Here is a 57,671-nt window from a genome sequence, read left to right on the forward strand (position 1 = left end):
GCAATTGGTTTACCGAACTGAATACGTTCATTCGCATATTTCGCTGATAATTCAATGAGTTTATCACAAGATCCAACTGCCCTTGCCGCTAACCCAATCCGTCCTTCACTTAAAATAGTTAGTGCAGCTACATATCCGAGACCCACTTCTCCTATAACATTTTCTTCTGGCACTTCACATTGATCAAATAATAATTGTGCAGTATATGAACCTTTTAAACCCATTTTTTTATCCTTTTTTCCTACTGTAAATCCAGGAAAATCTTTTTCTATTAAGAAGGCAGTAATCCCCTTTGCGCCTTTGTCTTTATCTGTAACAGCAAAGACCGTAAATACATCTGCTACAGGCGCATTCGTGATGAAATGTTTTGACCCATTAAGAATCCACTTATCTCCCTTTTTTTCTGCTTTTGTCGCAAGATTAGTAGCATCAGAACCTGCCCCAGGCTCTGAAAGGGCAAAACAAGCAATTTTTTCTCCTGATGCTAAAGCAGGTAAGTATTTTTCTTTCAAGTAAGGAGAGCCAAGCCTTACTAAACCTGTACTACCAATACCTGTGTGTGCACTAATTAAACTAACAAAACCATTATGCGTGCGACCTAATTGTTCTAATACAGCGGTTTTCCCAACCATGCCAAGACCAATACCCCCATACTCTTCTGGTATACTCATCCCAAATAATCCAAGTTCCTTCACTTGCTGAACCAAAGAATCTGGTATACGGTCCTCATCTTCAATTTGTTGTGCTAAAGGCTCTACTTCCTTCTCGACAAATTGGTGAACCATCTGCACGATTTGATCGATTTCTTGGTTTTGAACTGTGAACATAAGATCACTCCTTTGTTTGCTTTATTAATATAGATGCAAAAACCATGCCATCATTTTTAACTCATGATAAATCGTTAATGAATAGCTTTAACACAAGTTATATAGTTATTTTTTCCGCATTATTTAAATCAGCAAAAAAGTAAACGCTTACTTTTTTGATTCAAAAAAGAATAGAGTTGATTCACAAATGAATCAACTCTATTCCATACTTTTTAAGCTTTCTTGAAATTGTCGGCTGGCTTGTATGCAAAGCGGATGCGAGCTCATAGGTTGTTGTACATTTTTTTAAAGCTTTCATAATAGCTTTTTTTTCTGCTGCTTCTACTACATCCTTTAATGTCTCTATTTTTTCATTTTCATATGGAAAATCTATTTCTCGCTGATATTCTGGTGGAAGATCATTCATTGTAATGATAGACTCTTGTGAGACAATAACCAATCTCTCAATTAGGTTGGCTAATTCACGAATATTGCCTGGCCATTGATAATGATATAAAAATTTTTTTACATCATTATGTAGATCCTTGTTGAAATGATACTTTTCGTTCGTCTGTTTTAAGAAATATTCGATTAGAGGATAAATATCCTCCCGCCGATCCTTTAAAGAAGGGATTTCAATGGTAATCACATTTAATCGATAATATAGATCTTCGCGAAAAAGACCTTTATTCACCATCTCTTTTAAATCTCTATTGGTCGCAGCAATGAGCCTTACATTTACATTCTTCGTCTTCGTTCCGCCTACCCGTTGGATTTCCTTTTCCTGAATAACTCTTAACAATTTGACTTGTGAAGCCAACGGTAATTCCCCAATCTCATCTAAAAATAAAACCCCTTCATCGGCTAGTTCAAACATCCCTGGTTTCCCTTGTTTATCTGCACCTGTAAAAGCACCTTTTTCATAACCGAATAACTCAGATTCAATTAATTCTTCTGGAATCGCACCACAGTTTAATTTAATATATTTGCCCTTCATTCTTCTATTGCTTGTTTCGTAAATATATTTAGCAAGAACATCTTTTCCTACGCCTGTATCACCAAGAAGAAGAACTGTGGCATCCACATTAACAATCCTTTCAGCGGTTTCGTATACATGCTTCATTTTTTCACTTTCTATGACAATCGATTGCTGATGTATGTTAATGTTTTGTTTTAACCTTTCAATTTCTTGACGGTAAGAGAGGTTTAATTTATTCGCTTCTTTTAGAGCATTTTGTAGTTCTATCAACTGTGATAAATCTCTAATATTTGTGACAACACTTTCTACTTCACCCGTATCGTCAAAAACTGGACTTCCTGTAAGAAGCAACGACTCATTGCCAGCTCGATTAAATTGGACATGTGAAATCGTTTCTTTCTTTTCTATCACCCTTTTCGTTAACGAACTCTCGAGAATTCCTCTTTCAATTAAAGCATCGACCTTTTTGTTCATATAATAGTCTTTTGGTATCCCTGTAATTCTCTCCATTGCGGAATTGGTTAAAATGGTATTACCGTTTCGATCGGTTAAATAAATACCATCGTAAGAGTTTTCTATTATTGCTTCTAGTAGCGTATTTGCCTTCATCAAGTCACTTACTTTATTCATTAATTGAGACAATTCGGAAGATAGAATCCCTATATATAAGTAGTGATGTTGTCCTGATTGACTTCTGATAAACAGAAGAAAATCTTCATCCGTTAAAAAGGCAACCTTTATCTTTTCATTACCATACGCATTCCATCTAGGAAATAGGTCGTCAATATATGTAGAAGGCTTCCCTTTTATCAAGATACGTAATGATTCGCTCATCGAAATAATCTCACCAGTGAGCGTTGTCTCTACTGTCAATAAAAGATTACGATTCTTTACAATCATCTACTATCTTCACCTCTTCACATGGTAAGAAAATAGAGGAAATAATTTCACTATATTTCCTCCTAGCTTGGAACGTGGATTAACTATTCGTATCGGCGGTTTTCTTTGTGTGCTGATCAAAAAAAGAGAGAACTTCTTCAAACACAAGCTGCTCATTTTCTTTTTTAGAAAATCCATGTCCCTCATCTTGTAATAAAATATACTTAACTTCACGTCCTTTTTCCCTCAATGCTTGCACAATTTGATCAGATTCCTCTTTCACTACACGGGGATCATTTGCTCCTTGAATAACGAGCATCGGTTTAGTCATAGCTTCCAAATAAGTAATAGGGGAATATTCAGTGAGTTTTTCCTTATCTTTTATGGGATTTCCAACCCATTGATCCATAATCGGTTTCCAATCTTCTGGAACTGATTCTATAAACGAAAATAAATTAGAAGGTCCGAAGATATCGACCACCACTTTAAAATAATCTGGATGTCTACCATGTAAAAGTAGTGCCATATATCCGCCGTAGCTTCCGCCCATTAATAGAATGTCACCTTTCTTTGTATAACCTTTTTCAATGAGCCACTCTATACCAGCTATATTATCTAACCTAGGACCATCTCCCCAATCACCCTCTACCATTTTCATAAAGGACAGCCCATAACCCGTTGACCCTCTAAAATTAGGGGCAAAGATGCTATATCCATGATTGATAAGGAACTGAAAATAGGAACGAAAAGATTTTCTCTCTGCTGCTTGGGGTCCACCATGTGGCCAAAATATAACTTCGCCATTATTTACCTCTTTATTTGCTTCAAACCATAATGCTTCAATTTCTAAACCATCAAATGAAGGATAGTAAATCGTTGTCGGCTCGACAAGCTCTGATTCTTCCACACCTGGTACGTGATATTCAGTTAACTGCTTCCACTTTTCACCCTTTTTCAATTGATAAATATTGTGCGGTTTAATAGCGCTTCTTCCTAAAAGATATAAATTTCCTGAGTCATGAACAACTAATTTTTCAATGATATCACAAGGGATTTCTATCTTTTGTAAGGTATTATAATCTAATGAATAAGCATAAAGAAAATCCTCCACTCCTTTTTCAGAAGTTAAATAGATGATGTGATTACGCTTATCATAATGAATGGAAGAGAAACTTTCATGGTCAAGCCCGATGACTTTACGAAATTGCTTTGTCATGATATTAAATTCGGCCAAATAAGTGAAATTTTCTTTAAAGTTGGTGATCAAATAAATCGTGTCTTCCGTAGTAAACAAAGATCCAGTTACAGTATGCGCCTCTTCCTCTTTTTCAGTTAAACAAAGCTTTTCACTTTCCGTATGTACATAAGAGAGAGAATGCGTATTGGCATATACAGTAGATGAAATATAACTCTCTTCATTTGGACTCCAACTATCTAGAAAGGTCATACCTTCTTTACCCTCTAGGAAAAGTTCTTCTTTCTCCGTTTCTATATGATATCTATAAACATTTAAATAAGTTGGATTATCTTTACCCGAACTATAATATAAATATTGGCTATCTTTTGATAATAAGGGATTAAAATTCCTCGTTTTTTCATTATTGATTAGTTGTTTCAATTTCCCACCACTTGGATGGACTGCATAATATTGCGCACACTCATCCCCATCATGATCAAAACCCGCAAGTATAAACTTGCTATTTTTATCATAGAGGAGACCCATGCACACTTGATTTTTGAATGTTAACTGAACTGGAAATTGTTGCGGCAAATTCATTGCCCATAAATTATAGTAGCCATTTAAATTTGTACTAAACACAACTTGGGACTCATCGGAATTGACGACAAAATCATTAATGCTTAACGTTTTTAAAAACTGATCCATCTCAGGTTTTGGAAATTGAATCATAGAGTTGCCCTCCCTATTAATAGAGTATTCTTATTATTCAGTATACCATACTCTGTTTTACCAATTAAAACCAAACAAAAGCGAACATAGTATGACATTTTTATTTCAAATCTACTTGTTTGCAATAATTTCTCTATAACTGCCCAAAATACCGATAGGAGGAATTACAAATGAGCCTTCTCTTTTTTATATTTTTTTCTTTCTTGTGATTGAAAAAGGTTCAATTGGTCATTCTGTTAATGCAGCGTGTTTACTTAAACTTCCTTCATTATAAATGTAAGGCAAATAGAAAGAGGATACTAACTATGATCAGACTATTTGGAGGACGAATTTTCAAAACAGGCATTTCTGTCTTTATTACTGCATTTCTATGTCAGCTATTTACATGGCCACCAACCTTTGCAGTCATTACCGCTCTCGTTACGATTGAGCCTACGGCGAAAGAATCCATTCGCAAAGCACCAGCTAGATTTCAAGCTTCTTCTATTGCAGCTTCTTTCGCCGTTTTATTTACCTTTATCTTTTCAGATAGTTCGTTGGCTTACGCTCTAACAGCCGTTTTCACTTTGATGATATGTACGAAGTTAAAACTAGAAGATGGCCTACTTGTTGCCGCTTTAACCGGTATGGCCATGATATCAATTGTCCAAGAAGCTTATATGGCAACATTGTTAATGAGACTTGGAGGTACAACACTTGGTTTATTAATTTCAACTTGTGTAAATATATTTATTTTACCCCCGAATTATTTACTAAAAATAAGCAAAACGTCTACTCAGTTAATGAATCGTATGGAAAATATTCTTGTATATGTGACGAACAACATCAAACAAGGAAATAGCAGCAGAAACGAGATCAAACAAGTCATTGCAAAGATTGAGGAAGAAATAGCACATTACCAACAGCTGATACAATATCAAAAAGATGAATGGCGCTTTCATAAATTTTCTAGGAAGGATGTATTTTACCTAAGGCAGAAAGAAAGGCATTTAAATATCCTAAAACAAGCGTTCATCCACTTATTCCAGCTTGTAAACCTTTCTTTGAAAGAGCTTACACCATCACCTTACTTAATGAGATTATTGCAAGATACTATACTGCATCTGAAACAGCCATCAAAGCAACCTAATGAAGAGGACTATTTTCATTTAAGAACACAATATACATTGAATGACAACCACCTTAAAATTGAAGAAAATATGCTCGCCATACAACAACTCATCATGCAGTATCAAATGAATGAAGAAAAGTTAAGAAAACTAAATGAGAGAATAATTAATGTAGAAAATACGAGTATTTAAGTTTTTTTTTGAGCGTAGTGTGTAGAAGAGGATTTTATTTTGCAGCGTTATTCAAAATTTGAGCTGTGGTTATTAACTGTTATTTTCTGTTTTGCAAAGGAACTATTACTTATACGGCGCTCTCATTCTTGGGGTTTCGTCTGAGAGCAGCGATTCTCTCATTTAGGATATTTTTATTCTGGGGGCTTTTTCTAAAAGCAAGAATTCGCCCTTATATCACTCTTCTTACAGTTTTAGAAACAAATGAAATTACATTTCAACAAAAAACCACAGATTACTTAATCTGTGGCACTACTTTTCTATATTTATATTGTTCAACATTCATTGCATAGTGTGTATCCTGACACCTTATATCCTTTTCTTCTAAGAAATCGAATGCTCATGTTTTTTTCTATTTTTGATGAAGCAATAACGTGTACGCTCTTTCCATCGATTTCATGATAAAAGCGATGGAGATAAGCAATTGGAATATGGAGACGATGATGAGCCTGATCTACTTTTTCATTATAGTCTCTCACATCAACAATCCGAACATCACTATCATGATTGTCTTGTAACACTTGTGCCTTCACACCTAATACCGGCAAATATCTACTATATATAAAAGTCAAAAGTAAAATGATTAAGAGTATACTAATAAACGTAAGCATTTTTCCCCCTAGGATGTTATATTCACCCTCATATTCTATACCCCTATTGGTATGAAGTCAACAAGAAGAACTCACCATCCACATATCAATTTCTAAGCGTCATTTATTTTTTCTAAAACCTATAGCTGAAAGCTATTTTTTAATATCACTTTCATGTTTTGTAAAAGTAAGTAATAAGAAAAGAACAAAGCTAATCAATAGGATACTTCCTCCAACAATATAAAAAACCGTATTAATCATCTCTGGCATAAAACCTGGCTTAAAGATAAACATAGCCATTCCAGTTGTTAAACCAATGGTGCCGATAATGGCACTAGTGACATGTAATTTTGCAAGGAATCTTAGCTTCGGAGTAAATAATTGATAATATACCGCCCATGCGAAAAGTGATAGCCAGCCAACAACTAAACTATGAGCATGGATGGGTTTGAAAGCATAACTACCTGCTCCGGCCATATGTGATCCTAGAAAAGCACCTATCACTGCAAAGATAGCAGAAAACCTGAGTAATATTTTGCTAAATTTATTCAATTGACACTCACCCTTTTCATCTTCATTCATTTGATTTTATTTTGTCATCATATGTCCTATCTCACCTTTTATGACTGACAAAATAAGGTTATAGAATGAATATGAACGGAGTATGAACAATGGTTTACAATAGAAATGTTTTACTAATTCGATTGTTTTGGTAGCATAATTGTAAAAATCGTTCCTTCTCCTTCTTCACTTTCAACTCGCACTTCTCCTTGGTGAAGATCTACGATTGAATAAACAATGGAAAGTCCTAAGCCAGAACCAGCAATGGAACGATTTCTAGAAAGGTCGGAACGATAAAAACGATTGAAAACCTTTTTCATTTCCTCCTGATTCATCCCAATACCATTATCCTGAAATTGTACTTTTATCCAGCCCCCTTCTTCTATAAGAATAATGGAAATATCCCCATTTTCCTTTCCATATTTAATGCTATTTGTGAGTAAATTTTCCCAAACAGAATAAAGCAAGGAGGGGTCCCCTTCGATCATACATTCAGGCAATGAATAACTTAGCATCATGCCTTTGTCTTCTAAATGCCACTGATATTGTTTAATCACTAACTTTAGTTGTTCACTCATATTAAATAAAACGATATTCACCATATCTTTCCTATAGTCGATAGAAGATAATAATAACAATTGATTTGTTAAAACAGACAAACGGGTTACTTCTTCTTCCATCATAGTCATTTGATTCATTTCTTCATCTGTTCTTTTCTTTTCCTTAAAAAGATGTAAGTAACCTTTTATATTTGATAAAGGCGATTGAATATCATGTGAGATATTTGTAATAAATTCTTTGCGCATTTCATTTGCTGCTTCTAATTTTTTCGTCATTTTCATAAAACTTTGAGTAAGAGAACCAATTTCATCTTTTCTATTAGTAGGTAACTCAATACTGTACTCTCCATTAGCAATTACTGTTGTTGCTTCATTTAACTTTCTAATCGGCTTTACAATATACTTTGTACTGATGAACACGAATAAAATACTTAATAAGAGGATACCAATCAATAACCAAGCAAACATAATGTGCATTTCGCTAAATAAAAGGGAAATGTCAGGTCTGAGAAAAAGAGCATACTCCCTTCCTTGATAAGTAAATGGTACACCGACAGTATTTTTAAGTTCGTTAGCAAAAAAACCGGTCACAAATGTAGCATGTGGAAAGAGATTAATACCGTGATAAATCCGACCATTCAAGACTTGTTGAACAGCAGCACTACTTAAATTATGTTCGCGATACTCCGCTCCATAAAAAGATTCCTCTCCAAGACCATCAGTTACAAATATTTGATAACCAAAAGAGCTGATATGCGTAAGATATAGTTCCTTATTGATTTGTGGATTCTCCTCCATGAAGGTAATAGTAGCTTTCGCCATTTCTGTCACTTTGGCATCGTTTTTGGGCTTTAATGTTTGTTGATAATATGCATTGCTCAAAATAAATGAAATGACACTGCTTAGAAGCATAATACAAATGGTTGTGAGAGCAATTTTTGAGTAAAGTGTTTTCATTTGGCTATCTCCAATGAATAACCGATACCACGAATCGTTTTTATTATTACATCCACCTCTAACTTAGATAAGCGGCTACGTAAACGTTTAATATGTACATCAACGGTCCTTTCATCCCCAGAAAAATCAATGCCCCAGATTTGTTCAATTAATTGCTGTCTACTGTACACTCTATTTTGGTTAGCGGCCAGAAAATATAATAACTCAAATTCCTTCAGTGGTAATAGATAGGTTTTATTGCTCACTTCAATTTCATAGCTTTTTTTATTGATATATAATCGGTCGAGCTTGATACTCGTTGTTCCTACCTTACCATATCTTCGTAATAAAGCATTGACACGGAATAATAACTCTTTCGGCTCAAATGGCTTTACCACATAATCATCTGTACCGACTGAAAATCCCTTTGCTTTATCATCTAATTGTCCCTTTGCCGTAAGCAGGATAATCGGGAGGTCAAAATCCCTACGAATCGTTTTTGTTAGTTGATAGCCATCCATGTTCGGCATCATTATATCCGCAATAACAAGATCGACTACTTCCGTTTCTAATATTGCCATCGCATCCTGTCCATCTTTTGCCTCAGTGGTTTGATAGCCTTCTTTTTGTAAACTATCCTTCATTAAATAGCGAACATGTTGATCATCATCAACAATTAAAATTTTTCTCACAAGAAACACCTCTTCTTCTTAAAGCTTATCATTTCTTCAATTATTAAGAAGAAATAATAAACCTTGCATATGATATGCAAGGTTTATTATAAAACTTATAATTCATCAAATCCATTATCGACTTGATTCACTTTTGTATATTGTCTTGATTTTTGTTCGAAGAAATCAGATTTGCCTTGATCTACCTCTTCATAAGCAACAATCCAACGGAGTGGATTTTTACGAAATCCTTCAAACGGTCGTTCAAATCCTAATTGATTACTGCGGACATTGGCATAAAATTTGATGTATGCTTCAAGGTCAGTAATAAGAATACCATCCATTTTATCACCGATTACCTCACGTGCCCATTCAATTTCGAGATCTGCAGCTTTTCTAAAGGTATCTTTTACAAATTGTTGCAATTCTGGTGTGTTTAATTCAGGATGCTCGTTTAAGATTTCTTTAAAGATTTTCACAAACAAATCAACGTGAATTTGTTCATCACGATTAATATAGTTAATCATCGTTGATGTAGATACCATTTTTTGATTTCTCGCTAAATAATAGAAGAAAGCGAAACCGGAATAGAAGAATAAGCCTTCTAATACTACATCATAAACGATTGATTTTAACATATTTTCCGCCGTCGGTTCTTTTACAAAATCTTTATAACCATTTGTAATAAAATCATTTCGTTCTCTTAATGTTGGTTCTGTACGCCAATAATCGAAGACCTCATCTTGCTTACTTTTTGAAACGATCGAAGAAAGAATATAAGAATACGAGTGATTATGAATAACTTCTTGTTGTGCAAGAATAATCATTAACGCTGAAAGACTAGAATCTGTTAAATAATCTGCTGTCTTCCCAGCATAGTCAGTTTGAATGCTATCTAGTAACGCTAGTAAACCGATAATCTTTAAAAAGGCTTCTTGTGCGTCCTCAGATAACTCAGGGAATTGCTTAATATCTTGAGACATATTAATTTCAAATGGTGTCCAGAAATTAGATAACATCTTTTTATATTTAGGGTAAGCCCAGGAAAATCTTACATCATCCCAGTTTAAAACGTTCGAACATTCTCCATTAATAATACCTGTTGAACGGTTTGGTGCTTCATGATTCATAATGGGACGTTTATTTAAAGTGTTCATTTATTTCATTCTCCTCTCGGTGAAATCAGCTAGAGCATGATTCACAATCTTCAATATCTGTGGAAGTAGAACGTAAATAATACGTTGTTTTCAGCCTGTTTTTCCATGCCGATACGTGAAGATCTAATAATTCCTTTGCTTTAATCGTATTTTTAATATAAAGATTAAATGACACTGCTTGGTCAATATGCTTTTGACGTTTCGCATTTTGAGCAATGCTCCATTTTTGATCGATATGGTAAGCAGATTTATAGTACCACGTAGTTTGAGCGTTTAGGTCTGGTGCAGTTACAGGAATACGATAGTCTTTTTTCTCCTCTGAGTATTGCTTGTTGAAGATTGGATCAATACTCGGTGTACTACCTGCAATTAATGCAGTTGACGCATTTGGTGCTACCGCTTGTAAATAGCCGTTTCTAATTCCTTTTGCTCTCACTTTTTCCATTAGTCCTTGCCAATCAAGTTCGCTATCAGCATTCAGGTAATCTCTTTTTTCGAAATAGGCACCTGTTTGCCAATCTGAACCATTGAATGCGGGGTAGGCTCCCTTTTCCTCAGCTAGATTCATAGAACTTTCAATTGTTAAGTAAGCAATTTTCTCGTAAAGTCGGTCTGCAAATTCTAATGATTCAGGGCTTTCCCAAACGACCTTATTAGTAGCTAATAAATGATGCCAGCCGAAAGTACCTAAGCCGATCGCGCGATACTTTTTATTCGTTAACTGCCCTTGGATAACAGGGATTTTATTAATATCAATTACATTGTCCAGCATTCTTACTTGAATAGGAATCAATCGTTCTATGACTGCTTCATTCACTGCTTTGGCAAGGTTAATAGAAGACAGGTTACATACGACGAAATCTCCAGGTGTTTTCTCGATGACAATTTTACCATCTTTTGTATACTCTTCTTCTCTTGTTGTTACACTTTGATTTTGAACGATTTCAGTACAAAGATTTGTACAATAGATCATACCTGCATGTGCGTTTGCATTCATACGGTTCACTTCATCCCGATAGAACATAAATGGTGTTCCAGTTTCTAATTGACTACGCATGATAGACTTCATAATATCGATAGCAGGAATTTCCTTCTTCGATAGCTCTTCATTATTGACGCATTCTAGATATTTCATTCTAAAAGTACCTGCACCAACTTCTTCATCATAATAATCTTCTAGTGAGAAGCCCATTTTTTGTCGAACCTCATGTGGGTCAAATAAATACCAGTTACTACGCTCTTCTACTTTTTCCATGAATAAATCAGGTAGACATACACCGGTAAATAAATCATGTGTACGTAATCTTTCATCACCATTATTTAACTTTGCATCAAGGAAAGAGAAGATATCCTTGTGCCAAACGTCTAAATAAACGCTAATTGCCCCTTGTCTTTGTCCAAGTTGATCGACACTTACAGCTGTATTATTTAGTTGTTTCATCCATGGAAGCACCCCAGATGAAGCGCCTTTGAACCCTTTAATCATACTACCTCTACTACGAATCTTACCTAAATAAACGCCGATTCCACCACCATTTTTAGATAGTGCAGCAATGTCTGTATTACTGTCATAAATTGAATCTAGACTATCATCAACTGTTTCGATAAAGCAGCTAGATAGTTGTCCCCAATTCTTACCTGCATTAGATAAAGTTGGTGTAGCTACGGTCATAAATAAGTTACTCATTGCCCAGTAAGCTTCTTTTACTAATTGCAGCCGATTTTTTTCTTCTTGATGCATAAGAATCATTGCAATAACCATCCAGCGTTCTTGAGGCAATTCAAAAATCCTCTTTTGGCGATCTTTTGCTACATAACGATCCGTAAGCATTTTGATCCCGAGATAAGTAAAGAGCTGATCTCTTTCAGGGACAATTTCTTTGCCTAATTCATCAATTTCTTCTTTTGTATAACTAGATAATAAAATAGGACTATAAATATCAATATCACTTAATTGTTGAATTAAAGAATGAAAATCACCATAAGCCTGACCACTGTACCCTCGGTTCTCAGCTGCTTGTTGATAAATCTTCTTTAAATATAAATGGGCAGCCACATATGTCCAATCAGGTTCATTAACATTTATGTAAGAAAGACATTCTAGTATTAACTGATCGTAGAAACTATCTAACTCTAAGTGATTTAATTGATCTGCACGCTTTTCTAACGCACTAATTGGTAAGTTGTTGAATTGTTGATATAATTGTTCAAAATTGACTGTCGTATCAATCATTGTTTTCAAATTCCTTCCTCCTTCAAACTATTTCTATCAAATTTAGGCATAAAAAAAACCGCCCCAGTTACACCTTGAGCGGATCAAACGACAGTATAAATACAAGTGTACAATACACTCTTTTCATCAACTGTCGTTTCATCTTCTCAAGCCCCGAAGAATTGAAACTTTTGATTAAGAAGGCAGGTATCCTGGCTTGTGTATCAATCTACTAAGAGCCTTCCCATTCTTTCAAAAGAACAGTGGTTTCCTCTTTTCGTCACACTTACAGTTGCGGGTACAGCTCCGGCTTATCCGGATTCCCATTTTAAGTCCATTTGGACTCCTTCAACCAATTACTATATGTAGTTGTTAAGAAGTAAAAAAATAACTATATATTGTATCTGAGATTGTATGAGTAATCATATCACATCATTTCATAGAATACAATTTATTTCTTTTATCTAAATCTAAAATATACATTTCGTTCTTTTAGCGGTAAATTTAAGACCATAATAAATAATAGCATTTCTTATTTGTGTAAAAAAGTCTTGAAATCCATTAAAAATTGTTCAAGCTGACCAACTCTACTTTTTTACCTTCAAACGAGTATGCTTAAACCAGAAAAGTAATAGTTTTTTGGTAAATAAATTAAAAAATCATAGAATTGTTGAAATAAATCAATGGTGTTAAAGTTGTGGGGCAAAAATTAATTAAAGGTATATTCCATATTAAAAGAAAATAATTTATCTTAAAGGACAAAATTTTTTTACCAATCTTCTTCATGTCTTCTATAAAAATAGAAAAACAAACTAACTATTTAAATTAGCTTGTTTTTCTCATTCAGTTTATTGTATAGAATGTTTTATAGAAATTCATACGGAACTTGTTATTTTTATCTTACACGTTGCAAACGAAGTGCATTTAATACAACGGACACAGAGCTAAACGCCATCGCAGCACCTGCTAACCATGGTGCTAAGAAACCTGCAGCTGCAATAGGAATACCGATTGTATTATAGCCAAACGCCCAAAAAAGATTCTGTTTAATATTACGAATGGTTTTTTTACTCATCATGATTGCATCAGCAATACTATTTAGATCACCACGCATAAGTGTAATGTCTCCTGCTTCCATGGCAATATCTGTACCTGTACCGATAGCCATGCCGATATCGGCAGTTGCTAATGCTGGGGCATCGTTAATACCATCTCCTACCATCGCTACCTTTTTCCCTTGACTTTGTAGCTTTCTTACTTCTTCTGCTTTCGTTTCTGGTAAGACTTCTGCAATGACTTTTGATATACCTACTTCTTTAGCAATGGCTTGTGCGGTTAACTGGTTATCTCCAGTCATCATAATAACTTCTAACCCCATATCATGTAGCCTTTGAATCGCTTCGTTTGATGAATCTTTTATCGTATCAGCTACAGCAAGGAGGCCTTTTGCTCTACCGTTAATAGCCACAAGCATAGCTGTTTTTCCTTCACCTTCTAATTCTTTCATTTGTTTCGAGAACCAAGAGGAGTCTATCCCATTCTCTACCATTAATCTAACTGTACCAATCAGTACATCTTTTCCTGTAACTTTCGCAGAGATACCATAACCCGGTAGCGCTTCGAAATATTCACTTTTTACTTTTTCTATATTTCTCTCCTCTAACCCTTTCACAATGGCTTCAGCAAGAGGGTGTTCAGATGACTTCTCACTCGCAGCAACAATGGAAAGGAAATGGGCCTCATTTGTTCCAGGCTCGACTATGATATCGGTTAATACAGGCTGACCATTTGTAACAGTACCTGTTTTATCAACCACAACAGTTGTAATTTCATGTGTCATCTCGAGATGCTCTCCACCTTTAAATAAAACACCCATCTCGGCTGAACGGCCAGACCCTGCCATAATTGAAGTAGGCGTCGCTAATCCTAGTGCACAAGGACAAGCAATGACGAGTACAGCAATCATTTTTTCTAACGCACTAGCTACATCACCCGGTTGCAAGAAAAGAAACCATATACAGAAGGTAACAAGGGCAATAGCTACCACAATGGGAACAAAGATGCCCGAAATCTTATCGGCTAACCGCTGAATAGGTGCTTTTGACCCTTGTGCTTGCTCGACTACTTTAATAATTTGCGCAAGCGCTGAATCTTTTCCAACCTTTGTTGCTTCAACTGTTAAATGGCCATTTTTGTTTACAGTTGCTCCTATTACTTCATCACCAGCTTTCTTATCAACTGGCACGCTTTCTCCTGTTAACATTGATTCGTCAACTGCTGAATGCCCTTCAATGATTACTGCATCTACAGGAATTCTGTCACCAGGCTTAATGATAACCATATCGCCTTGCATTACTTGCTCAACAGGGACAATGGTTTCCTTCCCTTCTTTTAATACAACGGCTTTTTTAGCCTTTAAATTCATTAATTTTTTTATTGCTTCTGATGATCTTCCTTTTGCACGTGCTTCAAATAATTTCCCTAACAAAATAAGGGTAATAATAATCGCACTCGTTTCATAATAGAGCTCAACATGATGACCATGTGTTGCATTCATCGATTGTAATGTTAGAAACAAACTATAAAAGTAAGCTGCAGAAGTACCTAATACAACAAGTACATCCATATTCGCGCTACCAGATTTCAATGATTTATATGCACCAGTATAAAATTGCCAACCGATAATAAATTGTACAGGTGTCGCCAAAATTAACTGTATCCAAGGGTTCATTAAAAAATCTGGTAGAAAAATGAATGAAGTGAATTCAAAATGCCCAACCATCGTCCAAAGTAATGGTAGAGAAAGGATAGCAGCAGCGATAAATTTCTTTTGCTGCTTTTTAATATGCTGTTCCCTCACATCATTTGCACTGGCTGTTGTTTTTAGCGAAGCGCTATACCCAATCTTATCTACCTTTGCAATAATTTCTTCAACTGAAACCTGTTCAGGATTGTATTCTACAGTACCTGTTTCTAAAGCTAAGTTCACGTTTGCCTGCGCAATACCGGACTGTTTATTTAAAACTTTTTCGATTCGCGCAGAACAAGCAGCACAAGTCATTCCTGAAATATCAAACTCAGCTTTCTCTAAAACAACTTCGTAGCCTAGATCTTTAATCTTCTGCTGAAATGCATGTTCTCCTACTATTTGAGGGTTATAGGAAATGGTTGCTATTTCTGAAGTGAGATTCACATTCGCTTCGTTTACACCATCCATTTTACTTAACCCTTTTTCGATTCGCGCAGAACAGGCAGCACAAGTCATTCCCGTAATTGGCAAATGAATTTTTTGGTGAGAATCGTCTTGATTAGACATATGCTCCTACCACACCTTTCTTTAAATACTATACCCTACTACCCTATATAAACATTTAAAATAAATCGTGCAAAGCTGCACGATTAAGATTTAACTTCATAACCTTGATCATCAATTGTTTCTTTAATTTGATCAAGCTTTACAGATGAAGCATCAAAAGCAACTTTGACTTCTTTTCTATCTAAATCTACTTTAACCGTGTCTACTCCTTTAAGTTCACCAACACTACTTTCTACCGCTTTCACACAGTGACCACAAGACATTCCTTCTACATGTAAAATTACGTTTTCCATGTTTAAAATCCTCCTATTTTTTCATTAATTTTTGAATTGTAATAAGAAATTCATCTAACACTTCTTCGTCACCTTCATTTATCCGATCAATGACACACCCTTTTAAATGACCTTCAAGTAAAATCTTAGCGACACTATTTAAGGCAGATTGTGTTGCGGATATTTGTGTAATCACATCATCACAATACGTATCTTTTTCAATTAGACCTTTAATACCTCGAATTTGTCCTTCGATACGATTCAATCGAGTGACTAAATTCTTTTTTACTTTATCTGAATGATGACTTCGTCTATCTGCATGCTCTAGGCACATTGTTTCTTCTCTTACCTGATCTTCTTCATATCCCATTGAATCGCCTCCCTTACACATATTATATTATACCCCGGTACCCTATGTAAAGTGAAAGAAATTTTAAATATGGTTCATTTCTCCACTATAAATAAAAAAGGTAGGTAGCAGTATCTACCTACACTCTAACATGTTGAATTGTAATTACACTTCATTAAGGTCTGAAATATCTACTTCTGTTCTTTCTTCTAAAGGAATTCCTCTTAAATGTACAGTAACTGTTTTATCATCTTCATGTAACTTATCTATCCATACAGAAGTTCCATTGTATTGAACTTCTACATCACTCGATGATGAAAGTATTTGTTTTATCCTCTTTGTTTCCATATGATTCACCTCTCATAATTGATAAATATATTCTTTAACATTTTAGCCTTTTTATACATTTCGAAAGGAACTCATTTGTTGATGAAGGACTTCTCGACAATATACAATTAAGGTTACTAAGAGATGAAAGGTCTTAACAATGGATTGATTTTAATTTATTCATTTATATCGTGTAAGTTGAAAGGGAAAAGGCAAAATTGAATAAACAGAAAAGAGATGAGTTTTCATCTCTTTTCTACTGAAATATTTCAAAAGCTCTTCTTTTACATATTGATCTTTTCTTTTAGAGGAACGGCTGGACCAAACAGTTCAAGATGAATATGCGAATTTTCCACACCTAACATCAATAATTGTTCCTTCATATTTTCCATAAAATTGATAGGACCACATAGATAGTACTCTGCTTCCTCACTAATATGTTGCTTTAAATCCTCACTATCTAATCTGCCCTCGTCATCACTATATTTTACTAGGAAACGCCCATCTTCAATTCCTGCTATCAACGGCCTCACTTCATCTCCAAACGCATGTAAGTTTTTGTTCTTACAACTATGAAGGAAACTTACTTCTCGCTTTGTCCCTTCTAATGTATGAAGCATACTCAATAATGGTGTGGTTCCAACACCACCACTGATGAATACCACTGGTGTCTCTGCTTGGGATGATAATACAAATTCACCGGCTGGTGCACTAACATCCAAACTGTCTCCTATTTGCACATGGTCATGTAACCAGTTGGAGACTTTACCATGTTCTTCTCTTTTAACAGATATACGATACGTCTTTTCTGATGGTTTTCCTGATAAGCTATATTGACGGTTATGGTCGTATTTTTCGCCAGCTATATTTACCCGAATCGTTACATACTGGCCAGGTTGGTGGGTTGGTAAAGTAATACCATCATTTGGCTCAATATAAAAAGAAGTGATAAGATCACTTTCAGGTACCTTATTTACTACTTTAAAAGATTTAAATCCAGCCCATGCTGATGCATTATATAGCTCTTCTTCTGTGGAAATAAAGATTGCGGCAATCACTCCATAAGCCTCTGCCCATGCCGTAATAATGTCTTCTGTTGCTGCATCACCTAGAACTTCTTTTATCGCTGCTAATAGATGTTCCCCGACGATTGGGTAGTGCTCCTTCTTAACCCCTAAGCTTCGATGCTTATGAGCAATTGTAGCAACTGCCGGCGCTAAATTTTCTAAATGTTCAATATGGTTAGCTGCTTGAAATAATACATTAGCGAGTGCTTTAGGCTGTCTTCCCTTCTCTTGATTAGCATGATTGAAAATGTTAAGTAGTTCAGGATGTTCAGCAAATAATCGTTTATAAAAATGCGTGGTGATAGCGGTTCCATGAATTTCTAATACGGGTATGGTTGATTTGATGATTTTAATCGTCTCTTGTTTTAACATTAATATCTCCACCCTTCAATTTTAAAGCAATATTTTAAATACATCTTTAAAATATACCGTTTCCAAATTTAAAGCAATATTTTAAATACATCTTTTAAAAAGTTGTCACAATTGGTTCCATAACAAGCAATATGTATAATAGAACTATTAATAGAAAAAAGGTGTGATTCATAATGCGTCTTACCAACTACACGGATTATTCATTAAGAGTTCTCATATATTTAGCAACAATTGAAAAAGACCAGCTTACAAATATTAAAGAAATTGCAGACACATATCAAATCTCTAAGAATCATCTGATGAAAGTCATCTATCAATTAGGGAAAAATCAATATGTTGAGACGATAAGAGGAAGAAATGGCGGCATTCGTTTAGCGATGTCACCTAAAGAAATTAATATTGGTGAAGTGGTCAGAAAAACCGAAGAAGATTTTCATTTAGTTGAATGCTTTGATACTAATAACAATCATTGTGTCATTTCACCTGTTTGTGGTCTAAGACATGTATTAAATAAAGCATTAAAAGCGTATTTAGAAGTACTAGATCAATATACATTAGCTGATCTAACGAAGAATCAAGCGGCATTAGCAGACTTTTTGTTTAAAAGTTAATTTTAGATAGCAATGCATTCTTTCCTACCAAGTAGGGAGATGAAATAATAAAATAGCGGACTTTAGTCCGCTATTTTTATTACAATCGAGAACCTAACGCTAAATTGAAGCGAAATTAACATTGATAGCAATTTCAATCATATTGCGTCCGAGGCACATTCGCAATTATCTGCTCACCTCCTCCATTAGCTGACTTACGCAAAAAATGAGCGAACCACTAAAAATTAGGATTCGCTCATTTCGATTACATTGCTTTCTTTCTTTTCTCCTTTTCTCTGACAGGCCAAGCTTCTACTCCTGTTAGATCAGGGATATCCTCTTGATAAAATTGTGGTTCCAAGCCCGCTTTCCGTTGCTGCATATAGTTTTTCAACAGCTTAACTACGATAGGCGATAACATCGTAATGGCGGTTAAATTGACAAGCGCCATGATACCCATTGTTAAATCTGCCATTCCCCAAACAATTTCTAAATTAGCAATTGCACCAAACATGACCATTCCTAATGCAGCTACCTTATAAGCATGATGAAATACTTTACTCTTATGAATGAAATTTAAGTTTGCTTCACCATAATAATATGATCCGATAATAGAAGTAAAAGCAAATAAAAAAATAGCAATACCGAGAAACATTCCACCTATTGTACCAAAGTGTTCCGACATCGCAGCTTGAGTCAATTCGATACCTGTTAAGCCTGAAGCATAGCTTTCGGAGGATAAAATGATAAAAGCAGTAGCAGAACAAACCAATAAAGTATCAAATAATACCCCTAAAGCCTGAACAAAGCCTTGTTTTACTGGATGAGATACAGTCGCTGTTGCAGCTGCAATCGGATCTCCCCCCATACCTGCACCATTGGAGAATAATCCGCGCTTAATGCCATTAACAATAGCAGCAGCTATCCCTCCACCAATAGCCTGCTCAAATCCGAATGCACTTTTAAAAATAAGAGCAAACATTGCTGGTAACTCAGTAATATTTGAAGCAACTGCGAATAAAGCTAACAGAATATAACCAAAAGCCATAAACGGCACGATTAAAGAAGAAATATCTGCTATTCGCTTAATTCCTCCAAATACTACTAATCCTGTTAAGAAAACAAGAATGATACCAATATAAACAGGCTGAATCCCAAATGAGTTCTCCATTGCAACAGCTATCGTATTACTTTGTACAGCGTTGAATGTCGTACCATACGATAAGATAATCATAATGGAAAATAACACAGCCATCCAAGGACGTTTTAATTGCTTCTTGATATAATATGCTGGACCGCCTTTGAAGCCTATACCAGACTTAACCTTATAAGTTTGCGCTAACGTATTTTCGACAAATGAGCTAGCACTACCAATTACTGCAATTAACCACATCCAAAAGATTGCTCCAGGACCACCTAATACCATCGCAATAGCTACTCCGGCGATATTACCTGTACCTATTCTCGTTCCTGCACCAACAAAAAACGCTTGTAAAGGCGAAATAGTTTTTTTAGATTCTGTTGTAACGGTTTCTTTAACAAACAGTAACCTAACCATCTCACCAATATGCCTGACTTGAACAAACTTTGTTCTTATACTAAAAAACAGCCCTGCAATCACTAACACAAAGATAAGAACATAACCCCATAATACCTCATTACTCATATTCACAATGTTTTCAATAAACTCCATCAAATCCCCCTTTAATATAAATGAATACTTACTGTATTTATTAAAAAATTCTGTCTTTTCACCCCCTTAAGATATCTACATACCCGTTCTTACAATAAATAAACCTATATTGATAAAGTTTTTAAATAAAATAAAAAAGAGTGGTTATCAAACAACCACTCGTCTTATCCTGTTCATTCAATTACCCTTGACTTAACGGAAGCCAAAAAAATAACAGAAGAATATTATTTGTTATAAAGACTATTGTTATTAACTACTTGTAATTCTTTTGTTGTTGCTACCATTTCACTCTCACAAATTGGGCATTTTGGTGTACTTTTAAAGTTGTCTCTCACCCAAGCATTACATGTTTCTGAGGAACATTCCCAAATTTTAATCTCTTCAGTCTTCACTTCTTCCATGTTCTTTCTTCCAAATCCCATTGCCATTATCAGGCACCTCCTAAAGGTAGAACATATCATCCGAAAAAAATAAAAATCACTCGCTATGCCAAACCAGTATGGTCCTTTATAACAAGTGTGTGTGATATTTTTTACTTAACAAATATTAGTATAGCACATTTTTTTATCCGTGTCAAAACAAGGAAACTTCCACTTTAACATGTTGTCCTATAAAAAACAACCTTTATGTATGAATTATAGTGGAAAAAGTGTATAATAGAGACGCTGATTGCTTTAAAGAAAGGATGAAGACATTTGCATATTTCTAGTTATACGGTGGAAGAGATCAATGATCCAACTGGTATACTGTCTGGAGAGAGGTACGAATTCTTTTTAGATATTGATGTTGATGAAGATGATGAATTATATTCAGAACAAGGTATTCGCTTGCGCGTGTTATTTTATAAAGGTGAGGACGAAATGAAGATACTTAATTATCACTTCCAAGAGAATAATAATGAAGAGATTTTGGAATTTGGATTAGAGGAAGAAGAAGAAATATTAATCACTAAATTCTGTAGTCAACATCTCAATGCAAATGAAGAATAAATCATAAAATGCCTAGGATTAGCTCCTAGGCATTTTTATGATTATTCCTCTACTTCTTTACCTTCTTCAATGATATGATACATTAAATGGGCAAGGTGATGTATTGGACCATACACTTCTTCATCCTCTTGCTCTTCTTCGTTAAATTCTAGATCATTTAAATGCAAGGCAACAAACTGGTAAAAATCCGGCAATGAAAAACTGTAACAAGCGGTTGGCTCTTCTTCTTCGCCTTCATAATGAAGAACCATATACGACTCTTGTCCATCCTTATTAAGACCATCAAAGTAAACAAAAAAGCCAATATTCGTATCTAACTCAAACAGGTGTCTTGTTCCACCTTCTGTCATTCGATTAAAATCTTCCTCTGATAGTTTGTTTACATTCATTTCATCTACTTGATCTTCTTTATGGAATTGTACTCTAAATGATTGCATACATCTCCCTCACTTTCTCTATATGATGATAGCATAAACACCTGTATTATCCTATTATTACCTTCGTAATAAAAAAGAAACTTCTCATTTTAATTTTTACAGATATAATAGCTTAAAGGAGTGTGAAGAATATGAATATTCACGAGATCTATCAGTTGCAAAAAATTTGTGAACAACATGATGATATCATTCTTAAATTAAACTTTGATATGATAGAAAATTCCCAAACCGAAACACCTTTGTACAAGCACTCTATTGATGGTCAACTTATCGGTTTTGTTGCACTTTATCCATTCGGGTCAAAACTTGAAATATGTGGTATGGTTCATCCTAATTATCGTAGAAAAGGAATATTCTCTTCATTATTTACAGAAGCTTTGCCGATGATTGACCACTATCAAAAAGTACTAATTAATATACCAGGTCAATCACATACGGGTACTACCGTTATGTCTGCATGGAAACAACCTTATGCTTACACAGAATATCAAATGGTCTATGAAGGAGACCAACCGACAAAAAAAGAGCAGCGAAATATTCATCTCAGAATCGCAGAATTAGCAGACTCTACTTTCTGCAACCGAATCGATCAACTATGTTTTAACCTTTCAGAAGAGGATGCTAAAGCGATCAATGGTGATTTCAATTTACATAAACAAGATAATCAATTACTAGTCATTTGCGATGGCAATCAGAGAGTCGGTAAGATACGTCTTCAAATAAGGAATCATCATTTATGGATATACGGGTTCGCCATTCATCCCGATGAACAAGGTAAAGGGTTAGGAAGTGAAGTATTGCGTCAAATCATTGAACAATACGAAGGGCATTATTCCATTCACCTAGAGGTTGAAGTTCAGAATAACCGGGCACTCATGCTTTATAAAAAGTGCGGATTTAAAGAGTGTGGCAGTCAGGATTATTATCATTTCAATAAAAACCATAGATAGGCAATCACATTCGTTTCCATCTGAATGGGTTTCTATATAAATCTCTTCAAATACAGCAGTGGAGTACTAATAACCATGAATCAAAGAAAAAGATCACTCCCCAATGGAAGTGATCTTTTTTCTTTGATTGAACATTTGTATTATAGCTTTGTCACATTTACAGCTTGAGGTCCACGTTGCCCCTCTTCTATATCAAAAGACACTTCTTGTCCTTCATCTAATGTTTTAAAGCCTTCTGTTTGAATTGCAGAGAAATGTACGAATACGTCATCTCCACTTTCTTGTTCAATGAAGCCAAATCCTTTTTCTGCGTTAAACCATTTTACTTTACCTGTTGCCATTTTTTCTTTTCCTCCTAAACATTTGAAAAACTCACAGGAATAATCTCCTGCATTTCCTAATATACCACAATTTACTTTATTTTAATCAATCGCGGCCCTTATTATTTTTTACACGACGTCTTTCGTGACCTTTATAGTCACGTCCGCCCCCTTTACGATCTCTTCCACCAGATCTCGGACGATCACCAAAGCGACTGCGGTTACGTCCATCTCTATTTTTAGGTTTTTTCGAACGAAGTGGCTCTACAGCTGTAATTTTTACAGGTGTGACATCTGGATCTTTTGTTAATAATTTTAATGCTGCTGCCAATACTGTCACTGAATCTGTATCTTCTAACAATGATTCTGCAATACGCTTATACTCATCGTAGTCATTCTTATCAATCGTATTCATTAAACGATTAATTGTCACACGTTGGTTACCTGCAACAACATCTTTAAACGTTGGCACTGGTTCTTTTTTCATTTTTGTCTTTGTTACATTTTCAATAATTTTCAAGTGATCGATTTCTCGTGGAGAAACAAATGTAACAGCTAAACCTTTATTCCCAGCTCTCCCAGTACGTCCAATACGGTGCACATAGCTTTCAGGATCTTGAGGAATATCAAAGTTATAGACATGTGAAACGCCTGAAATATCTAGTCCACGTGCGGCAACATCTGTTGCTACCATAATATCGATTGTTTGATCTTTAAAACGACGAATAACTTGATCACGTTTCGCTTGTGGAATATCACCATGAATACCTTCTGCAGAATATCCACGTTTAATTAATCCTTCTACCACTTCATCTACGCGTTTTTTCGTTCTACCGAATACAATCGCAAGTTCAGGAGATTGAATATCCAATAAGCTGCATAATACATCAAATTTTTGTTTTTCATGCACTTCGATATAAGATTGTTCAATATTTTTTACTGTTAACTCTTTTGCTTTTACACGAACAATTTGTGGGTCATTCATAAACTTCTCAGCTAGAGTTTGAATACGTCTAGGCATTGTTGCTGAGAAAAGAAGCGTTTGACGTTCATGCTCAATTTCACCAAGAATTCTTTCAATATCTTCAATGAAGCCCATATTTAGCATTTCATCCGCTTCATCTAGAACAACTGATTTAATATTGTTTAGACGAATCGTTCTTCTTTCAATATGATCAATTAGACGGCCTGGTGTGGCAGCGATTATTTGCGGACGATTTTTAAGTGCGCGAATTTGTCTACCAATATCTTGACCACCATATATCGGTAAAGTTCTGATTCCTTTCACTTGTCCAATACGATTTAATTCTTCAGCCACTTGCACAGCTAGTTCCCTTGTTGGAGCAAGAACCAAACCTTGAATGCCATCTTCTTTCGTTACTTTCTCTAACATTGGGACACCAAATGCCGTTGTTTTACCAGTACCTGTTTGGGCTTGACCAATCATATCCGCACCAGCTAATGCGATTGGTAGTGATTGTGCTTGAATAGGTGTTGGCTCTTCAAAACCCATATTAGAAAGAGCTTTTTCTAGCTCTGTACTTAAACCAAAATCCGAAAATTTTACCAAGATAAATCCTCCTTGTATTTCAAACATACTTCAAAATAATCTATAGTATGAGTGTATCCAGTTTCCATTAATTTTTATCAATTTATAAGCAATAAAAGTAAAATCATTGTAACGGTATAAGAACGGTTGGGGAGTAGTTCACATAAAAAGGTGATGCATGAAAGGCCATGCATCACCGCATTATTATGCTTTTACAACGTTTGCAGCTTGAGGGCCACGGTCGCCATCAACGATTTCAAAAGTAACTTCTTGACCTTCTTCAAGAGTTTTGAAACCTTCAGATTGAATCGCACTGAAATGTACGAATACGTCTTGTCCTTCTTGAGACTCGATGAAACCAAAACCTTTTTCTGCGTTAAACCATTTTACTTTACCGTTATTCATGATAATACCTCCAAAAAATAATCACTAAAAAGTCATAATTATATAAGCTTATAGAGAAAAGTGGAATGCCTCGTACTTTAATTTTCTTATGAAGTTAAAAAGGCCGTAACTGAAAGAAATGAAGAGTACAATCGCCTACATTTCTTGCAGTTACGACCACTTATCCAAATAATATATAACGAACTTTACAGCGTATATTTTATAATACATTGTTTTATCGCTAGATGTCAATAGTTATTTCTCACTGAACCGTTTTCTCTGCGGAAGCTACAGTGTGTTTTAATAACATAGAAATCGTTACAGGGCCCACTCCACCAGGGACAGGTGTAATGGCAGATGCTTTTTCATAACAGCTATCATAATGAGCATCGCCAATATTTCCTGGGTTGTATCCCGCGTCTAACACAACAGCCCCTTCTTTTAGCCAGCTTCCTTGAATAAAATTAGGTTTCCCAACAGCTGCAACAACAATATCAGCTTTGCTTAAATGTTCACTTAAATCCTTTGTTTTAGAATGACAAGTCGTTACGGTTGCATTACGATTGAGTAGTAATGCAGAAACAGGCTTACCTAAAATAGGACTTCTTCCAACCACAACTGCATTTTTCCCTTCAACAGGAATATCATAAAAATCAATAATTTCCATAATAGCAGCAGGTGTACAAGATGGGTAAACCCCAAAACCAAGTGCTGTTTGACCATAGCCAAGACTGGTGACACCATCCACATCCTTTTCGATGTCAATCGCTTCAAATGCTTTTCTTTCATCTATATGTGCAGGTACTGGATGTTGCAATAGGATCCCATGTACATTTTTATCATTATTCAAATCCTGAATCGTTTCTATGAGTGTTTCAGTAGAAATACTTGCATCTAGATGTATTCTCTTTGATAAAATACCCAGTTTTTCACAGGCGTTACCTTTCATACGTACATACGTAGCAGAAGATGGATCATCTCCCACTAAAATAGTAGCTAGGCAAGGCGTTACTCCTTGTGCCGATAATTTTAATACTCTTTCTTTTAAGTTTTCTTTTACATCTTTCGAAACTTTTTGTCCGTCTAGTATCGTTTTTTCTTCCATGTCTATTCCCTCCGAAATAAAAAAGAGATAAGGAAAACTTACCTCTGCCCAGACGACCGGCTAAACATAGACGCAGCTCCCCAGCGGTTATTTCCGCAATGTCGTCAGTTACTGCGATTTCTTCAGCTTCCTCTTTATTATAACAGAAAACACATATGTTTCAATAAAAAATACGCTTATTGTTCGCCTTTTTGAATTTACGTCATAGGCTATTTTATTACTTTACATTTGATTATTGGTTGATTATTGCATAATTTTTGTTGAGAATCAAAGGTAATGCTGAGAACTACATAAATGAAGGGAATTTATCTTAATTAACGCTACACGACTTTATCTCTATTATAAAGAATAAATCAAAAGCGAACCGCTTCAATGACGGTTCGCTGGTTATATTTGAGATTATTAAATTTCAATAAGTTCTTTACCTAAAACAACGAAAGCCCTACCTCTCTTCCATCCTTGCAACCCCGAAGCTGCGCCAGTGAGAATCAGGTTAAATCTTCATTTGTTCTTGAGAAAAGTAACTCTTTGTTGAATTGTATATTGGGGTTTAATTATTGAAGTAACCATATAAAGTTCATTTATGGGTAAATAGAAGATGATTTAAGAAGAATTTCAACTTACTTATGAAGTTGTCCACAAAATAGTTCTTAATTATAAACCTTGCTTAGCGAACTTTACTCTAAAGAGTAACTTTCACATCAAGAAAAGCCGTATGACTACCGACTATCTTTCTATCTCAAATACCACAATCTATTATAGTACTTTGGTAGATATATGTCAAATTCATTGGTTTTATACGACAGGATATGAGAGAGGCTCACTATATCCCGTCGTCACCCACGATCTTTTCACCCTTTGTTTGTCGCCCATTTAATTACTTCATTTAGTTCGTTCGTATATGATCGTGTTTGTTCAACTGTCCAGTCAAGCTCATCTTCCATGATCTCAATGATAGCCTTTTTATATGTGAACACACACTTAATGTTAAACAACAATGCGCCTGTCCGGCGGAAAAAAAAGTCTACAGGCGAAACAACCATTTCATATTCAATTGCATATTTTAGCTCTAACCATAAGACTCGTGGGATTAGATGCTCTCCTTTATGATATTGCTTAACCAAAGAGAATAAAACCGGCGCATTTGAACCGTAACGCCTTAAGAGATAAAGAGACTCTTCTCCATTTAATCCAGCTTTTATCCCTTCCTGTTTCTTTGATTCAATAAAAGTAGGGAAATATTTTGCTCCGCCTACTCTTCCACCTGACAACGGTAGATGTTTTGTCATACTTTTTGAAAACAATAGTTGATATTCTTCTTTTAACATAAACGAAACTTTGTCTACAATTGTCTCGGCCATTTTCCGGTAACCTGTTAATTTACCACCAGCAATCGTAATTAAACCGTGCTCTGACACCCAGATTTCATCTTTTCTCGAAATTTCTGACGGTGACTTTCCTTCTTCATGAATAAGTGGACGCACACCTGACCAACTAGATTCGATATCTGCTTCTGTCACCTTCACGTTTGGAAAAATCCCTTTAATTGCGTTCAGTAAATATTGCCTATCTTCATCTGTTATCGAAGGATGCACAGGATCACCTTTATAAAAGGTATCGGTCGTTCCAACATAGGTTTTCCCTTCCCTTGGAATAGCAAAAATCATTCGACCATCTTCACTGTCAAAGTAAATAGCTTGCTCTAATGGGAAAATAGAATGATCGATGACAATATGAACACCTTTTGTTAGTTTTAAAGATTTATTTTTCATTTGCTCATCTTTATCTAAAAGCTGTTCCACCCAAGGACCGGTTGCATTCACGCATTTTTTTCCGAAAACTTGAAAAGACTCATTACTTAGTTGGTCTTGCACCTCAACACCAATAATCGTTCCATCCCTATAAACAAAATCAGTTACTTTAGCATAATTAATCACATCTGCTCCTCGATGAGCGGCTTCTTTCATCACTTCAATAGTTAACCGTGCATCATCAGTCCGGTATTCCACATAATGACCACCACCAAGTAAACCTTCTTCTTTCAATAATGGTTCTTTTATTAGCACCTCTTCTTTATTTAACATTTCTCTTCTTTCATCTCTTTTAACTCCCGCAAGGAAATCATAGACCTTCAACCCAATTGATGTTGTGAACTTCCCGAAAGTTCCTTTTTGATAAAAAGGTAAGACCATCCATTCTGGTTTTGTAATATGAGGGCCGTTTTCATACACAATCGCCCGTTCTTTTCCTACTTCAGAAACGACATGAAATTCTAATTGTTTTAAATAACGAAGACCACCATGCACAAGTTTAGTTGAGCGACTTGACGTTCCTGCAGCAAAGTCCTGCATTTCAATTAAAGCTAATTTCATCCCTCTTGTCACAGCATCAAGGGCAATTCCAGCTCCTGTAATACCTCCACCGATAACAACGAGATCATACTCATTGTTAGTTAAATGCTGAATGGTAGTAGAACGATTTTTCACAGAAAATTTCATTTTCGTACCCTCCTGTTTTTTCAAATGGTGAAGTACCTTACTTAAATGCCATTGTTGCGTTGATTGCTGTTTGCCAGCCTTGATACAGTTTATCTCTTTCTTTTTCATCCATTTCTGGTTGAAATTCTTTATCTAGATCCCACTTCTTGGTAAGTTGCTTTTTGTTTTCCCAAAAACCAACAGCCAAGCCTGCTAAATATGCTGCTCCTAAAGCTGTCGTTTCATTAATCTTTGCCCGTTCAACAACTGTATCCAGTAAATCTGCTTGGAATTGCATGAGAAAGTTATTTTTTGCTGCACCGCCGTCCGTCCGTAAAGAAGTGATATCAATCCCCGAATCCTCAATCATCGCTTGTAATACATCCTTCGTTTGATAGGCAAGTGACTCCAAAGTGGCTCTTATAAAATGTTCCTTTTCCGTTCCACGAGTTAATCCAAAAATAGCTCCCCTTACCTCACTATCCCAATAAGGTGTACCTAAACCAACAAATGCAGGTACCATATACACACCTTCTGTTGATTGTACTTTTGTTGCGTAATCTTCACTATCCTCCGCATGCTTTAACATCCTCAAACCATCTCGTAACCATCCAAGAGCAGAACCGGCTACGAAAATACTCCCCTCAAGCGCATAGGTGATTTTACCATCTATCCCCCATGCTATCGTTGTTAAGAGACCATTATCTGAATGTACTGCTTTTTCACCTGTATTCATGAGCATAAAACAGCCCGTACCGTACGTATTTTTTGCCATACCTTCAGTAAAACATGCTTGACCAAATAATGCAGCTTGTTGATCACCTGCTGCGCCGGCTATAGGAACTGACTGACCGAAAAAATGATAAGGAGCCGTTTCTGCATATATCTCTGAAGAACTTTTCACTTCAGGCATCATAGAATGGTTTGCCCCAAATAAATCTAACAGTTCTTCATCCCATTTCAGGTCAAAAATATTAAACATTAGAGTTCTTGCCGCATTTGTATAGTCCGTGACATGAGCTTTACCACCGGATAATTTCCATATAAGCCATGTATCAATGGTCCCAAATAATACTTCCCCTTTTTTCACCTTTTCACGTACACCTTCCACATGATCTAGGATCCACTTCACCTTTGTTCCAGAAAAGTAAGGGTCAATTAATAGACCAGTCTTTTGACGCACCTTCTCTTCCATTCCGTTTTTCTTAAGCTCTTTACAGATGTCGTTCGTTTGTCTAGATTGCCAAACAATGGCATGGTAGATGGGGTCTCCCGTTTCTTTGTCCCATAAAACTGTTGTTTCTCGTTGGTTCGTAATACCTATACCGGCAATTTGAATGGGAGTAACATTTGCCTCTGATAAAACACTAGCAATCACTGACAGTACACTTCCCCAAATTTCATTCGCATTATGTTCCACCCATCCAGGTTTCGGAAAATACTGTTTAATCTCTTTTTGCGCACTATGTACTGGTTCCCCTTCATGATTGAATAAAATTGCTCGAGAGCTCGTTGTTCCTTGATCTAATGAAAGAATATATTTTTCCAACCTTTTCCTCTCCTTTTATTTATTAAATATATGCTCATACATATGAAAAACCATAATTGAAAGCATTAACCAAATCGCTCCGACCAAAAAACCAGCCGCTACGTCACTAGGGTAATGGACACCTAAATATATCCTACTTAACCCAATCGACAAAATCAGTAACCCCATGATGATTGCTACAGCCCATTTCATACTTGTCTTTTTAGCTACATGAATGATGACAAAAGCAAGCGATCCGTAGAATATAAACGAGCCCATTGAATGTCCACTTGGAAAGGCATAGCCAGTTTCTTCAATTAATGGAAGGATATCTGGCCTTTCCCTTTTAAAATAGTGCTTAAGAGTCCAATTTAAAAGAGCCCCTACTCCCGATGTCAAACAAATATAAATAGCTAATGCATACTTCTTTTTTAAGACAAGAAGGACTATTACAACAACTGTGGCTATGACAAACCACAGCACAGAACCTAGGAAAGTAAAACGATCGATAAATGTGGTTAATGCAGGAGTTACATTTTGCTGGACAATATGAATGACCTCCATATCAAACCAAGCAAGATCATTGTTTGTGTAATCGAAAACGATAAACAAAAACATACCTAAAAATAGAATGAATAGTATGATGTTTGTCGTTATGTATAAGGTTGATTTTTTCATTGCCCATTCCTTTATATTTTTTAGGAAGTTGGAGAAGTCTAGACTTCTCCAATTGAATAAACAAAACTATGCTTCCTTCTTTGTCTTTGTAGCACTCGTTGATTTTTTCTTTTTTGACTTCGTCGTCGTTTTTTCTTTTTTCGGTTGTGTTGGTTTTGTTTGATCGATGGATGCTTGCAATGCAGCCATAAGATCAGTAACATTGGATGTCTTTGGTTGCTGTTGATTTGTTATTACTACCTCTTCCCCATTTTTCTTTGTTTCAATCAACTCTAGAAGTGCTTGGCGATATTCATCTGTATATTTCTCAGGTTCAAATGTTGTCGTTAGTTGGTCTATCAATAACAATGCGGTGTCTAATTCTTTTTTGGCTATTTTTTCTTCTGCAGGAATATTAGGCACATCTGCAAAATTTCTCACCTCATCAGGAAAATGGATGGTTTCCATTACTAAAGTATTGTGAAAAACTCTTAGAAGGGCTAGCTGTTCTTTTGCACGAATGATGATTTTCGCTATCCCTACTTTTTCAGACTCCTTCAAAGCTTCCCTTAACAAGGCATAAGCTTTCGATCCACTATCTCCTGGAGATATATAATAAGATCGAGAAAAATATATCGGATCTACTTCATTGATTTTGACAAAATCTAAAATCTCCACTGCTTTATCTTCATTTTCTTTTTTTAACGCTTGTAATTCCTCTTCATCAAGTACGATAAATTTCCCTTTCGTGTACTCATATGCTTTCACTATATCACTTTGTTCAACAGATTCATCACATACAGGACAAACTTTCTCATACTTAATAGGCGAATGACACTTACTATGCAAATTACGCAATTTAATATCTTTATCTTCAGTTGCCGCATGCAATTTGATCGGGATATTGACTAAACCGAAACTAATGCTTCCTTTCCACATTGTGTGCATCAGAAAACCTCCTCCATTCTTATTAATTGTATTTTTTCTCTGAGGATTATTCATATACACGTACAATGTTGGTAAGATTAGCTACATCTCTTTTATATCTCTTTTATATCTCTTCATCTAACACTGTCTTCACAAAAAAACAAGCATTAAAAACAATAAACACCACAGCTGAATCTGTGGTGTTTGTGAAATCTGAGCCATTTTTTTAATAAACCGGATAAGGTGGGTATGGTGGGTATACAGGATATGGTGGATAAGGCGGGTACACCAGAGGTGCTAATAATGCGCCACCTAATAAACCTGCCGCTACACCACCTAAAAATGGACCACCAAAACCAAAACCAGGTCTCCCAAAGCCGGGGCCACCAAAGCCTGGCCCTCCCCCAAAACCAGGACGACCACCATAAGGCCTTCTATATAAGTGAGTCTGTGTATATGCCGGGTAAAAGTGTTGATTCACCATTTAACCTCCTCTGTCGTTCTCTTTATATACTCCTTATAAACTATGTAAAACACCTAAATTTGCTGTAGGCAAAAACCTATCCGAAAACGATTTAAAAAACAAACGACTGAATGACTGGTTGCCTCATTGTATGATCTTTTGTCCACTCTAAGAAAGTAACCTTCACTTTTAAAATTGGAGAAAGCCATTCATGATCTTTCAATAAGCCGCTATAATTATGAAACGGACTTTCTCCCTGAAGTATTTGGTTAGTCACTTCAGTCACTTCACGCCAATCCTTTAAAGTAAGCTTGCTCGAGCCTGCACTGCCGATATAAATAAGCTCACCCTTTTCATTATATATACCTAAATCAATTGAACGAATAAGTGCTCCATTATAAGTAACCCCTCCAACAATAGCAATAAGGTCCTGTTCTTTTTTCTTTTTTAACCAGCGTTCATCTTTTCCTCCTAATATATAAGCACTATATAAATCCTTACAAACAATACCCTCTAATCTTTGCTCTATAACAGCATCATATAATGATTGACAGTCTCTAAAACTTTGGACGATTTGAATCTCATTTGTTGGCTGGATGATTTCCTTCAACATCTCCTGGCGTCTATATAATGGGGTTTCAATCAGCCATTTACCGTTAAAATATAAGAGGTCAAATATCATATAAGTAATAGGAATTTCTGTCTGTAAATGATTGATTGTTACCGTATTCTTCCGCCGATCTCTTCTCATCACATCATAAAAAGAGGGAACACCGTCTTGAAAAGCGATTACCTCTCCATCTAAAATGAAGGAATTCCCCTTAATTAATGAGGGTAATTGATGTAATTCCGGATATTGGATGGTGCGCTCATTTCCTTTTCGATTAAAAATCCTTAAATTCTCTTTTTCATAATAAGTCAATATCCTTGTACCATCCCACTTTACTTGCGCTATCCATTGATCGCCATTTGGAATCTCATTTGTCATTTTTGGTTCAAAAGGAATAATTGGCTTCATTGGATCGATCCTCACTTGTATGTCTTTTTTTAATCTAACCATACTATGACCATGTGTAATAGGTTTTATGAATGTAAACCAAAATCTAGAAAAAGGATGGTTGAAGATCATATGAGGAAAAAAGGTCGTTTCTTTATTACTGGCTGGAATGTTACAACTAATCAGTTTGAATATAGTATCGTATATCAAAATAAAGTAAAGGCAATGGGCGAATTTTCCGAAGGTCTAAATGAACAAGAATTGGCTATTTTAGTCAGCTTGATTCAAAAGAATGGAAAAAAAGTAAGTCAAGTAAAATACAGCATCTCCCCAAGCATTTGTATTCAACTTTGCTTTCCCGACATAATGGAGGATACCTTGATCCACCCTCAATTTATGCAATTCTTACCAACTGAGCAATGGGAAACATGTACTTGGGAGAGATTACTGATAGAAAATGCAAATATCGACTCTTCTATAGAAGTGACCCACCCAGAAAAACCGTTATGGGACAACCCAAAAATCAATAAAGAGCAGCTCATTGCATATCTTGTTTGCGTCGCTCCACGGTTGTTACCGTTTGTGAAGAATAGATTGTTAACAACCATTCGCTATCCACATGGCTATATCGGGAAAGAATGTTTCTATCAGAAGAATAAACCTGATTATGCACCGTCATTTGTGAATTCTTTTACAAAAGACGAAATCGACTATATCCTTTGTAATGATTTATCTACCCTTGTTTGGCTAGGTAATCAATTAGCACTAGAGTATCATACCCCTTTTGAAACAATTGGCAGCGACCATCCGGTAGATATTGTGTTCGACCTTGACCCACCAGATGAAACACACTTTCTACTAGCTGTTGATGCTGCACAGAAACTAAGTAAGATTTTCGAAGAATTAAATATTATCGGCTTCCCAAAATTAACTGGAGGTAAGGGTATACAAGTACATATCCCAATTATGCATCATCATTTTTCTTATGAAGATACCAGACTGTTTACTTCGTTCATAGCAGCCTATTTAGTTGAGAAAAACCCAGATTTATTTACGACAGAAAGAATGAAAAAGAATCGCGGGAAAAAGTTATATATCGATTATATACAGCATGCAGAAGGAAAAACGATGATTGCTCCATACTCTCCTAGAGGCAGAGAAGGCGCGATAATAGCAGCCCCACTCTATTGGGATGAAGTAAATAAACAACTGCAGCGGGAGAATTTTTCACTAGACAACATCCGCAAGTATCGTTTAACTGATTGCTGTCCAATGGCAACCTTTTTCGAAACAAAAAATGACACGATTGCAAAAATTATAGATTCATTAAAAGGATAAAACTATACGCAAGCATATGCGATTTTTTGTGTTTTAGGAAGTGAAAGCTAAGTAAATCTGATATGCACGTTATCCAAAGCCAAAACGCATTTAAACGATTGCCTTTTCAGTTTACGTATCACTCAAAAGCTAAAACTGATTTGAACGTTTTGCTCATTCAGCATGCACGATATCAAGGAGCGAAAACACATATGAAACGACCTGCTAATGCAATTCCTGCGCGTTATTCAGATGAAAAAACAAAAAACCGAACCAACACTATTTACTCATAGTGCCGTTTCGGTCCAAAACCCTTTTTTCTTAAACATTTCTTAAGCATTTAATTGCTTGGTTAAAAAAGCAGAAGCTTCTTGTTGCAACTTCGCATATTGCATCATTTCTTCAATATATTCTTCGCTATTATCGACGGTAAATGTCCCTGGATGATTTATATCTATCTCAATTGTACATTGATAGACAAAGCTAGCATTACCAATAAGGTCGATTGTAAAGCTATCATTTTGCTTATGAACAATGCAACGGACCTTACCACCATTGTTATAAACCTCAATCGGCTGCTCATAGGTATTGATACTTTGCAGACATGTGACTAAACTTGAAGCCGACATCGCTGTCCCACATGCATTCGTAAAGCCCACCCCTCTTTCATACGTACGAACAAAAATCCCACCTTCTGGTAGTGGTTTGACGAAACTCACATTTACACCATCAGGAAAGTAATCATTTTCTCCGTTGACATACAAACTTATTTCTTCTTGAATATCTGATTGCATCTGTTCTTTTTCGACAATAGCAACAAGATGGGGATTAGGTACAGAAAGAGCAGTAAAAGCGATATCTTCCGAAAGGTCTTCCATCTTTTCATTGACTAATTGGTGCTGATTGATGTGAAGTGGTAAAGTAGCAACATCAAATGACACCGGTGAAATTTCTACCTTGTAAGTAGGGATATCTTTATAAATATCGCTTTCTTTACTAACATGAAGGGTTACTTTCATCGTATCAATTGTCGCCTCTTTGATTTTCAGTTTCTCACAAACATACCTCGCGACACAACGAAGACCGTTACCACACATGGAAGCTTCTGAACCATCTGCATTAAATACGCGCATTTTTGCATCAGCAACTTCACTGGCTAATATAAATAAAATCCCATCCGCACCGAGCTCACTGCCACGATTACAAAGACTAATCGTTAATTTCGCTCGTTCTTCATCACTCCACCCGAAGGACTGCTCCATTTCATCAATAATAAAAAAGTCATTTCCCGAACCGTGACATTTAATTAATTCTAATTTCATCATAAACCCTCTTTCTCTTTTAGGCTCTTCATTTATCTTCTATACATGTTTTTACCATTGTTCATGTGAATATAAACGTAATATTATTATAACGAGAAAAAGAAAGAGGGAGCAAAGAAAATTAATTTTTAACGAAAATGTTTATTAAAATTACTCATTTCAATCGCATTAACAGCTGCATCCCAGCCTTTGTTGCCTGCTTTTGTACCCGCTCTCTCAACCGCTTGTTCAATAGAATCAGTTGTTAACACACCAAAAATTACTGGAATGCCAGTTTGTAATGAAGTTGCTGCCACTCCTTTGGCTACCTCTGCATTCACATAATCAAAATGTGGTGTTGCCCCTCTAATAACTGTTCCAAGGGCAACAACCGCATCGTATTCGCCACTTTCCGCAAGTTTTTTCGCAGCTAGAGGAATTTCAAACGCTCCTGGTACCCAAGCTACCGTAATATCCTCTTCAGCCACATCGTGACGCTTGAAGCTATCTAATGCACCATCTAATAATTTTTTTGTAATAAACTCATTGAAACGTGATACAACAACAGCTACCTTTATTCCCGTTCCAATTAAATGTCCTTCTAGTATTGTATTCATTCTACTTCACTCCTAAATTAGATTAGTTTAATAATAATTGTGATTGCTTATAAGATATTAATTGTTCAATCGTAATCATCTTCAAATCATATTTTTCTGCTACTTTCTCTAACTCTGCTACTCTAGCCATTTCACCATTTTCTTTCATAATCTCGCATATAATCCCGACCGGACTTGCGGCAGCCAATTTTGCTAAATCTACTGCCGCTTCCGTATGGCCTGAACGCTCAAGGACGCCACCATCCTTCGCTATAAGGGGGAAAATATGACCTGGACGATTGAAGTCTGATGCTTGTGTTTTGTCGTCTAACATTTTTTCTACGGTTAAAAACCGTTCAAATGCACTTATACCAGTCGTTGTCTCTTTATAATCAATACTTACAGTAAAAGCAGTTTGATGGCTGTCTGTATTATTAGTTACCATCGGATGCAAGTCTAATTTTTTGGCGATTGACTGCTCAATCGGCACGCAAATAAGCCCTCTTCCCACTGTCGCCATAAAATTGATTGTTTCAGCTGAAGCATACTCGGCAACAGCGATAAAATCGCCCTCATTCTCACGATTCTCATCATCACAAACGATAATCACTTTTCCCATTTTCAAGTCAGCAATCGCTTCTTCAATTGAGTGACTCATATATTCCCTCCTAACTTAAGAATCCATTATTCTCTAATAACTGTTCGAAATTTCTTTCACGTTTCGATGTGTCTGAAAAGGCAAATACATATTTAGCAAATAAATCATATTCGATATTGACAGTATCATTTGGCTTTTTTTCACTAATCACCGTTTCTTCAGCTGTATGAGGAATTAACGCAATCGTAAAATAACCATCCCCTACCTCCATCACTGTTAATGAAGTGCCATCAATAGCAACAGATCCTTTAGGTAGAATTAGATGCTGATACTTCTCTGATAGTGAAATTGAAAGATAAATCGCATTTTCTTGTCTTTGTTTTTTTAAAATTTTTCTCGTTTCATCCACATGACCACTTACATAATGGCCGCCAAATCTTCCTCCTGCTAACATCGCTCTTTCTAAATTCACATTGCTTCCTACTTTTAAAGAGGAAAGCGATGTCGCATGAAAAGTTTCTGGCATCACATCTGCTGTAAAACTTCTTTGTTGGAATTCGGTCACTGTTAAACAAACACCGTTCACAGCGATGCTATCACCGATATGGATATCATCCATAATCTTTGTAGCATTTAACACTAATTGAATAGTAGATCCACGATGAATCGTTCTTTGTACAGTACCGATTTCTTCGATAATACCTGTAAACAGAATGATCAACCTCTCTGCATAAGATTTATTCGTTTAAGTAAAAGTTGAAATTTTCCGCTCGGGGCAAATACGCGGTATCGGGAGAGTTTGTTGAAAATTACAAAAAGAGTTGGACTCACACTTATCGTTATCCCATATCATCACCACCCTTTTTAAAATACTCATGAATAAATAAACCCGTATACGAATACGTATACGGGAAAAGTAATCATGGCCAAATAAACGTCAAAATCAACTGTTTTTGAACGTTTTTACACACACGCATCCTTCTCCCATCCAGACTATACTGTCGGCTTTGGAATTGCACCAAATCCACCGTTCTCATTCCTGAGCCCGGGTCACGGACTAAGAGGTCACCCTCATCACCGCCGGTTGGGAATTTCACCCTGCCCCGAAGGATATTCTATTAAATTGTTGATACTATAGAGAACAGACAGTATCTAATACTTTTAAAATAAATAAAGATTCCCCTGCTCTTATTACAGTATCTAAATATAGGATAAATGTAAATAAGTAATTAATCAATAGAAAGAGTGTTAAATAGGAGATTATACATAAAGAAAACTAAAATAAACCATCACCCTAACATTTGAGACAGAAAAAGGATAATAGTTATATATCTAATATTATATTTCAAAACCCTACCTCAATTTTTTCTTTACTCCTTAAAGTTGTCAATTCATCTATGTATGATATAAAATACAGTTAAATACAGTTAAATACATTATTTCTATTAAATTACATAGAAAAGAAGGTGTGTTTTTGTAAATAACTATTCATCAGGACATAAAGATAACATAAAAATTACAAAATCCAACTATAAAAGGAAGCCCATCTATGAATAGAAAATTAATTATTATTTTCATCTTTCCTTTAATTTTAGTGTCTTGGATGATTTATTCTTGTAAGCAACCAATTGTACTAAAAGGAAAGAGCTCCGATGGAAATTGGAGAGCGGAATATAGCCCTCATCATTCTCCTAACCCTAAAGGGATTTGGAAAGGAGAGGCAACTTGGTTAGGAGGGACCAATCTCCCTACTCTGAATTTTTTGGTATTTAAATCTGGAGAGGAAATGGTCACTTTATACGATAAGCCAAGTGATTTTCCTCAGGGAGATGTTATTGAATTTGTCAGTATTGGAGACGCCCCGTTATATGCTAATTACTCTTTACAAATTAAATGGACATACGAAAACAAGGAATTTGATGAGGAAATAAAACTAGAAAGAAAGAAACGCTTTTTCATCTTACCGTTTTAATATTATCATTTGCATAAAGCAAATAGCGCTATTAATATTGCTGACAGTATTTTTATCTAAAAATAGCTCCAATTCTTTCTATAATAAATTCATCACACTCAATAAAGTTTGCTTCATTCACAATATTTCAGTGTTCTACTATCTGCAAAAAGGTTTACAAACCGTTCATCATTGATTTGCACACTATTGGCTTCAATAAAAAATGAGTCTTTATTATTTACTTGAAAGTAAAAATTAGTTTTAGCATGTAATTTTTCGATTTCTTTCAAATCTGATTCTAAACTTTCAATTTTTATATGACCAAAACCATTCTTGTGATAACTAATTTCGCTTAATAAATTCGCATCAGTAAAACTACGGTCATTTAAGCGTATCGTTCCTACATTAGGCTCTTGATAAACAAAGAACGACATCACTTCCTTTATGAAGATGTAGGTTCTCTTAATTTGTTGTTTATGACAACTAAGTAATTTTAATGTAATGGATTCATTTAAATAATCAATCTGTAAATCATCTAAATCCCAGTATTCTGCTTTTTCGGCAAACAAAGTATTTATTCTATTTGGACCGCTAGACATCTGATCACCCCGTTTACTTTTTTCTATTACCTGTGGAAAGCACACAATCCACCGGCGATATTTCAGTCAACCATCTTCTTTTTGACAGTTTATTCCCCTTTGTTTTCGAGTATTTCAATATACCTTTCAAAATTGTCATTGAATCTTTGTTGTTCATAATGACCATCATTCCCTAAACTATTATCTAGTAAACTCTCAATCGCTCCAGCAATAGTACAGGATCCCAATATAAAGCAAATTCCAATAATCCAAGCAGCATTAAGTAAATCTTTCCTGTTTATGTTCATCATTTTTCTCCTATCCTTTAATTGTTGGACATCGAATTACATAGAACCGTTTTTTCGGTAATTTCTTAATGACGGTAACACTATTTGCTAATCCGTCTTACAGAAGATTACTCATCTTCGTAGAAAGTATCATACATTTCAGGGAATAGATCTTTTAATCTCCTTATCGTATGCGCATTTGCAACAATATCCAGTACATCAGAACTAATATAAAATAAGCACGATGCACAAAACAAATATAGAGTGACGTGTGACCATCAATCATTTTAAGGGTATAGCGAAAAAACGCAGATGATTTGACGTTCTTTACTGTTGAAAAGACAAAATAACTGCTCATCTCTTCTTGCCAAACTACTTCATTAGACCAATTATTTATTTTAAAAAACCGCCGTAAATTTAACTTTTCTCTCCTTACCCTTGTGCTATCAATATCTTGATAACCAGAAATAAACGTCATATCTAACTTTTCCTCTATAGGAAATAGATGATGAAATAAGCTTTTCGCTAAACCTGGATGTTGCCTGAATGTCTCTAAACCGAACCGAATTCGATTGTCTTTCACTACTTGAAAATAAGGCGTTGCGGCGTTCGTCATATCAACACCGAAAGTATTTGCAGGGATCATTCTACCACTCGCTTCTTCACAAAATATAATGATTACCATAATTATACACTCATTTCATACTAACCGCTTATATATTTCTTTCACACTTCTTTCCTTAACCTGCGTTCACTTAGAAAATAAAAAAGCACGTGCTCATTCCACCTTTAAGCAGAATCTACACGTGCTTCATTCAATCATTTCCTTATTTAATTAACTCTAACTCAACAGGGATAAATTCTTCCACCGTTTCACCATCGAGTACTTTTTTGGCTATTTCTACAGCTTGCTCGCCCATTCTGTCTGGTTTTTGAGCGACTGTTGCTGCCATATCGCCACCTTCAACTGCAGCAATGGCATCATCTGTTGCGTCGAACCCGACAACAATGACATCTTTCAATCCAGCAGCCGTTAATGCTTGATAAGCACCAAGTGCCATTTCATCATTATGAGCAAATACAGCTTGGACATCTTTATTGCTTTGGATGATGTTTTCCATTACTGTTAAGCCTTCTGCACGATCAAAATTCGCAGATTGTTTTGTTGCTACTTCCACATTGTCAGATGCTTCAATGGCTTCATTGAAACCCGCACCTCTTTCGCGTGCTGCCGATGAACCAGGGATCCCTTCAAGTTCAACTACTTTTCCTTCGCCATCAAGTTGTTCAATGATAAATTCTCCTGCCATTTTACCCCCTTCTGCATTATCAGAAGCTACGTGAGCGACAACTTCGCCACCTTCTGCACTTCTATCAACAGTAATAACCGGGATATCTGCATTATTAGCTGATGTAATGGCAGAAGCAACCGCTGCTGAATCAGCTGGATTAATAATTAATAAGTCAACACCTTGTTGAATTAAATCCTCAATATCACTTACTTGTGTTGCTGGGTCATCTTGTGCATCTACTGTTTTAATCGCATAACCAAGCTCTTTTGCCTTCGCCTCTGCACTATCACGTAGTGTAACAAAGAAAGGATTATTTAATGTAGAAATCGATAGACCAATTGTTTTTTCTCCTGATGCTTTTTCATCATTATCAGTTGCTTCATTATCATCAGCCCCATTATTTAATGAACATGCACCTAATAAAGCGACTACTAAAACCAAAGTAAGAAGCTTCCATATTTTTTTCATTTGAGTATTCCTCCTTCATAGGTTTGCAAATCATATATGTTAAGCAGCTTTCTTTCTATCAATTAGTACAGCTAATAGAATGACGCCGCCCTTCACCACTTGTTGGTAGAAAGATGATACATTTAATAAATTCAAACCATTATTAAGTACACCAATAATCAAAGCACCAATTAATGTACCAAAGATCCATCCGCGTCCGCCTGAAAGACTTGTCCCACCAAGAACAACTGCCGCAATGGCATCTAATTCGTAGCTTGTACCAGCTGTTGGCTGTGCAGAGTCAAGACGAGAAGTTAACGTAATTCCGGCAACTGCAGCAAATAATCCTGAAATCGCATAAACACCCATTTTCAAGCGATCCACTTTTAAACCAGAGAGCTTAGCGGCTTCTTCATTCCCACCAATCGCATAAACACCGCGACCAAAAGTTGTTTTCTTTAGCAAGAAGTATAAAAATAAATAAGCTAACAGCATCGTAACAACAGGAAATGGTACCCCGAGAAAATAACCTTTACCAATCATTTGAAAGCTAAAAGCATCAGATAGACCAGTTATTGGTCGACCTTCTGTATAAACAAGTGTTAACCCTCTGAAAATTGTCATTGTCGCTAATGTTGCAATAAAAGGAGCGACTTTACCTTTTGCAATAATTACGCCGTTGACAAGTCCCATTAAAGCACCTGCTAATAAACCGAGAAGAACCGCAATTACCGGATCCATACCACTAGCTAACATACCTGCAGTAAGTGCGGAAGATAGCGCTAAAATCGAACCGACAGATAAGTCGATTCCCCCTGTCAAGATAACAAATGTCATTCCAAACGCAATTAAAGCATTGATTGAAACTTGTCTTAATACGTTCAGTATATTGTCAGCTGTTGTAAAGCTTGGACTCATAACCGATAAAATAATAATGATGAGCAGTAAGCCTAAAACCGGTCCTAGCTTTTGAATGGAGCCGATGCCTTTACTAATTTTGTTCATGCTTTGTCCCTCCTGTTGCTGCTTCCATAATTTTTTCTTGAGTCGCATCTGTTTTTTCCAGAATGGCGGCTACTTTCCCTTCATGAATCACCATAATACGATCTGACATACCTAGTATCTCTGGTAACTCAGATGAGACCATAATAATGGAATGGCCCTTCATTGTTTCTTCATTCATAATCGTATATATCTCTTTTTTTGCTCCTACATCCACACCACGAGTAGGTTCGTCCAAAATTAACAGTGTTGGATCGATTCCAAGCCATTTTCCAAAGACCACTTTTTGTTGGTTCCCACCACTTAAATTCTTAACTTCTTGTTCTGGACCGGCTGTTTTAATTTTTAACTTGTCTATCATTTCTTTGGAGAAAGCTTTTTCCTTTTTAGTAGACATAATGGCACTTTGCGAAAGCGCTTTTAAATTAGGAACGGCTAAATTCTCCCTTACACTTAATCCAAGTATAAGACCTTCATCTTTACGGTCTTCTGTAATGAAACCGATACCGGCAGCAATTGCTTGTTTTGGTGCACGAATGTGTAGTTCTTGACCATTCAAAAATATCTTCCCAGACGATTTCTTTCGTGACCCAAAAATCGCTTCCATGATCTCCGTTCTTCCAGCTCCCATTAAACCGGCGACGCCAAGTATCTCACCTTTTCTAACATCAAATGAAATATTAGAAAAATGATCTTTCACACTTAAGTTCTCGACTTTGAAAAAAACATCACCAATTGTTGCCGTCCGAGCCGGGTAACGCTCACCAATTTCTCTACCAACCATCATTTTCACGATTTCATCGAATGAGGTGTCTGTGGTATATTTCGTTCCTATTGATTGACCATCTCGTAAAACCGTAATACGGTCACACATTTTAAAAATCTCTTCCATGCGATGAGATATATAAATGATTGCCACATTCTCTTTTCGCAATTGATCAATAACGGAAAATAATGTATCAATCTCTCTATCTGTTAAAGCGGCTGTTGGTTCATCCATGATAAGAACTTCAGAATTGGCAGCGATTGCTCTTGCAATTTCAATCATTTGTTGTTGTCCAACGGAAAGTTCTCCAGCAGGCTGTTTTACATCCATTTCAATGCCTAAGCGCTTTAAATGCTTTTCTGCTTTTACATTCATCTCTCTCGTCTTTAATAAACCGAAAGTACTTAATTCTTTACCTAAGAACATATTTTCAGCCACTGTTAAATAAGGAATAATATTTAACTCTTGATGAATGACAGCAATACCATTTTTTTCTGCATCTTTCGGTGAAGAAAATACGGCCTTATTCCCTTTATAATAAATCTCACCTTGATTGCTTTCATGAATGCCTGTAAGGATTTTAATTAAGGTCGATTTCCCTGCCCCATTCTCACCCATAAGCGCATGGATTTCCCCAGCTCTCAAGTCAAAATCAACGCCTTTGAGTACTTCCACCGAATAGAAGGATTTATGAATATTCTTCATTTCTATTATTGATGATTGCTTCATTAAAATATCACTCCTGACGTTAATATGATGTTAGCGTAAGGGGAAGCTTCTCCAGTTCGTATAATCGCCTTTGCTTTTTCCGTTTTTTTCTTAAATGTTTCATGCGAGACATAGCTACAATCAGAGAACTTGTCTTTAATTGCTAAAAATAACGGTTCATTATCTGTTTTAATTTCAGTTGCTAATGTGACACTCTCTATCATTAATTCTTTTTCAAGCTCATTTAAGACGTCTAAAAAGGAAGGTGTCCCTAGCTTTAGAGCTAGGTCAATTTTTTTTACACCATCTGGGATAGGTAGTCCACAATCAGCAATAACAATTGTATCTGTATGTCCCATATCACTGATGACTTTTGTTATATCACTATTCAGCATTCCTTGTTTCTTCATGATGATTCACTTCCATTTTTTCAATTTCAGCTTTTGTCGGCATTCCTACTTGTGCACCCATTTTCGTTACAGATAAACCTGCAGCCTTTATTGCGAACGTAATTGCCTGTTCTATTGTTAAGCCATCATCAAGGGCAACCGCTAAAGCGCCATTAAAAGTATCTCCTGCTCCAGTCGTATCAACCGCCTTTACCTTAACAGCAGGAATGGTCATAAGTTCCCCGTTTTTAAAGAACGCGGCACCTTCATTTCCTTTTGTAATGACAAGCTTTTTTTTCAGTAGTTCCGTTGCCTCTGTATCATTTGCATATGCTTCGAATAACTGTTTCGCTTCATATTCATTCGGTGTGAGGTAAGTTACTAACTCAAACCAATGAGAAGGAATATGATGGAAGGGAGCTGGATTTAAAATGACACCGACATTGCCCTCTGCCGCAATCTCTAGTACTTTTTCTACGGCAGACAATGGAATTTCTAATTGCAGAAGCACCCATTCACTCGCTAAAATATCATCGCGATATGCTTCTATAACGTCACTTGTCATTAAATGATTGGCACCAGGTACAACAATAATTTTATTATCATGGTTATACACTGTTATGCTTGCTGTTCCAGTACGTACAGATTTTTCTATTTGGATACTTTCCGTATTGATATGCATGTCATTAAAATAATTCATATACTCTTGACCAAAAGGGTCATCGCCGACTTTACCAATCATTTTCACATTCGCTCCAAGCTTAGCTGCAGCCACTGCTTGGTTTGCTCCTTTACCACCTGGCACAGTAAAAAATGATTCTCCCATCACGGTTTCACCCATTGACGGGTCTATACTTGTTACCGTGACTAGATCCATATTGATGCTTCCGATTACTGTAATCATCTAATCACTCTCCTTCTTCTGTTTTAATGCGTTGTTGTTTCTCTTATTTTTAGTTCGGTCGGGAATACAATATGATCCTGACCTTCTTCCTTTCCGTTGATACGGTTCAAAAGCATGGTTGCTGCTTTTTTCCCCATCTCATATATTGGTTGAGCGATGGTTGTAATTTCTGGTGAAACAGTTTCCGTCCACTCAATTCCATCAAAACCAATGATTTGAAGTTCTTTCGGTACATTAATCCCGAGCTTTGTGCATGCCTTTAGGGCACCAACTGCCATCACATCATTACCTGTGAATATGGCATCAATGTCCTTCTGTTCGTGCAGGAGACGAAATGTAGCTTCTTGGGCTGTTTTCATTTGATAATGACCTTCACTTATATACACAGGTCTTTCTAGTGCCATCATGACATCTTGGTATGCTTTTTTCCTCAGTTGGGAATTGATAATATTTTCTGGTCCACTAATATGGGCGATTTTCTCGCAGCCATTTTCAACTAAATGCATAACTGCCCTTCTCGCTTCCTGATAATTATCTATCGTCACTGAGGGAATACTTTCATGGAACACACGGTCAAGTGCAACTACCGGGATCTGTAAATTGGCGAGATGGCTTTCATTCATATGATTGGATACAATGATTACGCCATCAATATAGTTTTCCGCCATTTTATTTAAATACATCAGTTCCTTTTCTAAATTGTCATCACTATTACATAGAAAAGTAGTATACCCTTGTGCTACTGTCACATCTTCCACAGCGCGGACAAGTTGTGGGAAGAATGGGTTTGTAATATCAGGGACAATGTACCCAATCATTTTTGACTGCTTTTTAAATAGGCTACGCGCTACATTATTAGGTCGGTAGTTAAGTGCTTTGATCGCTTCTTCCACTTTTGTTTGCGTTTCCTTTTGGACATATCCTTTTTTATTTATCACTCTCGATACAGTCGCAACAGATACATTTGCATACTTTGCTACTTCTTTAATTGTGGCTATATGAATCATCACCTTACATTTGTTAATACTGCTATTATTAAACTTATATTAAAAGGTAGTATGTAACCCGTTACATATTAGACACTCACTATCTGAAGCGTTATTCTCTCATGACTAGGAAAGGCATGTAACGGGTTACATATTTCAGAAAAAAAACAAAATCTATTAATTACTATTTTATTTGATATGTAACGCGTTACACACTCATCTGTAACCGTTTACACAAATTTAGTTTACCATCTATTAAAATTTTGTCAACTTTATTTTATCCCTCCTTTTTATAGAGAGGATTTCTGTTCTATCACCACTTGTTTATACGGTCCTTGAATGGTAACTTTCATGAGTTGCGCAGCCATATATTTAGCGGTATACGGACAATCATTTTTCAACCACCATATAATCACACCTAAAAACGCAGAAGCGTAGAAGCGTATGGCCATTTCTCTTGGTATAGTCAATAAGTCATCATCTGGTTGCATAACGGTCATGCCATCTGCAATAAATTCGCTCAACACAGCTGTTAGTTTATCACGAAAATGAGGCATTGTACTTTCAGACAGCAACACTCTATATATGTAATCATATGTGCCAATTTGCGCAAATAATTGAATAAAGCTTTCATTTGGTGATTCAGTATCATACGTCCCTTTACTTGCTACAAAAGAAGTCTTCATTGCTTCTTTTAACTCATCAATCATGTCATCTGTACTTTGCTCAAGCAAATCGTATTTATCTGTAAAATGGAGATAAAAAGTAGCGCGGTTCAGCATCGCTTTTTTTGTAATTGCCTGCACCGTTACTTTTTCAAAACCTTGTTCTTCTATTAAAGAAATAAGGGCGTCAGTTAACATTCGCTTTGTTCTTACTACACGGGGATCGACTTTTTCTTTTTTCGACATTTTTCTGCTCCTTGTATTAATTATTCTTATTTTTAAACAAATTTGTATGAACTGTTGAGTATACAACGATCTCAACTTTTTTGTTCATTGCTTCATTTTTTCATCAGTTGATATAATCAGATTATCAACGGATTGTTGATAAAGCAACTAGTTGTATTAAAAATCGTACGATATTGTCTAAGTTTTTACCAAATGGGGGTATATCATGAAAAGGTTAGAAGGAAAAGTAGCCATTATTACCGGAGCAGCTAACGGGATGGGTGCAGCAGAAGCAAAGTTATTCGCGAAAGAAGGCGCTAAAGTAGTAGCGACTGATTTACAAATGGAAACTTTAAATAAAGTGGTTGCAGAGATAAAAGAAGCAGGTGGTGAGGCGATTGCCCTTGCCCATAATGTGACGTCTGAAGAACAATGGCAAGCAGTTATAAATGAAGCCATTGAACAATTTGGTAAACTAGATATCCTGATTAACAATGCTGGTGTCGCTTCTCCCAAAACTCTAGAGGATATGTCAATGGATGAATGGAATAAAATTTTAGATATCGACTTAAATGGTTGTGTAATCGGCATGAAATATGTCATTCCCGAATTAAAGAAAAATGGCAGCGGTTCCATTGTCAATATTTCTTCCATCGGCGGTATAGTTGGCATGGCAGGGACAAGTCCATATACAGCCGCTAAGGGTGCTTTACGAGTATTATCCAAATCTGCAGCAATAGAATATGGAAAAGAAAATATTCGAGTCAATTCTGTACATCCTGGGATTATTTCGACCCCAATGACAGCTCCTTCAATTGAATCTGCCTTACCGTTCTATCAAACTTATACGCAGTTGCCTTATTTCGGCAACCCTGAAGATGTTGCTTACGGTGTCCTTTTCTTAGCATCAGATGAGGCAAGATTTGTTACAGGTACAGAGTTAGTGATTGACGGCGGTTGGACTGCCATATAATAAAGCCTAATCTAAAAACGAGCCGTGACTGATTTCATCGGCTCGTTTCATTTAATATACTTTTGTTTTATTTTGTTTTGAACTAAGACCAGCATCTACAAATAATAACAACGCTGTAATAATATGCATAATCATTCCAACTACCGGAATCCAACCAATAATAGAAGTAATGATACCTGTGATACTACCGTACTTGTTTTCTCCAGCTCTTACGGATAGTACAAGTGTGATTACATGAAGGAAAAACATAACAATAAGTGGCACCCATCCATTTGCGAGGATAAAAATTCCTCCTAGAAAAGGAATGCCAAGAAATGCTTCACATGCACCTGTTATCCATTTTAGTATTGTTGATGTACTCAATTTGCCACATCCTTATTGCTTAATCTAATATTATTATACATTTATACCCACACATTCGTTTTAGAAAACATCCTCTATGGTAAACGTAAAATTTCCTTTTCCAAGAAGTCTTCATTTAGCGCACCTAATACTTTATTTCGAATAATCCCATCCGAATCAATGAAGTAACTAGTTGGGTAGGCAATCACCTCATAGTTATCTAAGACAACGCCTTCAGGGTCCATTGGTATGATGAAGGATAGTTCATTCGCTTTCACGAAATCAGCGGCATTTGTTTCGTTTCTTTCCGTTTTGGTCATATTTACAGCTATGACTTCAAATCCGTCATCTTTATATTCTTTATAAACTTTTTCCATATAAGGCATTTCTTCTTCACAAGGTCCGCACCAGCTTGCCCAAAAATTAAGTAATATTTTCTTTCCTTCATAGTCACTTAGTTGAAATGACTCACCATTCAGTGTTTCCAACTGGATTTCAGGTGCCTTCTGACCAATTTCCAGGCCAACAGCTACATTTTCAGGGTTTTCTATTTCCTCATATTGGTCAATTTGTACTTGTGACAATAAACCTTTGTCCTTTAGAATGGTCCGATCTACGATTAATAAAATAATAAGTAATGAAGCCGCAATGATTAAAAACTTTCTCATAGAACACCTCAACTTAGAACACTTTTCAAAACTGTCTTAATCATACTATAGTTGAGACAACTTTAGCGAATCTTTTACTTCAATGTTGAATGTTTTTTACATACATGATCAATAAACTATAAAAAATTAATTGTTCATCAGCGGGCAAAGGTTGATTCATCATTAAAAAGGGGGTGTTGTTTACCTTGAACGATTCCATCCATTCTCTCGGAATCCATCCTTTTTGTAATTTCCCAAGCTCCCTTCCATTCTCAGATTGAACCAATAGATTCATAAAAGTCCGTTCATACCTTAGCGTATAAGCTCGGCTATCTTTTTGACAAATAAAGCGTTTATTATTGTCATTGTGGAGAAGAATCGTATTACTGTTATAATCAATCTGGATATTGTGTTTTCGCACTGTAATTATTGCAAGCACCCTTTGATCAACAACTAAAGCATAGCGATTTCTATAAATCCAGCGGTCGACAAATGTAGGCAAAAACCAGCGCCACTTATGAAAAGCTAAATCACGAATTTCAGCAGCCGTTCTACCATCTCTATTAAATAATAATAATCTTAAATTCGGTGCTGGTAAAAAACCTATAAGAAATTCCCTTTGTGAAAATATATTTTTTTGCTTGCTATTTGTTGATGCATATGAACTTATCTTTGCTTGATTATTTGCTAACACATAGCTTTGATAAGACATCCCACTATATAAAACAAAGGGTAAACACCACCAAAGAAGCCCGCTAATCTCCTGAAAGAAACTATGATATATGACTAATATCCATAGTGGTATACACGCAACTAAACTACCATTAAGAGAGGCTTGTGCTGATTGCTGATAATATTGCTGAATATTCATGAACTTCCTACCCCGATTCTCTCAATAAATGTATTACTACCAATCTATTATAGAACGAAGGAAATCATGAGTAATATTCATTTTTACCGCTAAAAACCAAAAGAGAAAGACATTTCTCCTCTTCTATGGGAGAAGAGAATGATCTTTTTTCACCAAACTTTCAATTAAAATATAAACCTTGTTAAACTATCTTCTGCATCCTTATAGCCTTGCTCATAAAAGGCAGATAATTTTTTTAAATCTCTTTCCATTCTTCCTACATCTACCTTCTCAGGTCTAATAATCATCACTTGTCCTTTTTTTTCTTGCTCCTCTAAATATTCAACGGTTTCATTATACATTTTGTAACGATTCATCATTGCTCTTTGAAGCCCTGGATATTGTGGATATTTTCTTCGCAATAAAAAACTCATTCTTGATGGTTTTTTTCGGTAACCTTTGGGTCGTGTTAAAACAACAACAGCTTTATCATACCCATCTGCTTGTGCTTTTCTTATTGGTATGGAATCAGCAATACCACCATCAAGTAACATTCGATTATTAAAAGAAATTTCAGGTGCAATGAAAGGTAATGAACTTGACGCTTTTAAAAGAAGCAATAAGTTTTCCCCATAGTCTTTCTTCCCATAATAAACAGCTTCTCCACTCAGACAATCGGTTGTACCAATAATAAACTCACTTTTCCCGTGAGAGAACGCTTCATAATCATAGGGAACGAGCTTATTTGGAATTTCATCAAAAATAAAGTCCATACCAAATAACTGTTTAGATTTTCGATAATTTCGCAAGGAGAAGTATCTAGGATCAGATACATACTCCACACTTACCTTCTTGTTACGGCCCTTTTGTTTCGATAAATATGAGGCAGCATTCGCGGCTCCTGCAGAAACACCAATTACATATGGAAAAGTAATACCTTTATCTAAAAATAATTCCATTACACCAGCAGAGTATGCCGCTCTCATTCCTCCACCTTCTAATACAAGGGCTGTTTGATGTACATTCATTCTCACAACGAATCCTTTCTTATTAAAGTCCTTGTTCTATTATATCAAGCTTGAGTTGTCTATTCTACGAAAGAGAGGTATGCGATGAATGATAAAAATGTGATAAAAACGAAAATAGCATGGCGTACTCTGTCCTAGTGAATGCATATAAAATAGTTTGCTAAGAAGCTACCCCACTCCTTTTATTAAACACGGTCAGCTGTTCACGAATAATAATGATATTTAAAAAATAATAAAGTTATTTAAAAATGAAGAGCATACATCGTGATCTTGTCAGTTCTTCTTGAACTACCGGGCAGGTTAGTTGAACAAGGAATTTAAACTATGACTGAAGAAATAGTATATAGTAAGTAAAGTTTTTTATATTCCAAACGTATATTTTAAGGTTAATATTTTTTAATGCGGAGGGGTTTTATTGCAAACACTTTTTAAATATAACTGGATGATACGAAAAGATTGGTATAACTGGTGTGAAGATTTAAGTGAGGAAGAGCTTTTGCAAAATCGAACTGGTGGTATGGGCAGTATATTACATACACTTTTCCATATTGTTGATGTCGAGTGGAGCTGGATACGTCTATTACAGGGAAAAGCGGACTTTCAGGAGAGTTTTGATTATTATAACAGCTTGGACAAGGTTCGAAAATTGGACGCAGAATTTCATATGGAAGTAGAGAACTTTGTGAACAACTGGGATGCAAGTATGGAAAATCAATTATTTTACGATACCCTACCAGATGGAAGAATTGTAACAGATACTTGGGGTGAAGTTATGCGCCATGCCATTGCTCACGAAATTCACCATATAGGACAATTATCAATTTGGGCAAGAGAATTGGGAAGGAAACCGGTTTCTGCAAACCTTATCGGGAGAGGACTTTCCTCTCATTCGACAAAATAGATGCAAGAGTTAAAGATGAGGATTGCTGGAGCGTTCTTTTTTTCTTGTTTAACAAACGGGGCAGGTTAATTGAATACGAATGAATCAGAAGATCGTCATTAAAGTCGATCTTTTTTCTTGTCACTGTTTCAGATAAAAGAATAACTAACCGTTGGAATCAATTTATAGTAATAAATTTTATTAATTGGAAAATAATAGTATAAAGAATGAGGGAGCAAAGGAAATACAGGGGAAACTTCGCTCGAGTCGATACCCCCTTATAGAGTCATGAGGTTTCGGAAGTCTTACTTCAGCTTTCGTGCCGTACACGGCACTGCTAAAACCAGTTAACTTTGTCCAAAATATATATTTTCTTATCTTATGAATACAGGCTGATCAAGATAAGTCTTCTTTTTTAATTCTGTTTAAAGGGTGTGTAAGATTATGGAATTTTTTACTTCGCAGGAATCCTTAACTATTGTCCAATGGATGCTCCGGGCAATTGTTGGATTTGTGTTTTTCGTCATACTTGTCAAATTAATGGGTCAGCGTTCCCTTTCCCAAGTAGGACTTCTCGATTTTGTTATCGTGCTGATTATTGGAAATATTATTGCCCATCCGCTGTCAGATGAAGGGTTAGGTCTGGAAGGGTCGATGATTACAATGAGTGTTATTTTAATCTTGTATATAATCGGAATCTACCTAAGTTTGCATTTTAGACATTTTAGAAAGTGGTTTATCACCGATCCGATTCCATTAATAGAAAATGGAATGATTAATAACCGTAATATGAAACGTGCCCGAATTTCACTTGATGAACTGCAGACCGAATTGCGAATGAAGAATATTGAAGAAATCCAAAAAGTCGCTCTTGCCTTATGGGAGCATGGTGGCAAGGTTTCCATCTTTCTGAAGACGGAACATTTGCCTTTAACAGCCGTCACATTTAGCAAACCAGTCAAACCTTTTTATTTTCCAAATACCGTTATAAAAGAGGGAACGATTAATTGTAAACAATTGCATCAATTAGGCAGGGATGAAGAATGGATTCTTAAAAAACTTCAAGATACCTATCCAAATATAACCATCAAAGATATTCTACTTGGTACCTTAGATGGCAAGGAAAATCTAAGTATATTCCTATATAATTCCTAAGCTCCCTCATGGTATCTGCCTTAGTAATTCTACATTAAGTAGGTGGATTTAAGAAGTACATCATTCATATTTATTGCTGTTCCGTCCAATAAAGTTATTTTTTCCTTTGTACCTTGTTATACGAACACGCATAATGGAACGATATGCTCCATAAGTTAATGCAGTTATTTCTAATGTTAATATTCATCTTCTTACTCCTTTTTATAATAAATGCCACCCTTATTTTTGGAGTTTGGGATAACTATAATTGGAAGATTTAGGACATTATTATGAGAACCCGAATTATTAACAAACCAATAAAAAGATACGAGTGGAAATGTATCTAATCTCGTTAATCCCCTTTTGCAGATTCCTTCAGGTTTTCGCTTTTTTTCTTTCTATCATGTAGAGAAGCTTTTTTTGTCCAAAGGGAAATAACTTCAATATCAAATTCGAAGATAAGAATAATTATATTGATACAAAATTAAACAACTTTAAAAAATCCTTATTACAATAAATCGTAGTAAGGCATTTGTTTATTATTTCAAAATTAAACGGCTTTATTATCTCTATACATCAGCTACCCTATCATTGATACCCAAACCTACTTAAATCAAAGAATCCCCGAATAAGCATTCCTTTATGAATGAAGGAATCATTTACTTTGTTCCTTATTGGTAAATATATTATTCTATGAGCCAATAATCCGGCTTTTAATAAAAAGACCAAAAAGAAAACACGAATTATTATTCGCGTTTTCTTTTTGGTCTTTTATACTTACATAATTATTAGAGGATACGGATGATAAACGGGATGCGATACTCTTCCCCTTCAAACGCCTTAACGGCTGCAATAATGGTAAATACGATAAATGCAATGCCAAATATGGCTCCTAATAAATAACCAATAAGCACTAACATCAAGATCGTACTAATGATTCCATAAACAAAGTAAGTAATGAGGAAGTTAAAATACTGTCTACCATGATAGTCTACAAGCTTTGAGCTATCTTTCTTTATGAGCCAAATAACAAGTGGTCCTATAAATACAGTAAAGAAACTAATAATATAAATGCCAGCAGCAAGTATTCTGTCTGTTTGTGAATCTTTCATTGTTGTTTTCCCCTTTCTCTTATTCCTTCTTGTACTATATACCTATTTTACGAAGATTATTATAAAAAGTTTCAAAGTTTTTATTTTCAAATTTCGGTTCTTCTATTGGACAACTTGAATACATTTATAAAAGCGAGAGAAAACAAGTTGATACGTGAGTTCCCCTTATTTTACTACTAGGAAAAAAATAAACAAATAGGTGATTTATATGATGTCAAAAATTGAAGCATTTATTCTTGGAATCATTCAAGGGATAACAGAATTTCTTCCTATTTCAAGCACTGGGCATTTGTATCTTGGAAGACATTTATTTGGTCTTGATGAAGCAGGATTATTTTTAGATACTATGCTCCATATTGGTACACTATTAGCTGTCCTTGTTGTTTATAAAAATGAGTTACTAGAAATCATAAAAAATCCATTCGGAAAGTTATCTATGCTGCTTGTCATTGGTACGATTCCTGCTGTTTTTGTTGGTTTATTATTTAATGATCTATTTGAGTCGATCTCAAAAACCGGCGTCACCATTGGCTGGGAATTTATTATTACCGGAATCATTCTTTGGTTCTCAGATAGTATTAAAAATGGTGCGAAAAAAATGAAAGATATTAGCTATAGTGATGCATTATTTATTGGTAGTTTTCAAGCAATTGCGATATTCCCTGCTATTTCAAGATCAGGTTTAACAATCGCTGCAGGGCTCATCCGTAAACTTGATCGAGAAACAGCTGCATACTTTTCATTTTTACTATCTATACCGACCATAGCAGGAGGCATTGTACTGCAATTTGGAGAAATATATGCTGGCCATATTGAAGCTATTAGCTTTGGCAGTATGTTAATTGCCACACTTGCATCAGCCATTTTCGGTTATATTGCCGTTGTTTGGATGATTAATTTTCTAAAAAGAAAATCACTAAAGATATTTGCCGTTTATGTTTGGATTTTAGGATTAACAATCCTATTTATGCAAATGGCAGGCATTTTTTAAATTTATTATCATGAGTAGGTTCTTGATTTCTACTCACTTTTTTGTCACTTTAACAGTGTATTTGCTAAGGATGAATTTTATTAGAAAAAGGACTGGATGCTGATGTCAACGATACTTTTTAAAAATGCCATTGTCTATCCCATTACTTCAAAGCCTTTCCATGGAGATGTATTAATAAAAAATCGTATAGTGAAAAAGATCGGAAAAGATATTCAAGATTTGCATGCACAAGTCGTTGATTGTTCTCATGGTTTTCTGTTACCTGGTTTTATTGATGTGCATACACATATTGGATTATATGACGAGGGGACTGGTTGGGCTGGTAATGATGCGAATGAGACAACACAGCCATTAACACCTCATATTCGGGCAATCGATGGCATCCACCCTTTTGATCCTGCTTTTCGTGATGCACTTAAAGCTGGGATAACTACTGTTCACGTAATGCCAGGCAGTGCGAATATTATTGGTGGCACCACATCCATCTTGAAAACGTACGGCAATAGTGTTGAAGAAATGCTTGTTAAAGAAACTGCTGGATTAAAAATTGCTCTTGGAGAAAACCCTAAAAAGGTTCATAGTCATAGCAATGAACATTCAATTACTAGAATGGGCATTATGGGGATGTTAAGAGAAGCTTTTTATAATGTTCATGCTAATCCAAATGAAGTAAACCTGCGCACATCCCCTATTATTAAAGCACTTACACAAGAAATACCTGTACGAATCCATGCCCATAGAGCAGACGATATTTTAACTGCACTACGATTTGCTAAAGAATTTCATTTAGATATTCGAATTGAACATTGTACAGAGGGTCATTTAATTACTCCTTATTTAGGAAAGAATCTACAAGTGAGCGTTGGACCAACATTAACAAGACGATCAAAAGTAGAGTTAAAAAACAAGACGTGGGACACTTATAAAATCCTCGATCAAGCAGGTGTCTCCGTTTCAATTACTACCGATCATCCTTATACACCTATTCAATACTTAAACATTTGCGCAAGTATTGCTGTTCGAGAAGGTTTATCCGAACAAAAAGCATTGGAGGGAATAACGATCGCTGCCGCTAAAAACTTAAAAATCGATCATATCGTTGGAAGCATTGAAGAAGGGAAAGAAGCTGATCTTGTACTCTGGAGCCATCATCCTTTTCATTTTCTAGCAAAACCAAAATGGACAATGGTCTCAGGCAATTGGGCATATACAAATGCGGTGGATAAATAAAATGATAAGGAGGCGATTTATCTTCAAATTGGAATTTCCGTCTCCTATCTTTGTCTAAATGATGATAAGGTTTCTTCACCATTTATCTCCAATCAATAAACTGTTTTCTATGTCCCTACCTCTCTTACCTCAATGTATGGTACCTTTTTCACCTTCTCATTTACTGGTTCCTTTTTGCAATTTTACCATTAGAATCCGGTATGCAAAAAATGGAGAAATTTGGCGAAAAATAATCTTAAAAATAAGGTAAAAAATCTATTCCCTTTTTGCTATTTTTTTAGTATTATACTTTCATAAAATAATATTTTTAGTCGATAATATCTTTTGTTTTTGGATATTGGGAAGGCAAATGGTGCGCCACCAGTTTACTGGTTCTAGTGGGTTCGATTCCCACCCCGAAATTTTTTAGTTACATTACAAAAAATTTCGAGGGTGGGCCTTTTCTGTCTTTTTGGCATGGAGTAGGTTTACTCTCACGTGGAGGGATAACCAATGCTGAAAAAACGTGACCTAAATGATTGTCAAGTTTTATTCGAATTGATGACGCACCCCGATGTCTTCCCTTTTGTGCGTCATAAAGCTCAATCTTATGAAGAACTGTTATTTATTACGAAACAAACGCTCGAAGCTGAGGAACAAGAAAAGCTCATCTCTCGTACCATTACAGATGAATGGAATAATCCAATTGGCACAATTAGCTTATATGACATTGAAAACCAAGCTGGTTTTCTTGGCACATGGATTGGTAAACCTTATCATGGTAAAGGTTATAATCAATTAGCCAAAGATGCTTTCTTTAATGAACTTTTTTATGATTTAAATATTGAAACTATTTTTATGCGCATAAAAAAAGAAAATATTCGTTCATTAAAAGCTGCCCAGAAACTACCTTATGCCATTTATGCCAATGAATCACGTAAAAGTTTGTATGATAAAATAAATGAAACTGGCCAGATTTATGATTTATTTGAAATTCCTAAAGATCTTTATTCTCTTCATATGCTTAGAGAAGGACTTACAGTGGAAGATACAACTCATCTAAAAGAAGCTTAAAAAACAAGGGAGCTTAATAGCTACCCTTGTTTTTTATTCGCTAAAACCTG

The 57,671-nt window shown here is 35.7% G+C and carries 58 protein-coding genes, 1 pseudogene and 3 riboswitches (2 of these 62 only partly in view); of the genes and pseudogenes, 12 read left to right on the forward strand and 47 right to left on the reverse strand.

Features of this window, described 5'->3' with window-relative positions:
- The 3 genes from MHI57_RS04955 to MHI57_RS04965 form a co-directional block, all read right to left on the reverse strand.
- On the reverse strand, positions 1-827 hold the 5' portion of the coding sequence (locus tag MHI57_RS04955) for an acyl-CoA dehydrogenase family protein (protein ID WP_095372972.1). The gene continues 322 nt to the left of window position 1, outside the view; the window shows 827 of its 1,149 coding nt (coding positions 1-827); its start codon is at positions 825-827; its stop codon lies beyond the left edge, outside the window.
- Positions 828-1,008: 181 nt separating this feature from the next.
- On the reverse strand, positions 1,009-2,685 hold the full coding sequence (locus MHI57_RS04960; protein WP_340975274.1) for a sigma-54 interaction domain-containing protein: 1,677 nt from the start codon (positions 2,683-2,685) through the stop codon (positions 1,009-1,011).
- Between the two features lie 79 nt (positions 2,686-2,764).
- Positions 2,765-4,573, reverse strand: a complete 1,809-nt coding sequence (locus MHI57_RS04965) for a S9 family peptidase (RefSeq protein ID WP_328197824.1) — start codon at positions 4,571-4,573, stop codon at positions 2,765-2,767.
- A gap of 305 nt (positions 4,574-4,878) precedes the next feature.
- Between MHI57_RS04965 and MHI57_RS04970 the strand changes: the two genes are divergently transcribed.
- Positions 4,879-5,874 (forward strand): aromatic acid exporter family protein, encoded by a 996-nt coding sequence (locus tag MHI57_RS04970; RefSeq protein ID WP_157733956.1) that lies wholly within the window; start codon positions 4,879-4,881, stop codon positions 5,872-5,874.
- Positions 5,875-6,188: 314 nt separating this feature from the next.
- Here MHI57_RS04970 and MHI57_RS04975 read toward each other — a convergent pair whose 3' ends face one another.
- The 11 genes from MHI57_RS04975 to hmpA form a co-directional block, all read right to left on the reverse strand.
- The gene (locus MHI57_RS04975; RefSeq protein WP_095372968.1) at positions 6,189-6,524 is read right to left on the reverse strand and encodes a hypothetical protein; all 336 of its coding nucleotides are present in this window, start codon (positions 6,522-6,524) and stop codon (positions 6,189-6,191) included.
- 132 nt (positions 6,525-6,656) lie between these two features.
- Positions 6,657-7,055, reverse strand: coding sequence for a hypothetical protein (locus MHI57_RS04980; protein WP_095373662.1), 399 nt, complete (start codon positions 7,053-7,055; stop codon positions 6,657-6,659).
- 143 nt (positions 7,056-7,198) lie between these two features.
- Positions 7,199-8,581 (reverse strand): HAMP domain-containing sensor histidine kinase, encoded by a 1,383-nt coding sequence (locus MHI57_RS04985; RefSeq protein ID WP_095372967.1) that lies wholly within the window; start codon positions 8,579-8,581, stop codon positions 7,199-7,201.
- The gene (locus MHI57_RS04990; protein WP_095372966.1) at positions 8,578-9,252 is read right to left on the reverse strand and encodes a response regulator transcription factor; all 675 of its coding nucleotides are present in this window, start codon (positions 9,250-9,252) and stop codon (positions 8,578-8,580) included. Before MHI57_RS04990 ends, MHI57_RS04985 begins: the two co-directional genes overlap by 4 nt.
- 95 nt (positions 9,253-9,347) lie before the next feature.
- A complete protein-coding gene (locus MHI57_RS04995; protein ID WP_095372965.1) occupies positions 9,348-10,388 on the reverse strand; it encodes a ribonucleotide-diphosphate reductase subunit beta in 1,041 nt (346 codons plus the stop codon).
- Between the two features lie 25 nt (positions 10,389-10,413).
- Entirely contained in the window at positions 10,414-12,621 is a 2,208-nt protein-coding gene (locus tag MHI57_RS05000; protein ID WP_307313745.1) for a ribonucleoside-diphosphate reductase subunit alpha, read from the reverse strand.
- 164 nt (positions 12,622-12,785) lie between these two features.
- Positions 12,786-12,963, reverse strand: a riboswitch (cobalamin riboswitch).
- 532 nt (positions 12,964-13,495) lie between these two features.
- Complete coding sequence (locus tag MHI57_RS05005) at positions 13,496-15,916, reverse strand: heavy metal translocating P-type ATPase (protein WP_095372964.1); 2,421 nt, start codon at positions 15,914-15,916, stop codon at positions 13,496-13,498.
- Between the two features lie 83 nt (positions 15,917-15,999).
- A complete protein-coding gene (gene copZ / locus MHI57_RS05010) occupies positions 16,000-16,209 on the reverse strand; it encodes a copper chaperone CopZ (protein ID WP_307313371.1) in 210 nt (69 codons plus the stop codon).
- A gap of 13 nt (positions 16,210-16,222) precedes the next feature.
- Entirely contained in the window at positions 16,223-16,558 is a 336-nt protein-coding gene (locus tag MHI57_RS05015) for a metal-sensitive transcriptional regulator (protein WP_095372962.1), read from the reverse strand.
- 144 nt (positions 16,559-16,702) lie between these two features.
- A complete protein-coding gene (locus tag MHI57_RS05020; protein WP_095372961.1) occupies positions 16,703-16,885 on the reverse strand; it encodes an H-type small acid-soluble spore protein in 183 nt (60 codons plus the stop codon).
- Positions 16,886-17,148: 263 nt separating this feature from the next.
- Positions 17,149-18,303 (reverse strand): NO-inducible flavohemoprotein, encoded by a 1,155-nt coding sequence (hmpA, locus tag MHI57_RS05025; RefSeq protein WP_340975279.1) that lies wholly within the window; start codon positions 18,301-18,303, stop codon positions 17,149-17,151.
- A 173-nt stretch (positions 18,304-18,476) separates the two neighbouring features.
- Here hmpA and MHI57_RS05030 point away from each other — a divergent pair, with 173 nt between their 5' ends.
- A complete protein-coding gene (locus MHI57_RS05030) occupies positions 18,477-18,914 on the forward strand; it encodes an Rrf2 family transcriptional regulator (protein ID WP_095372959.1) in 438 nt (145 codons plus the stop codon).
- 244 nt (positions 18,915-19,158) lie between these two features.
- Here MHI57_RS05030 and MHI57_RS05035 read toward each other — a convergent pair whose 3' ends face one another.
- Together MHI57_RS05035 and MHI57_RS05040 are read right to left on the reverse strand one after the other, a co-directional pair.
- The gene (locus MHI57_RS05035; RefSeq protein WP_340975280.1) at positions 19,159-20,586 is read right to left on the reverse strand and encodes an alanine/glycine:cation symporter family protein; all 1,428 of its coding nucleotides are present in this window, start codon (positions 20,584-20,586) and stop codon (positions 19,159-19,161) included.
- Between the two features lie 224 nt (positions 20,587-20,810).
- Positions 20,811-21,014 (reverse strand): cold-inducible protein YdjO-related protein, encoded by a 204-nt coding sequence (locus MHI57_RS05040; protein WP_095372957.1) that lies wholly within the window; start codon positions 21,012-21,014, stop codon positions 20,811-20,813.
- A gap of 267 nt (positions 21,015-21,281) precedes the next feature.
- On the opposite strand from MHI57_RS05040, the gene MHI57_RS05045 reads away from it, so the two are divergent.
- Complete coding sequence (locus tag MHI57_RS05045) at positions 21,282-21,575, forward strand: DUF6509 family protein (protein WP_095372956.1); 294 nt, start codon at positions 21,282-21,284, stop codon at positions 21,573-21,575.
- Positions 21,576-21,616: 41 nt separating this feature from the next.
- Here the strand turns inward: MHI57_RS05045 and MHI57_RS05050 are convergent, their stop codons facing one another.
- Positions 21,617-22,012, reverse strand: a complete 396-nt coding sequence (locus MHI57_RS05050) for a cytosolic protein (protein ID WP_095372955.1) — start codon at positions 22,010-22,012, stop codon at positions 21,617-21,619.
- A gap of 131 nt (positions 22,013-22,143) precedes the next feature.
- On the opposite strand from MHI57_RS05050, the gene MHI57_RS05055 reads away from it, so the two are divergent.
- Positions 22,144-22,962: a GNAT family N-acetyltransferase gene (locus MHI57_RS05055; protein WP_340975281.1), complete on the forward strand. Its 819-nt coding sequence runs from the start codon at positions 22,144-22,146 to the stop codon at positions 22,960-22,962.
- 140 nt (positions 22,963-23,102) lie between these two features.
- Here MHI57_RS05055 and MHI57_RS05060 read toward each other — a convergent pair whose 3' ends face one another.
- The 10 genes from MHI57_RS05060 to MHI57_RS05105 all read right to left on the reverse strand — a co-directional run bounded on the left by MHI57_RS05060 (position 23,103) and on the right by MHI57_RS05105 (position 33,390).
- On the reverse strand, positions 23,103-23,303 hold the full coding sequence (locus tag MHI57_RS05060) for a cold-shock protein (RefSeq protein WP_095372953.1): 201 nt from the start codon (positions 23,301-23,303) through the stop codon (positions 23,103-23,105).
- A gap of 85 nt (positions 23,304-23,388) precedes the next feature.
- Positions 23,389-24,852 carry a DEAD/DEAH box helicase gene (locus tag MHI57_RS05065; protein ID WP_340975283.1) on the reverse strand — a complete coding sequence of 488 codons (1,464 nt, stop codon included), beginning with the start codon at positions 24,850-24,852 and terminating at the stop codon, positions 23,389-23,391.
- 183 nt (positions 24,853-25,035) lie between these two features.
- Complete coding sequence (locus MHI57_RS05070) at positions 25,036-25,236, reverse strand: cold-shock protein (protein WP_095372951.1); 201 nt, start codon at positions 25,234-25,236, stop codon at positions 25,036-25,038.
- 241 nt (positions 25,237-25,477) lie between these two features.
- Positions 25,478-26,320, reverse strand: a complete 843-nt coding sequence (locus MHI57_RS05075; protein ID WP_095372950.1) for a bifunctional 5,10-methylenetetrahydrofolate dehydrogenase/5,10-methenyltetrahydrofolate cyclohydrolase — start codon at positions 26,318-26,320, stop codon at positions 25,478-25,480.
- A 39-nt stretch (positions 26,321-26,359) separates the two neighbouring features.
- Positions 26,360-26,442: riboswitch (ZMP/ZTP riboswitch) on the reverse strand.
- A 729-nt stretch (positions 26,443-27,171) separates the two neighbouring features.
- Positions 27,172-28,818, reverse strand: coding sequence for a glycerol-3-phosphate dehydrogenase/oxidase (locus MHI57_RS05080; protein WP_340975284.1), 1,647 nt, complete (start codon positions 28,816-28,818; stop codon positions 27,172-27,174).
- Between the two features lie 37 nt (positions 28,819-28,855).
- Positions 28,856-30,346, reverse strand: a complete 1,491-nt coding sequence (gene glpK, locus MHI57_RS05085; protein WP_340975285.1) for a glycerol kinase GlpK — start codon at positions 30,344-30,346, stop codon at positions 28,856-28,858.
- 15 nt (positions 30,347-30,361) lie between these two features.
- Positions 30,362-31,003 carry a phosphatase PAP2 family protein gene (locus MHI57_RS05090; RefSeq protein ID WP_095372947.1) on the reverse strand — a complete coding sequence of 214 codons (642 nt, stop codon included), beginning with the start codon at positions 31,001-31,003 and terminating at the stop codon, positions 30,362-30,364.
- A 66-nt stretch (positions 31,004-31,069) separates the two neighbouring features.
- Positions 31,070-31,930, reverse strand: a complete 861-nt coding sequence (gene ku / locus MHI57_RS05095; protein ID WP_340975286.1) for a non-homologous end joining protein Ku — start codon at positions 31,928-31,930, stop codon at positions 31,070-31,072.
- 205 nt (positions 31,931-32,135) lie between these two features.
- A complete protein-coding gene (locus MHI57_RS05100) occupies positions 32,136-32,390 on the reverse strand; it encodes a spore coat protein (RefSeq protein ID WP_233435229.1) in 255 nt (84 codons plus the stop codon).
- 94 nt (positions 32,391-32,484) lie between these two features.
- A complete protein-coding gene (locus tag MHI57_RS05105; RefSeq protein ID WP_340975288.1) occupies positions 32,485-33,390 on the reverse strand; it encodes an ATP-dependent DNA ligase in 906 nt (301 codons plus the stop codon).
- Between the two features lie 111 nt (positions 33,391-33,501).
- Here MHI57_RS05105 and ligD point away from each other — a divergent pair, with 111 nt between their 5' ends.
- Entirely contained in the window at positions 33,502-34,707 is a 1,206-nt protein-coding gene (gene ligD / locus MHI57_RS05110; protein WP_340975290.1) for a DNA ligase D, read from the forward strand.
- Between the two features lie 311 nt (positions 34,708-35,018).
- Here ligD and dapF read toward each other — a convergent pair whose 3' ends face one another.
- From dapF to ribE, 4 genes and pseudogenes are all read right to left on the reverse strand, one after another.
- Positions 35,019-36,008: a diaminopimelate epimerase gene (gene dapF, locus MHI57_RS05115; protein WP_095372941.1), complete on the reverse strand. Its 990-nt coding sequence runs from the start codon at positions 36,006-36,008 to the stop codon at positions 35,019-35,021.
- Positions 36,009-36,136: 128 nt separating this feature from the next.
- The gene (gene ribH, locus MHI57_RS05120) at positions 36,137-36,604 is read right to left on the reverse strand and encodes a 6,7-dimethyl-8-ribityllumazine synthase (protein ID WP_095372940.1); all 468 of its coding nucleotides are present in this window, start codon (positions 36,602-36,604) and stop codon (positions 36,137-36,139) included.
- Positions 36,605-36,650: 46 nt separating this feature from the next.
- A pseudogene (ribB, locus tag MHI57_RS05125) lies at positions 36,651-37,241 on the reverse strand (3,4-dihydroxy-2-butanone-4-phosphate synthase); the annotation flags it as partial.
- Positions 37,242-37,251: 10 nt separating this feature from the next.
- Positions 37,252-37,893: a riboflavin synthase gene (gene ribE, locus MHI57_RS05130; protein ID WP_370873271.1), complete on the reverse strand. Its 642-nt coding sequence runs from the start codon at positions 37,891-37,893 to the stop codon at positions 37,252-37,254.
- A gap of 260 nt (positions 37,894-38,153) precedes the next feature.
- Positions 38,154-38,296: riboswitch (FMN riboswitch) on the reverse strand.
- A gap of 434 nt (positions 38,297-38,730) precedes the next feature.
- On the opposite strand from ribE, the gene MHI57_RS05135 reads away from it, so the two are divergent.
- Positions 38,731-39,153 carry a hypothetical protein gene (locus MHI57_RS05135; RefSeq protein ID WP_322909502.1) on the forward strand — a complete coding sequence of 141 codons (423 nt, stop codon included), beginning with the start codon at positions 38,731-38,733 and terminating at the stop codon, positions 39,151-39,153.
- A 113-nt stretch (positions 39,154-39,266) separates the two neighbouring features.
- Here the strand turns inward: MHI57_RS05135 and MHI57_RS05140 are convergent, their stop codons facing one another.
- The 10 genes from MHI57_RS05140 to MHI57_RS05185 form a co-directional block, all read right to left on the reverse strand.
- A complete protein-coding gene (locus MHI57_RS05140; protein ID WP_095372937.1) occupies positions 39,267-39,731 on the reverse strand; it encodes a YxiG family protein in 465 nt (154 codons plus the stop codon).
- 89 nt (positions 39,732-39,820) lie between these two features.
- On the reverse strand, positions 39,821-40,018 hold the full coding sequence (locus MHI57_RS05145) for a hypothetical protein (RefSeq protein WP_095372936.1): 198 nt from the start codon (positions 40,016-40,018) through the stop codon (positions 39,821-39,823).
- A 163-nt stretch (positions 40,019-40,181) separates the two neighbouring features.
- Positions 40,182-40,682, reverse strand: a complete 501-nt coding sequence (locus tag MHI57_RS05150; RefSeq protein ID WP_340975295.1) for a hypothetical protein — start codon at positions 40,680-40,682, stop codon at positions 40,182-40,184.
- A gap of 142 nt (positions 40,683-40,824) precedes the next feature.
- Entirely contained in the window at positions 40,825-41,757 is a 933-nt protein-coding gene (rbsB, locus tag MHI57_RS05155; protein ID WP_095372934.1) for a ribose ABC transporter substrate-binding protein RbsB, read from the reverse strand.
- Positions 41,758-41,796: 39 nt separating this feature from the next.
- Entirely contained in the window at positions 41,797-42,741 is a 945-nt protein-coding gene (locus MHI57_RS05160) for an ABC transporter permease subunit (protein WP_095372933.1), read from the reverse strand.
- On the reverse strand, positions 42,728-44,233 hold the full coding sequence (locus MHI57_RS05165) for a sugar ABC transporter ATP-binding protein (protein WP_307313344.1): 1,506 nt from the start codon (positions 44,231-44,233) through the stop codon (positions 42,728-42,730). The genes MHI57_RS05160 and MHI57_RS05165 overlap by 14 nt, the downstream gene beginning before the upstream one ends.
- Positions 44,233-44,622, reverse strand: coding sequence for a D-ribose pyranase (gene rbsD / locus MHI57_RS05170; RefSeq protein WP_307313342.1), 390 nt, complete (start codon positions 44,620-44,622; stop codon positions 44,233-44,235). Before rbsD ends, MHI57_RS05165 begins: the two co-directional genes overlap by 1 nt.
- A complete protein-coding gene (rbsK, locus tag MHI57_RS05175) occupies positions 44,597-45,505 on the reverse strand; it encodes a ribokinase (protein WP_095372932.1) in 909 nt (302 codons plus the stop codon). The genes rbsD and rbsK overlap by 26 nt, the downstream gene beginning before the upstream one ends.
- A gap of 23 nt (positions 45,506-45,528) precedes the next feature.
- Positions 45,529-46,512: a LacI family DNA-binding transcriptional regulator gene (locus MHI57_RS05180; RefSeq protein ID WP_263624248.1), complete on the reverse strand. Its 984-nt coding sequence runs from the start codon at positions 46,510-46,512 to the stop codon at positions 45,529-45,531.
- Between the two features lie 269 nt (positions 46,513-46,781).
- On the reverse strand, positions 46,782-47,402 hold the full coding sequence (locus tag MHI57_RS05185; RefSeq protein ID WP_095372931.1) for a TetR/AcrR family transcriptional regulator: 621 nt from the start codon (positions 47,400-47,402) through the stop codon (positions 46,782-46,784).
- Between the two features lie 205 nt (positions 47,403-47,607).
- Here MHI57_RS05185 and MHI57_RS05190 point away from each other — a divergent pair, with 205 nt between their 5' ends.
- Positions 47,608-48,354, forward strand: coding sequence for an SDR family NAD(P)-dependent oxidoreductase (locus tag MHI57_RS05190; protein WP_340975296.1), 747 nt, complete (start codon positions 47,608-47,610; stop codon positions 48,352-48,354).
- Positions 48,355-48,405: 51 nt separating this feature from the next.
- On the opposite strand, the gene MHI57_RS05195 is transcribed toward MHI57_RS05190, so the two are convergent.
- The 4 genes from MHI57_RS05195 to MHI57_RS05210 all read right to left on the reverse strand — a co-directional run bounded on the left by MHI57_RS05195 (position 48,406) and on the right by MHI57_RS05210 (position 51,221).
- Positions 48,406-48,717, reverse strand: coding sequence for a hypothetical protein (locus MHI57_RS05195; protein WP_095372929.1), 312 nt, complete (start codon positions 48,715-48,717; stop codon positions 48,406-48,408).
- A gap of 74 nt (positions 48,718-48,791) precedes the next feature.
- The gene (locus MHI57_RS05200; protein WP_322909505.1) at positions 48,792-49,364 is read right to left on the reverse strand and encodes a TlpA disulfide reductase family protein; all 573 of its coding nucleotides are present in this window, start codon (positions 49,362-49,364) and stop codon (positions 48,792-48,794) included.
- A gap of 79 nt (positions 49,365-49,443) precedes the next feature.
- On the reverse strand, positions 49,444-50,214 hold the full coding sequence (locus MHI57_RS05205; protein WP_322909506.1) for a hypothetical protein: 771 nt from the start codon (positions 50,212-50,214) through the stop codon (positions 49,444-49,446).
- A 164-nt stretch (positions 50,215-50,378) separates the two neighbouring features.
- Positions 50,379-51,221 (reverse strand): patatin-like phospholipase family protein, encoded by an 843-nt coding sequence (locus tag MHI57_RS05210; protein WP_224937588.1) that lies wholly within the window; start codon positions 51,219-51,221, stop codon positions 50,379-50,381.
- Positions 51,222-51,636: 415 nt separating this feature from the next.
- On the opposite strand from MHI57_RS05210, the gene MHI57_RS05215 reads away from it, so the two are divergent.
- The gene (locus MHI57_RS05215) at positions 51,637-52,122 is read left to right on the forward strand and encodes a DinB family protein (RefSeq protein ID WP_095372926.1); all 486 of its coding nucleotides are present in this window, start codon (positions 51,637-51,639) and stop codon (positions 52,120-52,122) included.
- A 423-nt stretch (positions 52,123-52,545) separates the two neighbouring features.
- Positions 52,546-53,256: a DUF421 domain-containing protein gene (locus tag MHI57_RS05220; protein ID WP_340975298.1), complete on the forward strand. Its 711-nt coding sequence runs from the start codon at positions 52,546-52,548 to the stop codon at positions 53,254-53,256.
- Between the two features lie 767 nt (positions 53,257-54,023).
- Here MHI57_RS05220 and MHI57_RS05225 read toward each other — a convergent pair.
- Positions 54,024-54,347, reverse strand: a complete 324-nt coding sequence (locus MHI57_RS05225; RefSeq protein WP_095372924.1) for a DUF4870 domain-containing protein — start codon at positions 54,345-54,347, stop codon at positions 54,024-54,026.
- Positions 54,348-54,558: 211 nt separating this feature from the next.
- Here MHI57_RS05225 and MHI57_RS05230 point away from each other — a divergent pair, with 211 nt between their 5' ends.
- The 3 genes from MHI57_RS05230 (at position 54,559) to MHI57_RS05240 (ending at position 57,621) form a co-directional block, all read left to right on the forward strand.
- Positions 54,559-55,338 (forward strand): undecaprenyl-diphosphate phosphatase, encoded by a 780-nt coding sequence (locus tag MHI57_RS05230; protein ID WP_095372923.1) that lies wholly within the window; start codon positions 54,559-54,561, stop codon positions 55,336-55,338.
- Between the two features lie 102 nt (positions 55,339-55,440).
- Positions 55,441-56,568: an amidohydrolase gene (locus MHI57_RS05235; RefSeq protein ID WP_095372922.1), complete on the forward strand. Its 1,128-nt coding sequence runs from the start codon at positions 55,441-55,443 to the stop codon at positions 56,566-56,568.
- A 492-nt stretch (positions 56,569-57,060) separates the two neighbouring features.
- Positions 57,061-57,621: a GNAT family N-acetyltransferase gene (locus MHI57_RS05240; protein ID WP_095372921.1), complete on the forward strand. Its 561-nt coding sequence runs from the start codon at positions 57,061-57,063 to the stop codon at positions 57,619-57,621.
- 20 nt (positions 57,622-57,641) lie between these two features.
- On the opposite strand, the gene MHI57_RS05245 is transcribed toward MHI57_RS05240, so the two are convergent.
- Positions 57,642-57,671 carry the end of a DUF2639 domain-containing protein gene (locus tag MHI57_RS05245; protein ID WP_095372920.1) on the reverse strand. Its footprint extends 126 nt past the window's final position, so the window shows 30 of its 156 coding nt (coding positions 127-156); the start codon falls outside the window, past its right edge — the gene reads right to left on this strand; it ends in the stop codon at positions 57,642-57,644.

Source organism: Cytobacillus sp. FSL K6-0129 (genome assembly GCF_038007625.1).
Classification (GTDB): Bacteria; Bacillota; Bacilli; order Bacillales; family Cytobacillaceae; genus Cytobacillus; species Cytobacillus kochii.

Bases quoted from the DNA above. Each gene is read 5' to 3' on its own strand.
- MHI57_RS04960 (WP_340975274.1), bottom strand. From the start codon at position 2,685: ATGATTGTAAAGAATCGTAATCTTTTATTGACAGTAGAGACAACGCTC.
- MHI57_RS04965 (WP_328197824.1), bottom strand. From the start codon at position 4,573: ATGATTCAATTTCCAAAACCTGAGATGGATCAGTTTTTAAAAACGTTA.
- MHI57_RS04970 (WP_157733956.1), top strand. From the start codon at position 4,879: ATGATCAGACTATTTGGAGGACGAATTTTCAAAACAGGCATTTCTGTC.
- MHI57_RS04975 (WP_095372968.1), bottom strand. From the start codon at position 6,524: ATGCTTACGTTTATTAGTATACTCTTAATCATTTTACTTTTGACTTTT.
- MHI57_RS04985 (WP_095372967.1), bottom strand. From the start codon at position 8,581: ATGAAAACACTTTACTCAAAAATTGCTCTCACAACCATTTGTATTATG.
- MHI57_RS04995 (WP_095372965.1), bottom strand. From the start codon at position 10,388: ATGAACACTTTAAATAAACGTCCCATTATGAATCATGAAGCACCAAAC.
- MHI57_RS05000 (WP_307313745.1), bottom strand. From the start codon at position 12,621: ATGATTGATACGACAGTCAATTTTGAACAATTATATCAACAATTCAAC.
- MHI57_RS05005 (WP_095372964.1), bottom strand. From the start codon at position 15,916: ATGTCTAATCAAGACGATTCTCACCAAAAAATTCATTTGCCAATTACG.
- copZ (WP_307313371.1), bottom strand. From the start codon at position 16,209: ATGGAAAACGTAATTTTACATGTAGAAGGAATGTCTTGTGGTCACTGT.
- MHI57_RS05015 (WP_095372962.1), bottom strand. From the start codon at position 16,558: ATGGGATATGAAGAAGATCAGGTAAGAGAAGAAACAATGTGCCTAGAG.
- MHI57_RS05020 (WP_095372961.1), bottom strand. From the start codon at position 16,885: ATGGAAACAAAGAGGATAAAACAAATACTTTCATCATCGAGTGATGTA.
- hmpA (WP_340975279.1), bottom strand. From the start codon at position 18,303: ATGTTAAAACAAGAGACGATTAAAATCATCAAATCAACCATACCCGTA.
- MHI57_RS05030 (WP_095372959.1), top strand. From the start codon at position 18,477: ATGCGTCTTACCAACTACACGGATTATTCATTAAGAGTTCTCATATAT.
- MHI57_RS05035 (WP_340975280.1), bottom strand. From the start codon at position 20,586: ATGGAGTTTATTGAAAACATTGTGAATATGAGTAATGAGGTATTATGG.
- MHI57_RS05040 (WP_095372957.1), bottom strand. From the start codon at position 21,014: ATGGCAATGGGATTTGGAAGAAAGAACATGGAAGAAGTGAAGACTGAA.
- MHI57_RS05050 (WP_095372955.1), bottom strand. From the start codon at position 22,012: ATGCAATCATTTAGAGTACAATTCCATAAAGAAGATCAAGTAGATGAA.
- MHI57_RS05055 (WP_340975281.1), top strand. From the start codon at position 22,144: ATGAATATTCACGAGATCTATCAGTTGCAAAAAATTTGTGAACAACAT.
- MHI57_RS05060 (WP_095372953.1), bottom strand. From the start codon at position 23,303: ATGGCAACAGGTAAAGTAAAATGGTTTAACGCAGAAAAAGGATTTGGC.
- MHI57_RS05070 (WP_095372951.1), bottom strand. From the start codon at position 25,236: ATGAATAACGGTAAAGTAAAATGGTTTAACGCAGAAAAAGGTTTTGGT.
- MHI57_RS05075 (WP_095372950.1), bottom strand. From the start codon at position 26,320: ATGGAAGAAAAAACGATACTAGACGGACAAAAAGTTTCGAAAGATGTA.
- MHI57_RS05080 (WP_340975284.1), bottom strand. From the start codon at position 28,818: ATGAAATTTTCTGTGAAAAATCGTTCTACTACCATTCAGCATTTAACT.
- MHI57_RS05090 (WP_095372947.1), bottom strand. From the start codon at position 31,003: ATGAAAAAATCAACCTTATACATAACGACAAACATCATACTATTCATT.
- ku (WP_340975286.1), bottom strand. From the start codon at position 31,930: ATGCACACAATGTGGAAAGGAAGCATTAGTTTCGGTTTAGTCAATATC.
- MHI57_RS05105 (WP_340975288.1), bottom strand. From the start codon at position 33,390: ATGAAGCCAATTATTCCTTTTGAACCAAAAATGACAAATGAGATTCCA.
- ligD (WP_340975290.1), top strand. From the start codon at position 33,502: ATGAGGAAAAAAGGTCGTTTCTTTATTACTGGCTGGAATGTTACAACT.
- dapF (WP_095372941.1), bottom strand. From the start codon at position 36,008: ATGAAATTAGAATTAATTAAATGTCACGGTTCGGGAAATGACTTTTTT.
- ribH (WP_095372940.1), bottom strand. From the start codon at position 36,604: ATGAATACAATACTAGAAGGACATTTAATTGGAACGGGAATAAAGGTA.
- MHI57_RS05135 (WP_322909502.1), top strand. From the start codon at position 38,731: ATGAATAGAAAATTAATTATTATTTTCATCTTTCCTTTAATTTTAGTG.
- MHI57_RS05140 (WP_095372937.1), bottom strand. From the start codon at position 39,731: ATGTCTAGCGGTCCAAATAGAATAAATACTTTGTTTGCCGAAAAAGCA.
- MHI57_RS05145 (WP_095372936.1), bottom strand. From the start codon at position 40,018: ATGAACATAAACAGGAAAGATTTACTTAATGCTGCTTGGATTATTGGA.
- MHI57_RS05150 (WP_340975295.1), bottom strand. From the start codon at position 40,682: ATGGTAATCATTATATTTTGTGAAGAAGCGAGTGGTAGAATGATCCCT.
- rbsB (WP_095372934.1), bottom strand. From the start codon at position 41,757: ATGAAAAAAATATGGAAGCTTCTTACTTTGGTTTTAGTAGTCGCTTTA.
- MHI57_RS05160 (WP_095372933.1), bottom strand. From the start codon at position 42,741: ATGAACAAAATTAGTAAAGGCATCGGCTCCATTCAAAAGCTAGGACCG.
- MHI57_RS05165 (WP_307313344.1), bottom strand. From the start codon at position 44,233: ATGAAGCAATCATCAATAATAGAAATGAAGAATATTCATAAATCCTTC.
- rbsD (WP_307313342.1), bottom strand. From the start codon at position 44,622: ATGAAGAAACAAGGAATGCTGAATAGTGATATAACAAAAGTCATCAGT.
- rbsK (WP_095372932.1), bottom strand. From the start codon at position 45,505: ATGATTACAGTAATCGGAAGCATCAATATGGATCTAGTCACGGTAACA.
- MHI57_RS05180 (WP_263624248.1), bottom strand. From the start codon at position 46,512: ATGATTCATATAGCCACAATTAAAGAAGTAGCAAAGTATGCAAATGTA.
- MHI57_RS05185 (WP_095372931.1), bottom strand. From the start codon at position 47,402: ATGTCGAAAAAAGAAAAAGTCGATCCCCGTGTAGTAAGAACAAAGCGA.
- MHI57_RS05190 (WP_340975296.1), top strand. From the start codon at position 47,608: ATGAAAAGGTTAGAAGGAAAAGTAGCCATTATTACCGGAGCAGCTAAC.
- MHI57_RS05200 (WP_322909505.1), bottom strand. From the start codon at position 49,364: ATGAGAAAGTTTTTAATCATTGCGGCTTCATTACTTATTATTTTATTA.
- MHI57_RS05205 (WP_322909506.1), bottom strand. From the start codon at position 50,214: ATGAATATTCAGCAATATTATCAGCAATCAGCACAAGCCTCTCTTAAT.
- MHI57_RS05210 (WP_224937588.1), bottom strand. From the start codon at position 51,221: ATGAATGTACATCAAACAGCCCTTGTATTAGAAGGTGGAGGAATGAGA.
- MHI57_RS05220 (WP_340975298.1), top strand. From the start codon at position 52,546: ATGGAATTTTTTACTTCGCAGGAATCCTTAACTATTGTCCAATGGATG.
- MHI57_RS05225 (WP_095372924.1), bottom strand. From the start codon at position 54,347: ATGAAAGATTCACAAACAGACAGAATACTTGCTGCTGGCATTTATATT.
- MHI57_RS05230 (WP_095372923.1), top strand. From the start codon at position 54,559: ATGTCAAAAATTGAAGCATTTATTCTTGGAATCATTCAAGGGATAACA.
- MHI57_RS05235 (WP_095372922.1), top strand. From the start codon at position 55,441: ATGTCAACGATACTTTTTAAAAATGCCATTGTCTATCCCATTACTTCA.
- MHI57_RS05240 (WP_095372921.1), top strand. From the start codon at position 57,061: ATGCTGAAAAAACGTGACCTAAATGATTGTCAAGTTTTATTCGAATTG.